This is a genomic window from Shouchella xiaoxiensis, from assembly GCF_016907895.1.
Taxonomy (GTDB): Bacteria; Bacillota; Bacilli; order Bacillales; family Bacillaceae_D; genus Shouchella; species Shouchella xiaoxiensis.
In genome coordinates this window covers 56,454-114,124 of record NZ_JAFBCV010000002.1, presented here as the reverse complement: position 1 = coordinate 114,124, position 57,671 = coordinate 56,454, and the positions used below count along the sequence as shown (strand labels likewise).

Genomic DNA, 57,671 nt, shown 5'->3' with positions numbered 1-57,671 from the left:
GCGCGATGATTGGATAACGCCAGATTCAACGGCCGCTTTCACTGCACATTTCGGTTCTTTATCATGGAGACAACCTCTAAACTTACAACCGTCCATTAGCTCAATAAATTCGGGAAAACAAAACCGCAAGTCTTCTGCTTCCATCCCAATAAAATCAAGCGAACTAAAACCAGGTGTATCCGCAACTAGCCCATTGCCTACCTCGATTAACTCCACGTGGCGAGTCGTATGTTTGCCTCGATTTAAATGACTTGAGATTTCATTTGTTTCAATTTCAGCTTCAGGAATAATAACGTTTAAGATTGAAGATTTACCAACACCCGATTGCCCCGCTATTACCGTAACTTTCTCTTCAAGCCAAGGCAATAGTGCCATTGGGTCATCGTCTCTTTCTATTGAGCTAAACAAGACATCATAGCCGATCTTTTTATAGTAGGTAGCTGTTTCTTCTAATTGAATTCGTTCCTCAGCTTGTAATAAATCAGCTTTACTTATAGCAATTACCGGTGTAATGTCGTTGTATTCAATATGAACAAGGAACTTATCTAATAGCAAAGGGCTAAACTCTGGCTGCTTAGCAGAAAACACAAGTAATGCTTGGTCAACATTTGCAATCGGTGGACGCACCAACTCGTTTTTCCGCTCATAGATATCCATGATGTACCCATCAGTCTTATTTTCTGCTTCATAGAGAACATAGTCGCCTACGAGCGGCGATTTTTTTTGTTTACGGAAGACACCGCGAGCGCGGCATTGAGTGACTTGATCTTGATCACGAACGTAATAAAAACCGGCAAGAGCCTTCATTATAATTCCTTCTGGCATCTAATTCCTCCTTGAAAAAAGGCGCGTCCTGCACGCGCCTCTATTCTTCATACTCATATTCATTTGATTCTTGGTTCAATTCTCCATTAATGTAGATCTCGTAAGAACCAGAGTAGCTTGGACTCACTCTAAGCTCAAACGTAAAATCCCGTGTTTCAGAAATCATTTCATCAACGACAATTCGCTCATCACCTTGTGAATTCGCATCCCTTGCACGTATCTCCACTTCAAAACTGTTCCCCTCCGCTTGTTGTTCTTCTGACACAACAATGCTTTGCGAAATTCGGTAGATTGAACTTGGTTCGTCCTCTTCAGATGGTATCTCAACCGGATCAGCTTCAATCGGCTCTTCTGCATCTCCTGCCGGCTGCTCAGGCGCCTCTGGCGGTGGCTCAGGCTCATCACTTGGCTCTGGACCACGCGAGATAACCACGCTGACTGTATCGCCTTGTTTTAATAGCGATAGTGGATCAGGTGATTGACTAATGACCCTTCCTTCGGCAATGTCTTCGTGATACTCTCTTGCATACGTTCCACGCAAACTCACACTGTTGAGGTAAGCTCGAACTTCATCTTCTGTTTCATTTCTTAAATCATCAAGCTGAATCGTTTCTGCTATAGCAACGGTTAACACGATGGTTGTTTCCGCTGGTACAACCATCGTTCCTGGTGACGGGTTTTGCGCAATAACCGTGTTTTCACTAACGCTATTGTCTTCTCGATCCTGCCTTTGCACCTCGAAATCGAGCTGTTTTAATAAACGCTCAGCCTGGGAGTAGGTAAAGTTTGTATAGTCATCAAGCTCCACTTCTTCACGAGAAGCAACGATAAAAAGCGTCACGGACGTTCCTTCTTTAACAACTCTTCCACCGCGGGGGTCTTGACGGACTACTTGTCCTGGCTCAAGCTCATCACTAGCAACTTGCTCAACTTCTACCTCTAGACTTTCAGATAGAATCGCTTCCCTCGCTTCTGCTTCTTCGTAGCCTGTTACATCAGGTACGGTTGTTTCTTCAACAAAGAAAACAGAACTCCAAACGGTAAAAGCCATCACTACCGCACCAATAATCGCGATAAGGGCAATCGTTATGATCCAAAACCATTTCTTTTTTCGGTTTTTAGGTTTGCCTTTTTTCGACTTTGCTTTCTCTGACGGTGTTTCCGTTACTGCTTGAGCTTCTTCCGGCTTAGCTTGGTCGGATGATTGAACAGGAATGGCAATGGTATCTTCTAAATCTTGGTCGTTCGAGAATGCGCCAATTACAGGCAATTCTTTTGTCGCATCTTCATCAACAGATTTATAATCATTCATTGGCTGTTCTTCACCATTCAAAACCAAATCGGTCGCCCAAATAAAATCCTCTGCTGATTCAAAGCGCTGCATTGGGTCTTTCGCTGTTGCCTTTTTAATCATTTGTTCTAAGCTTAGCGGAATATCTGGTACAAGTTCTTTTGCTGACGGGATGTCATTTTGCAAATGTTTAATGGCAATTGATACCGCGGTATCTCCCGAAAAAGGAATTTGACCAGTAATCATTTCGAATAAAACAATTCCAAGCGAATACAAGTCAGAGCGGTATGTAATATGACCGCCTCGTGCTTGCTCTGGCGATAAATAATGAACCGATCCCATCACCGAATTCGTATGGGTAATGGTTGCTGAAGTCATCGCTCTAGCAATCCCAAAATCCGTTACTTTTGCTTCGCCTTCTTCACTTATTAAAATGTTTTGCGGTTTAATATCTCGATGGACAATTTGCATTGCATGGGCGTGCCCTACCCCATATAAAATCTGTTTGAAATAATCAAGCGCCACATCTACAGGAAGGGGGCCATCTTCTTGAATGACCTGCTTTAATGTTCTTCCTCGCACATACTCCATCACAATGTAATAGACATTGTCTTCTTCCCCGACATCGTAAATATTAACAATATGAGGATTCGCCAAACTAGTCGCGGCTTGAGCCTCTCTTCTAAAACGTTTAATGAACTGTTCATCTTTCGAAAATTGGGGCTGCAAAACTTTCACTGCTACATGTCGATCTAAAATGACGTCTAGCGCCAAATAGACATCTGCCATACCGCCTCCGCCGATGCTGTCCAATACGACGTAGCGACCACCAATTCGTTCCCCGATCATATTATTCGCCTATCTCCCGATCAAAACGGACGAGGGCGATGGAGATGTTATCTTCCCCGCCTCGGTCGTTCGCTCGTGCTACTAATGATTTAGCGATTGCGGACAGCTCATCTTCTCGCTCTACTTCAACTTGAAGTTCTGAGGTCTTTAACTTGTTTGAAAGACCATCTGAGCAAATCATTAAAACACGAATTAAATCCGATTGAAGCGTATAACTATCAATTTTCACTTGCTCCTCTGTACCTAATGCCCGAAGAACGACATTTTTCCGAGGATGGTGATCTGCTTCCTCTTCGGAGATTTGACCTGTTCGTACAAGTTCTGCAACCAAAGAGTGGTCATGCGTTACTTGCTTTAGCTGTTTGTCATCAAACACATAGGCACGACTATCTCCAACATGAGCAACCGTTGTATACTCCTGCGTACATAGAGCCGCAATGGCCGTTGTCCCCATCCCCTCACACTCAGGATGCTCTTTTGCATAGTGATAAATTGCGTCATTCACATGCTTAAACGCATTTTGTAAAAACGTTTCAGCTTCAGATGCTGTTAATTCATTTGAAACAGCTTGCCACTCTGCTTCCAACACTTCAGTTGCAATACGACTCGCCACATCACCTGCTGAATGGCCGCCCATCCCATCAGCCACAACAGCGAGTGTACCTACATCAGTTGAAAAAATACCACCATTATCTTCATTATGAGACCGAATTTTCCCGATATCTGTTAAAAACGTTGTGCTCTCAATCAAAACACCCACCTCTTTCACCAGTTATGCTCTGCGTTCTCTTTTAACTCCAAGTAACAATCTACTTATTTTTTTCTAAGAGGTGCCATAAAAAAGCCATCTGTTTGAAAATCTTGAGGAAGAATGGTTAATCCAAATGAACTAAAGCGACCTTTTGCTTGAACCTGTTCAGGTAAAGCTGCATAGGCATTTTCATCTAATTCATATTGAGGATTGTCGGTTAAAAATTGCGCAATTTGTTCTTCATTTTCTTCTGCCTCAATTGTGCATGTGCTATAAACAAGCAAGCCACCAGCTTTCACAAATCGACTTGCATTCGTTAAAATAGCACTTTGCACCTTTGCAATAGCGGCTACATCTTCTTTTGATTTTGACCATCGTATATCAGGCTTTCTTCGGATAACACCAAATCCAGTACACGGCGCATCAATAAGTACTCGCTCAAAAGAAGATTCAGTTAAATGCTCTAGCTTTCTTGCATCTTCAGCGCGTGTTTCTAGATTCGTTAACTGCAGTCTGTTTGCTTGTTCATCAATTAATTTCACCTTATGTTTGTGTAAATCTAAGGAATGAACCAGACCTGTGTTGTGCATCGATTCCGCAACATGAGTTGATTTTCCACCTGGTGCTGCACATGTATCAAGGACGTGCATGTCATAATCTGCTTGAACTAGAAGTCCAACAAGCATTGACGCTTCATCTTGTGCTGTAAACAAGCCGTTTTTATAGGCATCTGTTGTAAAAGCATTACCCTTTTTAACGATGAGTGCTAGCTCTGGTAAAAGTGGACTTCGTTCCACTTCAAGGCCTTCGAGTAAAAGATTCTGCCTTACTTCCTCCGTATTTGCTTTTGTTCGATTTACGCGGATCGATACTTCAGGAGGCTCATTATTTGCTTGGGCCATAGCAATGGTTGTTTCTTCGCCGTATTGCTTCATCCATCTTTCCACAAGCCATTCGGGATGACTTGTCGTTACAGCAATTCGCTTTACGTGATCTTTAATCGCATTTATAGAAGGAACCCCTTCGCGTTGAATGGATCGCAACACACCATTCACAAGCCCACTAATCCCTTTATGTCCTCTTCGCTTGGCAATCGTTACTGCTTCATGCACAATTGCTCGATCGGGAATTCGGTCTAAGTAAACCATCTGGTAAACGGATAAACGTAACAAAACATCGACCCATTGCTCCCGCTTTTTACTCGTTTTTAAGAAGGGTTCTAAATAATAATCTAGCGTTAATCGATGGGCAATTGTTCCATAGACTAACTCTGTTAATAAACCAGAGTCTCTCTTATCAAGTCCCGCTTTGTTTAATGTTGTATTTAGTAATAAGTGGCTATACGCTTGATTCTTTTCTACTTTCATCAAGGCATCTAAAGCCACTTCTCTTACACTAGCTTTCTCCATTATTCTCTCCTAATTTTATCCCAATCGGAAATTGCTGCCATAATTGCTTTGCGTCCATTGGCTTTTTCCCAGCAGGTTGTACCACGGTTAAACAGAGAACGGTACCTTGACCGCAGGCAACATAAAGACCATTTTTGTTCGCCTCAATCACTTCTCCAGGCTGCTGTTCGGTTTCTTCTTTTGAAGCAACCGATTGCCAGACTTTTAAGCGTTTTTGCTCTACCGTTGTGTAGGCAACAGGCCACGGACGCATTCCTCTTATTTGATTGTTCAGTTCTTCTGCCGTCTTGTTCCAATCGAGCACTTCTTGCTCGCGCTTGATGTTAGGTGCAAAGGTTGCTTTGCTATGATCTTGAGCGACTGCTACAGCTTTTCCTGTCGCAATCTCTTCTAGCGTCTCCTCAAGTAAGCTTAAACCTAGCACACTTAATTTATCGTGCATCGTTTGTACATCATCATCCCTGCCAATAGGAATTGCTTGCTGCCGCAATACATCACCAGCATCAAGCTTTTCTGCCATATACATAATCGAAATACCCGTCTCTGCTTCACCATCTATAATTGCTTGATGAATTGGTGCGCCGCCTCTATATTTTGGCAACAAGGAAGCATGTACATTAATACAACCATGCTTCGGTGCTTCAAGCACGGCATTCGGCACCAATTGCCCATATGCAGCCGTTACAATTAAATCAGGCTTGATTGCGACTATTTCGTCATACTCGTTTCGTATTTTTTCAGGTTGAATGACGGGAATACCTTGTTCTAACGCTTCTATTTTCACAGGGCTTGGTGTTAACACGCGCTTTCGTCCTACCGGTCGGTCTGGTTGTGTAACAACCGCAACAACTTGATGACGGTTTATCAATCCTCGAAGGATTGGCACAGCGAAAGCAGGCGTCCCCATAAAGACAATCTTCACTTCGACCACTCCTATTCCTTACATAAAAAAGTACGGATGAAGGTCCATACTAATTGCAAGCTTCTTATTTGTTGCATCACGTAAATAATGGTTCATAATCGCATCTAGCGTCTCGTGAAGCTTCGGTTCTTGCCTGTATTTTATCACGCATTGATAGCGATATCTATCTTTGATCCGGGCAATTGGCGAAACCGATGGTCCAAGCACAATCGCCTTATCAGACAAGGACTCCTTCAAAAAGCGCGTTATTTTTTGCGATGTCTGCATAACGGAAGCTAGTTCAGTATCTGAAATCGTCAGCAGCGCCATAAAGTAGTATGGTGGATAGCCACCAATTTTTCTTGACTGCATTTCCTTCGCAACAAACTGTTCATAGTCATGTTCTTTTACAAGCTGAATACTGTAATGTTCAGGCGTATAGGACTGCACGAGGACTTCTCCGTGGAGCACATCCCGACCAGCTCTTCCAGCAACTTGCTCCAACAGTTGAAATGTACGCTCGGCACTCCGAAAATCCGGAATATGCAGCATCGAATCGGCTGCTAACACACCTACTAAGGTGATCTTTGGAAAATCAAGCCCTTTGGCGATCATTTGTGTACCGAGTAAAATATCAGCTTTTCCTTGACCAAATGCATCTAATAGCTGCTTGTGCGCCCCTTTTTTTCGAGTTGTGTCCACATCCATTCGAATGACTCGAGCTTCCGGGAACTGTTTTGCAAGCTCTTCTTCAACTTTCTGGGTTCCCGATCCAAAAAAACGGATATGGTCGCTGCCACATTCAGAACACGTCTCTGGCATTGGTTGTTCGTCGCCACAGTAATGACACTTTAAAGAATTACCTTTTCGATGGTACGTATAAGAAATATCACAATGATTGCAGCTGGCGACATAACCACAGTCTCGGCACATCACGAATGTCGAATAGCCCCGTCGGTTTAAAAACAGTACGGTTTGTTGTTTTTTTTCAAGCCGATCACGGATCGCTTCAGTCAATGCTAGAGAGAACATTGAGCGATTTCCATTCCTGAGCTCCTGTCGCATATCAACAACCTCTACATCTGGAAGCGGTCGCCCATTCACACGTTCCGTTAAGGATAACAATTGATAAACGCCTTTCTTAGCGCGGGCATATGATTCAATCGAGGGTGTTGCACTTCCTAAAATGACAGGTGCTCGGTGGCGTTCACCACGATACTGAGCGACGTCTCTCGTATGATAACGAGGGGTTTCTTCTTGTTTATAGCTCGTCTCATGTTCCTCATCAATAATGATAATCCCGATATTTGTAAATGGCGCAAACACTGCTGACCTTGCTCCCACAACTACTTTTACTTCCTTGCGGTGGATTTTGCGCCACTCATCATACTTTTCCCCATTTGATAAGCCTGAGTGCATAATGGCCACAAGTTCTCCAAAACGCGCTTTAAAGCGGGTAACCATTTGTGGAGTCAAAGAGATTTCGGGGACGAGCATAATCGCTTCTTGATTTTTTGCCAACACCGCAGAAATAGCTTGCAAATAGAGTTCCGTTTTGCCACTCCCTGTTAAACCATGAAGCAACATCATCTGATGCTGCTCTTCCGCAATGGCTTTTGCTACTGGCTCCATTACCCGTGCTTGAGCATCTGTCAAAACCAACGGTTCACTCCGTTGAATGTCTTCCGCTTGTAGAGGATCACGATAAACCTCTTTTTCAAATTCTTGAATGAGCCCTTTGTCAAGCAAGGACTTAAGTGTGGCCCGGCTAGCTCCTGTTTGTTTAAGCACAGAGTTAACTGGCACAGATGCTTCTTGACCCTTTATATAAGTGAAAACACGTTCTTGTTTTTCGGCTCGTTTCGAAAAAACAGGGTCTTCGTTTGTTGGAATGATCTCGACATACTTCACTTTCTTTACACGCGTATGTTCCTTTGTTTCATAAGAGATCGATAGCCACTCTTGATCTAGCGGTTCTTTTACCACTGTAATTGCTTTTTTTAGCGCTTTTTTTGCCTCATCCCAAGCAACCACCGTTCTACCGGAAAATAGCGTTTGTAGAGGAAGCGGCAACATCGCAGGATCAACTTGTAAAACAAGTTGTTTGCTCACTTTTGACTTTAAAGCAGCTGGAAGCATGGCTTGATAGGCGGAAACACGGTAGCAAACCGTCGATGTCGCTAACCATTCGCCAAGTTCTAACAATTCAGGACTTAAGATAGGAAGTGGATCAAGAACCTCCGCGATTGGTTTTACCTTTTCAAACTCACTTAATTCAACAAGCTCAATTAAAAAACCTTGAATGCGCCTTGGACCAAACGGCACGATTACTCGTACACCGGGTTTAGCAAAAGCTTGCCATTCAGTTGGAATTAAATAATCAAACAATCGATCTGTTTGCGCCGCAGGTACATCAACAATCACGCGCCCAATCACTGCTTGTCCCTTCTTTGTGCATACGCTTCTAGCTCATCTAATATATGTGCAGCAACTTCTTTTTTTGATTGTTGTGGATACTGTTTTTCTTGGCCATCTTTTGTGTATATCGACACAACATTTGTATCTAAATCAAAACCTGCTCCTACTTCTGTAATGTTGTTAGCAACAATTAAATCTAAATTTTTTCGTGTTAATTTATCCTTCGCGTAATGCTCAAGCTGTTCCGACTCTGCCGCAAAACCGACTAATAGCTGCTTGTTCTTTCGCTTGCCAAGCTCTTTTAACGTATCTTTCGTGCGTTTTAAGGGGACACTCCATTTCGAAGCTTGTTTTTTTCTTTTCTGCGACAAAACTTCCTCCGGTTGGTAATCAGCCACAGCAGCCGATTTGATTACAGCATCCACACGGTCAAATCGCGTTGTTACAGCCTCATATAGCTCTTCAGCTGATTGGATGGGAATCACTTCAACTCCTTTAGGTGGATTTAATGCGGTCGGACCAGTCACGAGTGTCACCAGCGCTCCCCGTTTTTTAGCCTCTTCGGCAATGGCATAGCCCATTTTTCCCGAGGAATAATTTGAAAAATACCGTACCGGATCAAGCGCTTCTCTAGTTGGCCCCGCCGTAACGAGTATACGTTTGCCAGCAAGTGTCGTTGGCTTAACAAAAAACAACTCAACCAACTCGACTAAATCTTCTGGTTCAGCCATTCTTCCTTTACCAATCCAACCACAAGCAAGGTAACCTGCACCTGGTTCAATAAACTGATAGCCATACGTTTTCAAAGTAGCGATATTTGTTTGTACAGCAGGGTGATCAAACATATTGACATTCATTGCTGGAGCAAGAACGATCGGAGCTTTTGTCGCAAGGATAAGTGTCGTTAACATATTGTCCGCTATCCCGTTAGCAAGCTTTGCAATTGTGTTCGCACTTGCGGGCGCAACTAAAATTAAATCAGCTTGATCTGCAATATCGATATGGGCAATCTTGCTGCTATCTGGCTCATGAAACGTATCTGTATGTACATGATTTCTTGATAGAGCTTGAAACGTTGTTGCTGTCACAAACTTTTGTGCTGATTCAGTCATGACGACATGAACATTTGCACCTGCCTGCGTTAATTTACTCACTAAGGCAGCGGATTTAAAGGCCGCAATTCCCCCACTTACACCAACTACAATTGTTTTGTTTTTCAAGTCTGCGTTCCTCCTTGCATTTAATCGAAAAAAAAGCTGTCTTCACCCTAGCCCTTTGACTTACCAATGAGCGCTTGTGTGTACGAAGACAGCTGAATCATTTAATACGTTTTTTCTTGTGGTGCATCTTTCGGAGCGCGGTGTGTCAATTGATCTCCAACGATCTCTTCAAGAGCAAGACCAACAAATTTGTATGATTTCGGTTTTGTCACTAGCGGCACACGACTAGGTACCTCTTTCATCTCTCTAGCTCTTCTTGAAGAAACAGTCACCAACGAGTATTTTGAATCTAACTTTTCCAATAAACTATCAATAGAAGGGTACAACATTATTTTTTGACCTCCGCTAATTCCTGGTATTTTAAACGCTCTCTGCGACAATGCTCAGCAGTAACAATCGATTTAATTCGTTCAACTGCCAATTCTACTTGATCATTCTCAACAACATAATCATACATTTTCATCAGATCAATTTCTTCTTTTGCAACTAACATACGCTCATTAATGATGTCTTCCGTTTCAGTTCCACGTCCGACAATACGGTCACGCAATTCCTTCAAGCTTGGAGGCGCTAGGAAGATAAATACGCCCTCTGGAAAGGCCTTACGCACTTTTTGTGCACCTTGAACTTCAATTTCTAAAATAATATCTTTCCCTGAATCAATTGTTTCTTTAACATAATCAATTGGCGTTCCATAATAGTTGCCGACGTATTCAGCCCACTCTAATAGCCCACCAGCTTTAATCATTTGTTCAAATTCATCTCTTGATTTAAAGAAATAATTAACTCCGTGCTCTTCACCAGCACGAGGATTTCTAGTTGTTGCTGAGACAGAATACTGAATAGCTGTATCCTGTTTGCGCAGGGCTCCACAAACCGTGCCTTTCCCCACTCCGGCGGGTCCAGACAATACAATTAAGAGCCCTTTTTCACGTTTCATCAAGTCCGTTCTACCTCCCACTACCTCTTCAGGCGTCTTCCGACATGTCCTCTTTCGTATGCAGCCGTTGTGCGACAGTCTCTGGTTGAACCGCACTTAATACAACGTGATCCGAATCAGTGACAATTACGGCACGCGTTCTTCTACCGTACGTTGCATCGATTAACATATTTCGCTCACGCGCTTCTTGCATGATTCTTTTAATTGGTGCTGATTCAGGACTGACAATCGAAATAATACGATTTGCAGAGACGATATTGCCAAACCCAATGTTTATTAGCTTTATAGTCATACCCAATCCTCCAATACCATTAACGTATACAGTTTATACTATCTTCCATTATACCAAATCTTTTAAGTGTTATACGATACAAAATCAATTAGAAGTATGTAATCAATCGCTCAGTCTTTTATTTTACCTTATTTCAACAGTCTCGTAAAGAATGAAAGAAATCGTCAAATCCTGAAAGCATAGCACAAACAAGAACTTCACTAAATAGTTGCCAGGCAAATGAATCTCACTGAGATCTCCCGTTTTCCATACGGCTAGTAAAGATAAAAAAAGAAAAGACGATTAATCTAAAGATAATCGTCTCTCTCAAATGGTCAGTTTATCCAATTTACTTCTATAAAAATAGAGCGTTCATTGCAGCTTTCTATCATTCAGTTATTTCTCGCTCTTGTTTCTTAAATAACTGAAATCCACCCAATACAACTGTCGGGATGGCAGCCATTCCAAGCACAAGTAGCCACTCATTAAAGCCGAGCGCAACTGTGTGGAAAACAGGCTGCAGCTGTGGCATATAAATTACAGCAATCATTAATGCGATTGAAATGAGCACAGCACCGACTAAATATTTATTCTCAAACAAGTTACGATGATAAATCGAGTATTCACTTCTGCAATCAAATACATGAATTAATTGCGCCATCACAAGCGTTAAGAATGCAACCGTCTGTGCAAGAACTAATTGCTCAGGATTGTTCTCATAGGTTAATGCAAAGGCGACAATTGTCACAACACCTATCATGATTCCACGACTGATAATCTTCCAACCAAGTCCACGGGCAAACACACCTTCATTTTGCTTTCGCGGCTTTCGCTTCATCACATCACCCTCAGCTTGGTCCATTCCAAGAGCGATTGCTGGCAAGCCATCTGTTACAAGATTAATCCAGAGAATTTGAATCGCAACAAGTGGCAAAGGCATACCTAATAACATGGCAAACAGCATAACGAGAATTTCTCCTACATTGGAAGCAAGCATATAGCGAATAAATTTACGGATATTCTCATAGATGTTCCGTCCTTCTTTAATGGCTTCTTTTATGGTTAAGAAATTATCATCCGCTAAAACAAGTTCAGAAGCTTCTTTTGCGACATCCGTTCCTGTAACACCCATCGCAATGCCGATATTCGCCGCTTTAATCGCTGGCGCATCATTTACGCCATCTCCAGTCATTGCAACAATATGTCCTTTGCGCTGTAAAGCTTGCACGATCTTTAACTTATGCTCTGGTGAAACGCGCGCGTACACATAGACATCATCTACGACATCTTCTAGTTCTTCAACAGATAATGTCGATAATGTTTTACCATCCATTATCTTTCCATTTGGTGGAAGGATATTTAAATCCATGGCAATTGCTGTAGCCGTTATTTGATGATCTCCTGTTATCATCACCGTTTTTATGCCCGCTTCACGGCATTCTTGAATGGCCGTTCTCGCCTCATCACGAGGGGGGTCAATCATTCCTTGAACACCAATTAATGTTAAGTTGGACTCCGCTTCCTCCGCTTTCGCGCAGGACTCGCCGCTAAGTAGCGGTCGGTAGGCTATCGCTAACGTTCTTAACGCCTTTTCGGCCATTCCTTCTACAACGGCATTTACTTCTCGCTGCCACTTGGGCGAAATCGATTCTGCCCTTCCATCTACGACTAGGCTGCGGCATCTTTGCAGAACAATATCCGGAGCACCTTTTGTTACGATATAGCTTTTACCTGAACGATCTTTTACGATGACCGTCATCATTTTACGAGTTGAATCAAACGGGAATTCAATTACACGATGATAGGTATCCTCTAGTCCTTCTTTTGAAAAGCCAGCCTTCATGGCTGCCATTAATAGAGCCCCTTCGGTTGGGTCACCGTCTAATGTAAACGTTGAACGTTTTTTCGTTTCTTTCTCTATAAAACTAGCATTATTACATAGCGCTCCATAGCTTAATAGTCTACTGACATTCGGCTGATGTTCCATTTGAATTAATTCTTGTTTATGTGTAAACGTTCCAACTGGATCAAACCCAGATCCGCCAACGTGGACCGTTTGACCACCTGTCCATAATTCTTTCACCGTCATTTTATTTTGTGTTAAAGTCCCAGTCTTATCTGAACAGATGACAGAAGCGCAGCCAAGGGTTTCGACAGCAGGTAATTTCCGAACAATTCCCTTACGCTTAATCATGCGCTGTACACCTAGAGCAAGTGCCACTGTGACAATCGCTGGTAAGCCTTCTGGAATAGCAGCAACAGCTAGCGATACCCCAGATATAAACATCGTGTGTAAATCATGCCCTTGCATTACGCCAATAACGACAACAAGCGCTGTTAACAAGAGAGCCACAAGAATTAATGTTTTTCCTAATTGCTCAAGTCTACGCTGTAAAGGAGTGACGACATGTCCCGTTTCTTGCAGCAAATGAGCGATTTTGCCCATCTCCGTCTTCATTCCCGTTCCAACAACAACACCCATTCCACTGCCTTGCGTAATCATTGTGCCCATAAAAGCCATGTTTTCTTGATCACCTAAAGCCACATCTGCTTTTTCAATGGCCATGGCTTGCTTATGAACAGGAACCGATTCTCCTGTTAAGGAAGCTTCATCTACTCGTAAACCCGATACTTCAAATAAGCGAATGTCTGCCCCTACACGATCTCCCGCAGTCATTTTGACAACATCACCAGGGACTACGTCTATTGATGGAACGCGAGACCACTCTTCGTTACGCAATACATGCATTTGTGGTGCGGATAATTCTTTTAACGCATCAAGAGATTTCTCTGCCTTTCGTTCCTGAACAAAGCCGAGAATGGCATTAATAAACACGATAATCATGATCGTAATCGCATCAAGCACTTCACCAATTAATCCTGAAACCAATGTCGCTGCTAGCAAAACAAGAACCATGAAATCTTTGAATTGTGCTAGGAAAGTTGCCAGTGCAGAAGGTTTTGGTGCTTCTTTTAGCTTGTTTTGACCATACGTACCTAACCGCTTTTTTACATTCTTAGACGATAATCCTTTTACCACATTTGAATTCGTTTTATACTCAACTTCTTCAGGCTTCATATTATACCATTTCATAACAGCCACCTCGCATCTGCTCTCACACTTTGTCCTCCTAAACTGTACATGCTCTCCTATACAAGCCATCTTATTCAGGTAGGTCGAAAAAAATGCTATACTCTAGTAGGAAACATAAGGGACTAGTAAAGAGGTGAGTCGATGTCTTTTGATGGCATGATGACAAGAGCAATAACAAAAGAACTCCAAGCATTTGTAGGAGGTCGCATAAACAAGATCCACCAACCATTTAAAACCGAACTAGTTATGACGATACGAGCAGGAGGAAAAAACCATTCCTTGCTTGCTTCAGCTAACGCCACGTTTGCAAGAATTCATGTGACAGAAGAGAAGTACGAGAATCCTAGTGAACCACCGATGTTTTGCATGCTTTTACGTAAACATATTGAAGGCGGGTTTATTTCAGCGATTGAACAAGATGGATTTGATCGCGTCATTACGTTCACCATTGCCAATAAAGATGAGCTTGGTGACCGTACAGAAAAACAAATCATCTTTGAAATAATGGGGCGGCACAGCAACATCATTTTAATTGATAAAAAAAACCAGGTTATCTTAGATAGCATTAAACATGTACGCTTTGATCAAAGCAGTTACCGTACAGTTGGTCCTGGGCAACCTTACAAAAAACCACCTGAACAAGATAAGGCAGATCCACTTGACGCGACTGAAGAGGATGTCTTGCGGAAAATTGACTTTAATGCAGGGAAACTGGACAAGCAGCTCGTCCAACAATTTGCAGGGATTTCTCCACTACTGGCAAATGAAGTACTGGCTCGCGCGAAAATGGCAAATCGTTCTACGCTGCCAGCTGCTTTTGTGCAGTTGATGCAGCAAATAAAAGAGCATGACTACACACCGGAGCTTGTAAGAGGCGAGAAAGAATTTTTCTCGATTATATCGTTAACGCATAAACCGGGAGAACGGCTCACTTTTTCAAGCGCGAGTCAGCTGCTTGATCGCTTTTATTACGGCAAGGCGGAACGTGATCGCGTTAAACAACAAGCTTATGACCTTGAACGGTTATTAAAAAACGAATACCAAAAAAATGTTCGTAAGCAAAAGAAACTGAGCCAAACGCTTCGCGAGGCAGATGAAGCAGCCACCTATCAGAAGCTAGGTGAGTTACTGACGGCCAACATGTATGCCATTAAAAAAGGCGATCACAGCATTGAAGTTGTTGATTATTACGACGAAACGGGTAAGACGATTAGGATTGAGCTTGATCCGCAAAAGACGGCATCGGAAAATGCCCAGCAGTATTTTAAAAAGTATCAAAAAGCAAAAACAGCTCGCTTAGAAGTTGTCTTGCAGGTTGAAAAAACAAACGAAGAACTCGCTTATTTAGATTCATTGCTGCAACAAATGGATTCAGCCTCTTCCCGAGATGTTGCCGACATTCGTGATGAACTAGCTGAAGGCGGCTATATTCGAAAAAAACAGGTACAGGGGAAGAAAAAGAAAAAACAATCAGACAAACCGATTGTTGAGACGTACCGTTCGACAACGGGGGTTGAGTTTTTAGTTGGAAAAAACAATCGCCAAAACGATTACTTAACAAATCGATTAGCGCGACAAGATGAGATTTGGCTCCATACAAAAGATATTCCTGGTTCACACGTTGTCATTAGACATACAGAACCAGATGAGACAACATTGGCCGAGGCAGCACTTGTTGCTGCATACTACTCAAAAGCAAGAGAATCAAGTTCTGTGCCAGTAGACTTCACCAAAATCCGTCACGTTAAAAAACCGAGCGGTGCTAAGCCCGGGTACGTCACGTATGACCAACAGACAACCCTCTTTGTTACACCTGTTGAAGATGACGTTCGTGCGTTACGCGTCACGTAAAAAGGAAAACCCAAGCATGCGAGCATGCTTGGGTTTTTAAAATGCTTTTGTTATTAAGCCTAGGCCATCAAGAACCTGAATATGCGTCATGCTGGAGAATCCGACCGCTAGCAACATCTTTGCTAATTCGGCTTCACTTTTGCGATGACGTCGTTCAGACACGGTTGCCCATTTCATTAAATACGCCTTTTCCTCTTCAGAAAACCCATGTTTGGCAGCGTAATCACTCGCTGCCCCTTTGTTCATCTCAGGTGCTGGATTTAATATTAGTACTTGACCGTCTTTTGCTACAATGCGCTTCAGTTCTTTTAATCCTTGTTGAGGAGAAGGCAATAAAAAGAGAACACAGGTTGAAATCACGATATCAGCTGACTCTCGCTCTAAAGGAATGTTCATGGCATCCCCAACGATAAAACTGGCTTTATGTTGAACATTTTGCTCTTGAAAAAGGTGATTGGCGCGATTAATCATTTGTTCAGATAAATCAACTCCAGAAACATGCCGCGCTTGATCAACCCCTCGCAATAAGAAGCGCCCTGTTCCACAACCAATATCTGCAATGGTCTTGTCTAACCAACTTCCAGACTCTCGCATTAAACATTCATGAATTTCAGAAAGCCATTTACTCTGCACCATTCCGTCAAAGAAATCAACCAGACCATCAAACTCTGCTCCATCCATCTTCCTCATGTAATCGCACCGTCCTCTTATAAGACTGATTCACTCATCCACTCTTCATTATGAGGATTTTCACGCCACTTGGCTAGTTTCTTTTGTTCTGTTTCCGAAATGAGTCCGCCTTTTTTCGCTTCGTTTACGAGCGTATCATAGTTCGTTAACACATATGCTTCTAACTTGGCCTCCTTAAAAGCCTCCGCTCCGCTATTTAGTTGATAAGAAAAGATTGCCACAACTGACAAGACAGTAGACCCCGCTTGTTGAATAGCTTCAGCTGCTGCAATTGAACTTCCACCTGTCGAAATTAAATCTTCAATGACAATGACTTTGCTACCTTGAGGTAATTTTCCTTCAATTAAATTTTGCTTGCCGTGTCCCTTCGCTTTGCCACGAACGTAAACCATTGGTAGGTCTAATTCGTCAGCCACTAGCATCGCATGGGGAATGCCCGCTGTTGCTGTTCCTGCAATCACCTCTGCATCAGGTGCATGCTCCCGAATTAATTGCGCTAGTCCTTGGGCGATTTCTTTTCGCACAGTCGGATAAGACAAGGTTAAGCGATTGTCACAATAGATCGGTGACTGAATTCCTGAACTCCATGTAAATGGTTTAGTAGGAGATAGTGTCACGGCACCGATCGTAAGTAAGTGATTGGCTATTTCTTTGTTCATTGAGAGAGAACCCCTTTCCAGTCATTCATCATTTCACTATAAACATCTAATGGTTCTGCTGCTGTTGTTAAACTTCTACCGACAACAATCCCCCAACTACCAAGTTCTCTTGCCCGGGCTGGTGAAACAATTCGAGCTTGGTCTCCCGCATCATCGGTTAGTCTACGAATACCCGGTGTAACGGTCAAGAATTCCCCACCACATTCTTTTTGAATCCGGGGTACTTCATGTGCCGAGCAAACGACTCCGTCAAGGCCTGCTGTCTGAGCTTGAAGACTATAGTTGACGACGACTTCATCAAGCGGTTTATCAATTAGCAGCTGCTTTCTTAACATCGCTTCGTCCGTGCTCGTTAATTGCGTAACGGCGATTAGTTTTGGCCGGTCTTTCCCTGGACGCGTCCCACTTTCCAACCCTTCAAGCGCTGCCTCCATCATCTTCTGACCACCTGCAGCATGAACGTTAACCATATCCACTTCCATCTCAGCAAGAACTTTCATCGTTCGACCAACGGTATTGGGAATGTCATGGAGCTTCAGATCTAAGAATAAGTGATGCCCTGCTTCTTTTAACTCCGTAATCACATTTAAACCTTCACGGTAAAACAATTCCATCCCAACTTTTACATCCAGTTTCTCATCACTAAAATGGGCCAAGAAGTTTCTTCTCGTCGCGCGGTTATTGAAATCTAACGCGATAAAGAGTGGGTTTTGCATGCTTTCCAGCTCCCTCCAATAAGTTCTGAAATTGAATCAACTTCCATATCATCTAACCAACTTGGTAAGTCTGCGATAATGGTTGGACACGTATATGGATCGACAAAATTGGCTGTTCCTACGGCAACACAACTCGCTCCAGCTAACAGAAATTCAATCACATCTTCTGCAGTCTGAATACCCCCCATCCCGATAATCGGTATATCCACTTGCTGACTGACTTGATGAATCATCCGCAGAGCAACTGGTTTAATAGCTGGACCGGATAAACCACCATATTGATTGGATAAGATCGGCTGACGTGTTTTTGTATCGATTCGCATCCCAAGTAATGTATTTATCATGGACAATCCATCCGCCCCAGCCGCTTCTACCGCTTGAGCCATTGTCACAATGTCCGCTACATTCGGCGAAAGCTTGACATAAACAGGTACAGACGATACAGCTTTTACTTCTTTTGTAAGCTGAGCAGCCGTTTCTGGGATCGTACCGAAAGCAATTCCTCCTTCTTTTACATTGGGGCAGGAGATGTTTAATTCCAAAGCGGATACATTACGTTGTTTAGAGAGTTGATCCGCAACTTTAATATAGTCATCCATCGTTGAACCAGCGATATTTGCAAGAATCGGAACATCGATACGATCAAAGCGAGGCAATTCTTTTGCAATAACGCCTGCCAAACCAGGATTTTGCAAACCGATCGCATTTAACATGCCCGCCTTTGTTTCCGCGACACGCGGCGTTGGGTTTCCAAAACGCGGTTCCGGAGTTGTTGCTTTGATCGCCACAGCTCCAAGCTCCGCTAAATCATAGAATGCTTGATACTCTCCACCGAAGCCAAAACAACCTGATGCCGGCATAATCGGGTTTTTCATCGTAAGTCCAGGTAATTCAACATGTAATCGTTCCATTACAATACAACCTCCCCTACTGGGAATACAGGTCCGTCCGTGCAAATTTTTCGGTACTCATGCTCAGCTCCATTTTCAACATGACACACACATGCAAAACAAGCTCCAATTCCACAACCCATCCGTTCTTCAAGTGATATAAAAGCCCGCTGATCTCTATATCGTTCTGTTAGTACTTTTAACATTGGTGTTGGACCACACGAGTAAAGCACATCACCAGTGAGCTTCTTTTCATCAATTGCATTCGTTACAAAGCCATGAATGCCATAACTTCCATCGACTGTTGTGACGTAGACATCCCCTAACTGACTAAATTCTTCAGCGTAAAACACATCGTCTTTTGAGGCAAATCCTAGCACTGCCGTGACGTGGACACCTTTCTCTACAAGCTGTTTAGCTAGATAATATAAGGGAGGTACACCTATACCGCCACCGATTAACAACGCAGTTTCACCTGACATTGCTTGTTCCAAAGGAAACCCTTTTCCTAGTGGCCCCAATACACTTAACTGGTTACCTGTTGGTTGAGAAGAAAGTCTTTTTGTCCCTGCCCCACCGGCACGATAAATCATCGTCACTTCGTTGCGCTCTAAGTCCACATCCGCAATACTAATCGGCCTGCGTAGGAGTAGGTCTTCACTTTGGTCAACTCGAACATGTAAAAACTGACCAGGTTGGCTCATGTGCTTGACTGTGCTTCCTTTGAGTACAAGCTTATAGCTGTCTTTCGCAATTTTTGATTGCTTTACGACTGTCAGCTCGCCATACTTTTCTCTCATATCCGAACGCCTCCCAAAAATGTTCATAGAAAGAGCCACAAGCATCTGCTGTGACTCGTATTGGTTTTACACATGTTGTGGCATGCTTTCTGTTGCGAATGTAATGGATTCAAGCACACTCAAAAGCGCAGCAGCTGTATCAATTGACGTTAAACAGACAACTCCATTTTCAACGGACTCGCGACGAATTCGGAATCCATCTCTTGCCGGTTGCTTTCCTCTTGTTAATGTATTGATAACAAACTGCGCTTCTCCTTGGCGAATGGTATCCAATAGATGCGGTTCTCCTTCATTGATCTTTTTCACAACTTTTGCTGGTACACCTGCATCAGCTAGCACTTGGGCCGTCCCTGATGTAGCCATAATGCTGTAGCCGATGCTATGAAAACGCTTCGCAATCGTGATTGACTCAGCCTTGTCTTTATCTGCGACCGTAAACAATACTGAACCATGGGTTGGAATATTCATTCCTGAAGCAACGAGGCCTTTATAGAGAGCCTTTTCTAGCGTTTTGTCACGCCCCATTACTTCACCTGTCGATTTCATTTCCGGTCCGAGTGAAATGTCTACTCTACGTAGCTTCGCGAACGAGAATACCGGAACTTTCACAGACACTTCGTCTCCTTCTGGATGATAGCCAGATCCGTAACCAAGAGAAGCAAGAGATTCTCCGAGCATCACACGAGTCGCCACGTTTGCCATCGGTACGCCGGTAATTTTACTTAAGAATGGAACCGTTCGGCTTGAGCGTGGGTTGACTTCAAGTACGTATACTTCATCACCATGCCATACGAATTGGATATTAAGCAGTCCAATAATTTGTAACCCTTTAGCAATTTTTGTTGTCCGCTCAATTAAACGCTGCTTCAGCTCTTCCGGAACCGTTTGCGGTGGGTATACAGCAATTGAATCCCCAGAGTGAACGCCAGCGCGCTCAATATGTTCCATAATGCCAGGTATATACACATCTTTTCCATCGCTAATTGCGTCCACTTCAAGCTCTTTCCCTGTTAAATAACGGTCGATTAAAACAGGGTGCTTCGGATTGACCTTGACCGCAGATTTCATGTAACGTAAGAGCTCTTCTTCATGATACACAATTTCCATCGCTCGCCCGCCAAGTACATAAGAAGGTCGGACCAAGACTGGATACCCGATCTCTGTCGCAATCACAACAGCGCCATCAACCGAAGTTGCTGTTTTTCCTAACGGTTGTGGAATATCAAGCTCCATTAGCGTTTGTTCGAATTTATCTCGATTTTCCGCACGATCCATATCTTCAAGCTGCGTTCCAATAATCGTGACGCCTCTTGCTACTAATTCATCCGCTAGGTTAATCGCCGTTTGCCCACCAAACTGGACAATAACCCCTTTTGGTTGCTCTAGTTGAATGACATTCATCACATCTTCAATCGTCAATGGTTCAAAATAAAGCTTGTCAGAAGTGGAAAAGTCAGTAGACACGGTTTCAGGATTGTTATTCATAATAATCGCTTCATAACCAGCTTCTTTTATCGCCCAGACAGTGTGAACCGTAGCGTAATCAAACTCAATTCCTTGGCCGATACGAATCGGTCCTGAACCAAGTACCAAGATGCTTTCTTCATCGGTTCTCACTGATTCATTTTCTTGCTCATAGGAGCTGTAAAAATAAGGTGTTGGAGAGGCGAACTCCGCTGCGCATGTATCAACCATTTTGAATACCGGCTTAATTCCAGCAGCTTGTCTTAATTCATATACGGATTGCTCTTCTGTCTCCCAAACCTTACTAATATACGTGTCAGAAAAACCCGACTGCTTTAGTTTTCTTAAAACCGTTTCATCAGTACGCGCGTCAATCAACTGATCTTCTAAGGCAACGATTCGTGCGAGCTTCTGCAAAAAGAAGCGGTCAATCTTTGTTACTTCATGAATCTCATCGACGCTCACTTGTTTGCGCAGTAACGCCCCGATCGCAAACAGTCGTTCATCGTCAGCTTTAGCAATTTTTTCGAGTAGTTCAGCCGAATCTTTTTCTTCTAGGTTTTCATCATACAGGTGATCATAACCAGCTTCGAGCGATCGAATCGCTTTTAACAGCGACTCTTCAAGCGACCGTCCAATTGCCATGACTTCCCCAGTTGCCTTCATCTGCGTTCCTAACTTTCGATTTGCCGATTCGAATTTATCAAAAGGCCAACGTGGGATCTTTGAAACAACATAATCAAGCGCGGGTTCAAAGCTTGCATAGGTCGTTTCCGTAACTGGGTTTTTCAACTCATCCAACTGGTAGCCAACAGCGATCTTCGCTGCAATTTTCGCAATCGGATAACCCGTTGCTTTCGAAGCTAGTGCAGAAGAGCGACTAACTCTCGGGTTCACTTCAATGATGTAGTATTGATCACTATCTGCATCGAGGGCAAACTGGACGTTACAGCCACCTTCAATTCCAAGCGCACGGATAATGGAAAGTGATGAATTCCGTAACATTTGATAATCTCGATCAGACAATGTTTGGCTTGGTGCAAATACAATTGAGTCACCCGTATGAACGCCAACTGGATCAAAATTTTCCATGTTACAAACAACGATTGCTTCGTCTTTTGCATCACGCATGACTTCATACTCCACTTCTTTAAAACCAGCAATGCTTTTCTCAACAAGGCATTGTGTCACAGGACTATATTTTAGCCCACTGGCGACAATCTCTGTTAAATCTTCATCATTGTATGCAATACCGCCACCAGTTCCCCCTAGTGTATATGCAGGGCGAATAATGACCGGGTAGCCAATTCGATTAACAAATGCTACAGCCTCTTCATGCGTATGTACAATTTCACTTTCAGGAACAGGCTCTCCTAACAAATTCATTAATGCACGGAATTGCTCTCTGTCCTCGGCTTGTTCAATTGCGCTTAGCTTCGTTCCCAAGAGTTCAATTTCATATTGATCCAGGATGCCTGCTTGCTTTAATTCCATCGCCATATTTAGCCCTGTTTGACCACCGAGCGTCGGTAACAAACCATCTGGTCTTTCTTTACGAATAATTCGAGTGACGAAATCGAGCGTTATTGGCTCAATGTAGACGCGATCAGCCATGGATGTATCAGTCATAATTGTTGCAGGGTTTGAGTTAATTAAAATAACTTCATACCCCTCTTCTTTTAAGGCCTGACACGCTTGTGTACCTGCATAATCAAATTCTGCAGCCTGACCAATTACAATTGGACCAGAACCAATCACTAGTATTTTGCGTAAATCTGTCCGTTTTGGCATGCTCACACTCTCCCCATTGTTCTCTTTTATGCAAGAACTTTCTTTTTCGCTTCTTTCATCATTTCGATAAATTGATCAAACAAATGATTGGCATCATGTGGTCCAGGAGAGGCTTCAGGATGATACTGGACGCTGAAAGCATCAAGCTGCTTATGACGAAGTCCTTCCACTGTTCCATCATTAACCGCCTCATGAGTTAACTCAAGCTCAGTTGTCGCTAATGAATCAAGGTCGACGGTATAGCCATGATTTTGAGCGGTTATGTCAATTCTCCCAGTAGCGATTTCTCTAACTGGATGATTGGACCCCCGGTGGCCAAACGTTAATTTGCTCGTCGTTGCACCACTTGCCAATGCCAACAGCTGATGTCCTAGACAAATTCCAAATAACGGGATCTCATCAATGACGTCTTTAACCGTAGCAATGGTCTCAGGAACATCTTCAGGATTTCCTGGTCCATTCGAGACGAGAATTCCATCTACACCTAGACGCTTAATTTCGTCAGCGCTCGTATTATACGGAACAACGACAACATCACACTGACGTTCAATTAATGACTGCAAAATCCCATGCTTCATGCCACAATCAATTAAGGCCACTCGCATCCCTTTTCCAGGGACATGATACGCTGTATTAACAGAAACTCTGGAGACTTGGTTGGTTTTTAATGGTGCGTCATTCAACCGCTCAATAACGTCAGCTGGATCTACATCCAATGCACAGATACAACCTTTAAGCGTACCGTGTGCACGAATTTTGCGCGTGAGCATCCGTGTATCAATTCCTGCTAGCCCTGGGATGTTTTTTGCGACAAGCAAATCATGTAATGATTCTTGTTCGCGCCAATGACTGGGTTGGTGTTCAACCTCTTTTACTATTAATCCGGCAACTGCAGGATTTAGAGACTCAAAATCATCGCGATTAATGCCGTAGTTACCAATTAGAGGATACGTTAACATGACGATCTGATCACAGTATGACGGATCCGATAAGATCTCTTGATAACCGGTCATGCCCGTATTAAAAACGACTTCACCACTAATCGTCACATCAGCTCCAAATCCTTCGCCTCTAAATACCGTTCCGTCTGCAAGTATTAGCTGTTTATCCATTAATGATTCTCTCCTTTGAAAACACGGTTTTTCCGGCAACAATTGTGGACATTGGAACACCAGTACATGTCCAGCCAGCAAACGGTGTATTTCGTCCTTTAGAATGGAATGTTCCTGGATCGATTGTTTCCGTTGCATTTAAATCGATTAGCGTAATGTCTGCTTGGGCTCCATGACCCAGTGTTCCGGATTCTAACCCAAACGTTTCTGCCGGTTTAATCGTTAACCAGTCAAGCAATTGTTTAAGCGTAAAGCGGTTTGTTTTCACAAAATGTGTATATAAAAGTGGGAAAGCTGTTTCTAATCCGACAATACCGAATGGTGCCAAATCAATTGACGTGGCTTTTTCTTCTGCTGTATGTGGTGCATGGTCGGTTGCAATGAAATCGATCGTTCCATCTAACAAGCCCTCAATGAGAGCTTCTCGATCATCTTTACCTCTTAAAGGTGGATTCATTTTATAATTCGTATCTTGACCTTCAATATCGTCTTCACACAAGAGTAAGTGATGCGGTGTTACTTCAGCAGTGACATGAATGCCCGCTTTTTTCGCATCTCTGATGACTCGGACAGACTCTTTAGTTGACACGTGGCAAACATGATAATGAGCACCAGCGGCTTCAGCTAGCAAAACGTCCCGCGCAATATGAACCGACTCGCACACGGATGGAATGCCATTCAACCCTTGCGATTCTGCATAATGACCTTGATGCACAGAACCTTTGTTAATTAAAGAATTGTCTTCACAATGGGCAACTATCGCCATATCATGCTTTGCTGCTTCTTTCATCGCCGCGAGCATCGTTCCCGCTTCTTGAACACCAACCCCGTCATCGGTAAACGCAAAGGCCCCTGCCGCTTTTAGCGCTTGAAAGTCTACAAGCTCTTTACCCAATTGTCTTGTTGTTATGGACGCGTAAGGAAGAACATTTACAACGGCTCGCTCTTCTAGGCGATTTACCATTTCACTCATTTGTTCAGCATTATCTGGTACTGGACGCGTATTCGGCATGGCAGCAACAGTCGTGAATCCACCTCGAGCAGCAGCCAATGTGCCTGTTTCAATCGTTTCTTTCTTTTCGCCGCCTGGTTCTCGTAGGTGAATATGGAGATCAACAAATCCTGGACTAATTAAGAGGCCCTTTGCGTCAATGGTCTCTGTTACCTCTGATTCAGTAACATGATCATTTAATTTCCCATCTTTTATATAGACATTTTTCCGTATTTGTTCTCCGTCATGCGTTAACACAAATCCATTTTCAATTTTAATAACCATTCGTAAATCGCCTCCAAGAATGAATTAAGCTTCTAATGCTTTTTTTAGAACAGCCATGCGTACAGCTACGCCATTAGCACTTTGTTTATAAATCCGTGAGCGTGCACATTCTACAAGTTCACTCGCTATTTCCACATCGCGATTTACTGGGGCTGGATGCATAATAATACTTGATCGTGGCATGAGAGCCTCGCGCTCTCTCGTTAATCCATATGATTGGTGATACATTTCTTTTGAAAAAGAATCCCTTTGACTATGGCGCTCGTGCTGAACGCGCAGCAGCATCACAATATCAGCATGTCTCGCTGCTTCATCAATGGAGATGTAGCGGTATGATTGGTGAAAATCCCCCATCCATTCTCTTGGACCAGCAATTGTGACAATCGCACCTAACCTAGTTAAAATATCAGCATTTGAACGCGCAACCCGACTATGATGCAAATCACCAACAATCGTCACTGCTAACCCTTGAAACAGACCAAATTCTTGCTTAATCGTTAACAAATCAAGCAGGGATTGGGTTGGGTGATTTCCACAACCATCTCCAGCATTGATTATTGGTATTGAAATGTTTTTTAACTCATTAAAGAAGGCATCTTGAGAGTGACGGATAACTAGCGCATCTGCTCCAATTGATTCCAATGTACGCGCTGTGTCATAAAGGCTTTCTCCTTTTTTTATACTTGAGTGATCGCCATCAAATTGGAGAATTTCAAGTCCCAATTTACGTTCAGCAATTTCAAAACTAAAGCGCGTTCTCGTACTAGCTTCAAAAAAAAGATTTGCGACAAAGGATTGTGTTTTCGGCTTCCACTTGTCACCTTTTGAAAACGCCTCTGCTTGATCAAGCAACTGTTGTACATCCCTCACGCTCAGTTCACTCATTGTATGAAGCCCAACTGGTCGCGTTTGAAACATATGCACACCCATATGATCTGCCTCCTTAAAATTGAATACGATGTTTAGTTTATCTTTTCGTCAAACATTTCATTGTTTCCATAACTGACTTTACGATTAGGTAAGATTCCATGAAGAAGCAAACCAATAATTGTCGCTAACGACATTCCGGCAATTTCAAACCCTGGTAAGCGTACAATGGCACCACCAATTCCAATCACTAGAATAATTGATGCGATGACCATGTTGCGTTTCTCCCCCATATCAATTCGGTTATCAACTAGCATCCGCACACCAGCTGAAGCGATGATTCCGAATAAGAGAATTGAGATGCCGCCCATCACTGCTACAGGTATTGAGTCAATCACCGCAGCAATTTTACCAACAAAGGAGAAGATAATGGCTAACACGGCAGCTCCCGCTACAACAAACACACTGAACACTCGTGTTATGGCAACAACACCTACATTTTCACCATAGGTGGTATTTGGAGGTCCTCCAATGGATGCTGCAATCATTGTCGCAATTCCATCCCCCATTACCGTTCTGTGCATACCTGGCTTTTCTAGAAAGTTCTTACCTGCTACTTTGCTTAACACCATTAATTGACCTGTATGTTCAGCTAGTGTAACTAAAGCAACAGGTGCCATAATCGCCACAATCGCCCAGTTCACACTTGGTGTATAGGTTACAAATGGTACGATCAGTTCAGGCGAGGCGATCCAGCTTGCTTCTCGTATAGGAGAGAGATCAATTAAGCCTTGCCATAGTGCAAATCCATAACCGGCAAGCAGTCCTAGCAAAATTGGTATTAAGTTAAGAAACCCCTTAAAGTACATCGTCGCAATGACCGCCACACCAAGTGTTATCCCTGCTGTTGCAATGTGGATCAAACTGTATACTGGATCTTCACCAGTTGGCGTACCAGGTAAGTACATGGCATTGTTAATGGCGGTTGTTGCCAAACTAAGACCAATGACCATGATAACAGGACCAACAACAACTGGCGGAAGAACTTTTGTTATCCAGCCTGTTCCTGCCCCTTTTATGATTAGCGCAACAATCCCATAAATTAGTCCGGCAAAGAAACTTCCGATCATCGCTCCCTCAACACCGCCTAGTGCTTGTGCGGATATAATCGGAGTTATAAACGCGAATGATGATCCAAGATAAGCTGGTACCTGACCTTTTGTAACTAAGATGAATGCCAGCGTCCCGAGACCGCTTGATAAAAGCGCGGTTGCCGGACTCATATCTACTAAGAACGGTACAAGTACCGTCGCACCGAACATGGCGCATAAATGTTGCAGGCTAAAAAAGAGCCATTGATCTGCGCGTGGTATTTCTTTGATGCCTAATCTCATGTTTGTTTGGTTCATTCTTTCTGCTCCTTTTGTTCAAATTCCCGATAAAAAAAGCCTTCTGCGTCAACAGAAGGCGGCAAGAAAGAAGCAGAAGGTACACGTAGGTCCTTTGCATTCTCTCCTCTTGCCAGCCTCTCTGGACTGTTTTTAAAGAGGATTTATTGTATTGTTACTTCATCTTTGTGATCTACTTCCACAAGTTGTGCTGAGATCCGTTCTTTTTTAGACGTTGGTACGTTTTTTCCAACATAGTCAGGTCGTATAGGTAACTCACGGTGTCCTCTGTCTACTAGAACAGCTAGCTGAATTAACGCAGGTCGACCAAGATCAATTAATGCGTCTAACGCAGAGCGGACGGTGCGCCCTGTATACAATACGTCATCGACTAGAATAACGGTTCGTCCATTAATATCAACTGGAATATCCGTTCCTTGTAAAACAGGATCACCTTGACTAGATTTTGGCGTTAGGTCATCGCGATACATCGTGATATCAACTTCACCAACTGGGATAGTTTGACCTTCAATTTCTTTGATTCGCATCGCTAAACGATTTGCCAGATAAATACCTCTTGTCTTAATTCCAACAAGAACACAATTTTCTACGCCTTTATTCCGCTCAATCACTTCGTGAGACATGCGGGTAATAGCTCGCCTTATCGCATCTTCGTCTAATATCATTCGTGACAAATGAGGTCCCTCCTTACAAAAAAATCCCTAACTGTCCAGTAAGAGGGCAGTTAGGGATTTGGGCATAGCTAACCCATTTCTCCGACTCCTTGATAGCCTCTCTGGACCACTCTTAAAGGACGTTTTATTCTTTCTTCATTATGCTTGTTCCCGCGGTTTTTGTCAATGCGAATCTCTTAATTCATCTAGCAAGCGTTGCATATCAGCTGGAACCGGTGCTGTAAAAGCCATTTTCTCCTCAGATCTAGGATGAACAAATGTTAAGGTTTCCGCATGTAAAGCTTGTCCGGATATATCAAGCGTGCGTTTTGGACCGTATTTTGGATCACCAGCAATTGGGTGCTCAATATAATTAAAATGAACGCGTAATTGATGCGTTCTTCCCGTTTCGAGTTCACACGTCACGTAGCTATATTCGTTAAACGTTTCTTCTAAGGTAAAATGAGTAACGGCAGCCTTACTGTTCATATGAGTGACGGCCATTTTTTGTCTATCTTTTTGATCGCGTCCAATAGGAGCATCAATCGTCCCCTTTGTATGCGATAAAACACCGTGAACGATGGCTTTGTATTGCCGCCCAGTTGTTTTATCTTTTAGCTGCTTCGATAACTGTTCATGTGCATGGTCATTTTTAGCAGCCATAATTAAGCCTGATGTATCTTTATCAATACGGTGAACTATACCCGGACGAATCTCACCGTTAATTCCAGACAAGTCCTTGCAGTGAAACAACAAAGCATGAACCAGTGTCCCCGTGTAATGTCCAGGGGCAGGATGAACAACCATCCCTCTCGGTTTATTAACGACAATGACATCCGAGTCTTCGTATACAACGGTTAATGGAATGTTTTCAGGTTTAATTTCAATTTCTTCTGGCGCAGGCTCATCAAGTTCAATTTGATCGCCTTGCTGTACTTTATAATTTGATTTCACAACATGTCCATTCACGGTAACAGCACCATCATTGATCCATTTTTGCACATGCGTTCGTGACGCCTGCTCGTGCAGTGCGACAATTAGTTTATCAATACGCTCATTTTTTTGTGTTTCTTCTACTACCCATGACTCCATTTAATTGTTGCTCCTTTTTTCTCGTCTAGCTTCTAAAAGTAAGTTAATAATAAACAATCCAACACCAATCGTTAAAGCGGAGTCCGCAATATTAAAGATCGGGAAATTTCCAAATGTATCAATAAAATCGACCACTTCTTGCCTAAATACACGATCAATAAAGTTTCCAATCGCTCCTCCTAAAACAAGTCCCAGTGCCCATTTTAACAACGTATGATTTCTCGCCTCTGTCTGTATTAAATAAATAATGACACCGACCATAACGATGGTAATAATATAAAATAACCACATCTGACCTTGTAAAATTCCGAAAGCAGCACCGCTGTTACGATGCGAGAAAATCGACAATACGTTTTCAATCACCGTTATACTTTCACCAATCATCATATTATCGACAACAAGCCATTTTGTCCATTGGTCAAACGCAATAATGATTAATGCTATTATGTATGCCATTCTATATCCTCCAGTTTAGATTATGCTAAGTGTAGCATATATCTTGGCAAAAGTCCCTGTCGATAACGTGAAATAACGCCCAACGATTAGGCGTTATTTTTCACTTTCCCGATAAGATTTATAATGTTCATTTTGTTCAATACGGACACTATCAGGGCCATGGTAGCCGTCAATTCCCGTAGAAAGAAACCCTTCAAATGCTTCGACACCATTGGAACCGTATAAATCTGTATCTCCCGTTTCTTCATCGTATTCTGGTGAAGTATCATTAAAGCGGGCAACCATTTGGTAAGCATCTTCACCATCAAATTCAGTCTCATTCTCTTTGTCGTCGTCTGTATACTGTTCAAATCCTTTAAGGACATCTTCCTCTACTGGACGATACTCTTCAAATTTAGGCTCAGCCCCCATAACAGTTCGTGCTGTAGGGTTTGCAAGAAGTCGCTCAACAGGTATGGCCTGTCCGGTTTGTTCACATATGCCATAAGTGCCACGTTCGAGTTTTTCTAAAGCGTTCATTGTCTCATTTAATTCTACTTTAACATGGTCATGCAGTGCTTGATCTTTTTCACGGTCAAATAAGTCTGTAGCGTTGTCAGCTGGATGATTATCATATTGAGATAACTCTTGTGAACCATGATCAGCCGTATGCTGATACCAGTCCATTTGTTTTTCTAATTCATGTTTACGATTTTGTAGGTCATTTTTCAATTGTTTAAGTGGTAATTTCATGCTCTTCCCCCTTTAATACTTATAGGATGACCATTTTATTATTTTTTGCTCTTGAAAATCTAACCAACAAAAAAGCCGTTCGGATTCTGAACGGCTTTTAGCGAAATGATGGTTTCCACAGTTTTATGAGTTTTGCTCATGTTCCTTTAATAATTCTTCTTCATCAAATTCTTCACTGCCTGCAAACTGCTCCCAATCATCAGTCTGGAGCATTTCCATTTGCGCTTCAATTAACATTTTAAAGCGCATTTTGTAAACAGAAGCTTGCTTCTTAAGCTCTTCCATTTCCATCATCACTTTACGTGATTTGGTTAATGCTTCATTTACGATGCGATTTGCATTTTTCTCTGATTCTTTAATGATCAGCTGTGCTTCTTTTTGCGCATTTCCACGAAGATCATCAGCTGCTTCTTGTGCAACAAGAATCGATTTATTTAGCGTCTCTTCAATATTGTTAAAATGAGCAAGTTTTTCATCAAGTGAATTTACTTGTTCAAATAACTCTTTCTTTTCTCTAAGTGCAGCTTCATAATCTTTAATAATTTGATCCAAAAATTCGTTTACTTCGTCTTCATCATAACCGCGAAATGAGCGGGTAAATTCTTTATTGTGAATATCTAACGGCGTTAAAGGCAACGCAGCCACCTCCAAAACATACTTTTAGTCACTTCTCTATTCATTCGACACTAATACAGAAATTCCTGCTAAAAAACAAGACAAAGCAACAAATTTCGCAAAAACCACGATCCTTATTACTGTTTTCTTCCAACAGTAACTTTTAATTTATCCTTTTTCGTCGTGCCATTTATAGTTATTATTTTTCCTCTGCCATATCCACGTAATGATAAATAGTCATTTGCGTCCAGGCGAAATGCTGTGTTTTCAGTTTTTTTCCAGTTCACTTTAACAAGCCCTTTTACAATTGCCTCTGCCGCTTTACCTCTTGATAAACCATAAACAGTAGCAATAACCGAATCAAGCCTTAATGACGAAAGCAGAATTTCTGTTTCAGTCCAATCTTCTTCAGTCATAACGAACTGATCCATTTCTTCAAATTGAACCGACGTTCTGCCAACTTGTTCAAGCGACATTCGAACATAGGTTGCGCTATTATCCGTACAAGCAATTAAAAAATAGTTATCATGAATGGCAATGTCTCCAAACTTTTCTCGCTTTAAGCCAGTGTTCATAAGTGCACCAAGAACGTCTCGATGTGCGAGACTTGTAAATTTACTTGAGTATGAGGCTTTCAAGAAGGTCATGTTCCACTCAACCGGTTCATCATTTAGGTAAGCAGGACGAATGGATGCTCTCTTTCGCTCACATCCATCCGCCCCTCCATAAAACTGTAGCTCACAAGCGTCATCTTTTCCAATGATAGCGACTAGAATATCCTGCTGACGTGGATCAAGAAAATCTGTCAGCTTTGTTTGGTGATACATCGTTACCTGTTCATAAACAGTCTTCATTTGATCAATAAACGAATGTTCCTCGGGTCTGAAATGTTCATACATTGACATCTTTTAAAACAACCAGTTAAGAACCATGTTCTGTAAACTAATTAGTCCAGTTCCCGCAAACCGTAATAATAGAATTGCGATTAACGGAGATAAGTCAATCATTCCAATTGGAGGGATGAAGCTACGGAAAATTTCTAAGTACGGTTCAACCAACTTACCGAGCATCTCCCCAAAAGCAGAATCACGTCCACCCACAAACGACATGATAATGTAAATAAAAATCGCGATCGTATATAGCGTTAGTGCATACCTAAGCAATGTAAAAAGAAAAACGACTAACTCTTCCATCTAACTTTTCTTCACCCACTTTCAGTTAATCAAAATTGATTTGCCAAGTCACTAATTGAACCTGTAATTTCCACATTATCAGGTGTACAAAGGAAAATACTAGGTCCTAGTTTTTGAATGTCTCCACCAATAGCATAAACCGTTCCACTTAAAAAATCCACCACTCGTAGCGCTTGTTCTCGATCAATTCGTTGCAAGTTAATAACAACCGCTTTACGATTTTTTAAATGATCAGCGATATCTTGGGTTTCTTCGTAAGAGCGAGGTTCAATTAACAACATTTTGGCGTTTTTTTGAACGCTTTTTAAACTAACGACATTTTGGCTTTGATCTTTCGTATCAGCTGCTTTTTGCTGTGATTTCAAAGGTGGTCTCTCCTCCGTTTGATCAGGTTCTTCTACAAAGCGTTCGACTTCTTCAACATGATCATCTAAATTAAAGTAAGTTTTAAACTTCGACTTAAACCCCATTGATTTGCCTCCTCAACCAGACATTTTTTCATTGCCGACAAGAGATGTACCAATCCGGATAAATGTTGCTCCTTCTTCAATCGCCACTTCAAAGTCATTTGACATACCCATTGATAACTCTTTACAGGGTGCGTGACTCCAGCCCTCAAGCTGTACCTGATCTCTTAGTTGCCGCAATTGTTTAAAGATTGGTCTCGTTTGTTCTGGATTTTCTACAAAAGGAGCCATCGTCATTAAACCAACTATACGTAAGGAGCGATAGGTTTTTAGGTTTTCAATAAATGTCAAAACCTCATCTGGCTTTACACCACTCTTGCTCTCTTCACCAGACACATTCACTTGTACAAAACAGTTAATCAATTGTTCCTTTTCTTTAAAACGTTTGTCTAGCTCTTTTGCAAGGCTTGTCCGCTCAAGAGAGTGAATATAAGACAACTCTTCAGGTAGTTGCTTCACTTTTCTCGATTGAAGTGAGCCAATAAAGTGATACGTGGGTCTTACTCCAAGCGACTCCACTTTTTCTTGCAAACCTTCTAAGCGATTTTCGCCAATATCTTCAATACCTGCCGCTAACGCATTTTGAGCGGTTTCTACAGTCACATATTTCGTAACAGCAATTACTTTTACTTCCGAAAAATGACGGTTGCTTTTTTGGCAAGCTTCTTGTATTCGTGTACGTAGATACTCTAAGTTATTCGTTACTTGTTGTTGATCCAATTTATTCATCCTTCTTAAACCCGATCATGCTCATCATCCGTCCTGTTTTTCCTTGCGCTTGCCGATGCGAGAAAAAGGTATCATCCACAAAGGTACAAGCCTTCGTCATATGTATGTGTTCATTCAAAATGCCTTCATTTAATAAAAGCATTTGGTTCAATTTACGCAAATCAAGCAGATAATGACCTGGCCTTGTTTGCGTAAAAGGCTTTTCATTCATCAAAGGTAAAACAGACTCAACTTGATCAATGACAGGTTGATTGACTTCATAATGTTCTGGTGATATAGACGGACCAATCAATACATGCACATCGGCCGGTTTAATTCCATATTTGCTCTGCCACTCCAGCAGCATTGTTCGTCCAATTTGTTTAACAGTGCCTTGCCATCCCGCATGACAAACGCCAATTAACGAATGGCTATCCGCTACAAAATAAAGCGGAACACAGTCAGCATAAAGACTTGTTAGTAAAATTCCTCGTTCCCTTGTATAGAGCCCATCGGTTCCAGGTATGGCTGAATCGAGAGTCATTGCACCTTTCCCTTGATCGCTAGAGTGAACCTCAAGAACGTTCGCCCCATGAACTTGTTCCGATCCTACCCAAGCATGAAGTGGAAAACCACTATCATTCGCAATACGTGTTCGGTTTTCAACAACATCCGCTTCACTGTCATCCACATGAAGACCTAAATTAAGGGATTGGTATGGCGCTTGACTCACACCGCCATACCTTGTTGAAAAGCCAACAAACAGGTTAGGATCAATTGAAGCAAAAGCCGAACTGGTAAGTAAACGTTCGCTTGTTTGTTGCCACTGCCCTATCTTCAATTTCATTCCTCCTGTTTGCATACTCTTAATTCGTTCATTTTACCATAATCTCTTACAAGAAAGAAATGATTTCATCGATTTGCTCACTTTCTGACCACCGTTTCCGTACTAGTTGTACTTGCCGCTTTATATTGGTTCGGAAGTTCAACTAAAATAACATCAGAACCTATTTTAAGAATATTCTTCCACGGTATGACCGTTTCTTGAGCATCCCGTTGCCCGAGTAATTGCATCACCTTGCCATTATTTGCAATGATAATTGCTTCTATCTTCCCGGTATTTAAATTAATATCCAAATCATTTAGATTCCCTAAACGTTTACCATTCTCCATATTCACAATATCCTTAGCAGATAGTTCGGAAATTTTTATCATTGTAACCCTCCTCTTATTCGTTATTGCTACTATATGCGCTCTTTAACTAGAATATATGTACAGCAAAAAAGCCGTTCAACAATTGTTGACGGCCGCTCTTTCATGATTCAATATGTTTATTCATCTGCTGAATCGCACCTTTTTCTAATCGAGAAACTTGAGCTTGTGAAATCCCAATTTCATCAGCAACTTCCATTTGCGTTTTTCCTTGAAAAAAGCGCATATTTAATATCGTTTTCTCACGATCGTTTAGGCGAATCATCGCTTCTTTCAAAGCGATCTCCTCTACCCAATTCACATCTTTATTTCGCTCATCACTTATTTGATCCATCACAAAAATCGGGTCACCACCGTCATTATAAATCGGTTCAAATAAGGACACTGGATCTTGAATGGCATCTAAAGCAAATACGATGTCTTCTTTTGGAACATCTAGCACAGCCGCAATCTCTTGCACAGTTGGTTCTTTTTCTCGCTTTTTTTCTGCCATCATTTGATCACGTACCTGCAGTGCTTTATAAGCAATATCTCTTAAAGATCGCGAAACTCGAATTGGATTATTATCGCGTAAGTACCTTCTAATTTCACCAATAATCATTGGAACCGCATAGGTTGAAAATTTAACGTTTTGACCAAGGTCAAAATTGTCTATTGACTTCATCAAACCAATACATCCAACTTGAAACAAATCGTCTACGTTTTCTCCACGGTTGTTAAACCGTTGGATGACACTTAGCACAAGCCTTAAATTCCCGTTAACAAGGGTATCTCTAGCGGGTTCATAACCAGATTGTAACTGCGTAAATAGTTCACGCATTTCAAGGTTTTTTAACACAGGTAATTTGGACGTATCAACGCCACATATTTCTACTTTATTTCGAGTCAAATTCTTACCCCCTAGACGGAAGATGATGTCAAAAAAAGTATCTCCCTGGGAAAAATAATTTATGCACTCGTTTTTTTGAGAAATATGAAGTTTAAAGCGAGCAACCGTGTCACCACACAGTTACATCGCAAATAAAAATTTTTTTCAAAAAAAAGAAGAAGAGTCACCTCTTCTTCAGACCATTTTATTAAATTCCTTTTGCAGCCGCTTTATAATTCGTTTTTCCAACCTTGAAATATAAGATTGTGAAATTCCTAACATATCTGCAACATCTTTCTGTGTTTTTTCTTCTCGGCCTGTCAAACCAAACCGCAGCTCCATAATTTGTTTTTCACGACTAGAGAGTGTATGAAGTGCTTTGACCAATAGTTTCCGGTCGACCCGTTCTTCAATTCCTTTTGTAATAATGTCCTCATCTGTCCCAAGAACGTCTGATAACAATAACTCATTCCCATCCCAATCAATATTTAACGGTTCATCAAACGAAACTTCAGAGCGGGTTTTATTGTTTCTGCGTAAATACATGAGAATTTCGTTTTCAATACAGCGTGATGCATATGTAGCGAGTTTAATTTTCTTTTCTGGATTAAATGTATTTACAGCTTTAATAAGTCCAATCGTTCCAATGCTTATCAGATCTTCAATATTTATCCCTGTATTTTCAAATTTCCTTGCGATATAGACAACAAGCCTTAAGTTTCGTTCAATTAAGATGGAGCGGACTGCGTTATCTCCACTTGGAAGTTTACTTAGCAATTCTGCCTCTTCTTCTTTCGATAATGGCGGGGGCAACGCTTCACTACCGCCAATGTAGTAAACCTCGTCTTCTTTCAAGCCTAATTTTTTGAATAGTCGGTAGACAAATAGCTTCCATTTCATTTTTATCATTGTATAGATCCTCCCTTTTTTAACCTGCAGATTGAATGACTAACTGTGGATGAACAATACATTGAAAAGCATCTTCTGATGACAATTTTTCATCATATAGACCTAACAAAACATTCGTCACTTCAAAAGAAGCATCAGAATGCGTGATCGTAACTTGGTCTGGCTTAAGCGCTGCAATAAAACGATCGTTCTGTCCAATCGCCTTAAACGGAATAATTCTCACGCGATTCATTAATAGAGTCGACTCATCCTCTGCTGTAAACTTCATGATATCTTCTACTGCTTTCTTTCCAAAAAAAGGGTGAAGCAACGAAGCTTCAATAATCATAACCGGTGTTTTGGTAATCGGGTCTTTTAATTGATTGCCTGTATCCACTAATCCTGTCAAAGATAAAGTAGCACTAGCAATTTGAATCTGAACCTCTGCTAATTGTTCCGAATTCATTTTTTTGATTTGAAAGTGGTTTACTTGTTGCTTACTAAAAAGAAAGATAAGCGGGAAGCCAAGTACAACAAATAACCAGCTAATTGCACTTCCACCGAGACCATGCGCTGGCAAGAGCGACAACAAATCTACTTCTGTTTGAAAGAAGTAATGCATGGCAAACAACCCGCCGCCAGTAACAAAGGTAATAAAATAAAAGGCAAACAAGCTTTGGATAAAATAAGTAAAGCGTTTGTAACCAAAAGTGATATAAACAATTAGACATGAATAAAGTAACTTAACGAGTGGATTCATGAACAGGGTGACGTAGGGTGAAAACATAAAAAAAACAACGAGAGATGCAAAAAAGGCTCCACTGATAAGTCGAAATTGTTGAAGTTTTCGTCTTAGCAACAGTGCAGTGCCCGCCAGCAATAAGTAGTCAATGCTCACGTTAAGCAACCAGATTAAATCTAAATAAACCGTCATATCTGTTCCTCCTACACTGTTGAAATCCAGTATAGTAGATACAAGAAAGAAAGTCTGTCAGTTTCTGGCATAAACAAGCCTGTTATTTTGATAACTTTTAGCAAACACTGTCCCTTTTTATGTTTTCTTTTTATGCTTTAAAATGAAACGATTATTTGCCTATGATCTGCTATTTTTTACATAAAAATTTTTCTTTTAAACACAAAAAAACCTAGCAGTCTTTAGACCACTAGGTTGGTAGCTTTTCAATTAACGATTTCGACGGTTTCGTAGGAACGTCGGAATATCAAGTGTATCCGGTTGTTCTTCCGGTTGTTGCGGTTTCTGACGGGATTCATTTGAACGCTTCTGTTCATCTTGTTTCGGTGAAACTTGTTTTTGCGAAGCAGGACGACTCACGCCAGACGGCTTCTTTTCTCCTGATTCTTCAAAACCAGTTGCAATAACCGTTACAATGATTTCATCTTTTAAGTTCTCATTAATAACGGAGCCGAAAATCATGTTCACTTCTTCATCACATGCTTCAGAAACGATTTCAGCGGCTTCATGTACTTCATAAAGACTTAAATTCGCTCCACCAGTAATATTCATTAACACACCTTGAGCTCCGTCAACCGACGTTTCAAGAAGCGGACTTGAGATCGCTTTTTTGGCAGCTTCTGCAGCTCTGTTTTCACCAGTAGCAATACCAATTCCCATAAGCGCAGAGCCTTTTTCACTCATCACCGTTTTCACATCAGCAAAATCAAGGTTAATTAGACCTGGCGTTGCGATTAAATCAGAGATACCTTGTACACCTTGACGCAAGACATTATCTGCCTCGCGGAAAGCTTCAAGCATCGGTGTATTTTTATCAACAATTTCAAGTAAACGATCGTTTGGAATCACAATAAGCGTATCGACCTTTTCTTTTAATGCTCCAATACCTGAGATCGCTTGGTTTTGACGCTTACGGCCCTCAAAAGAGAAGGGACGTGTCACAACACCAACCGTAAGCGCGCCAAGTTCCTTTGCAACTTCGGCAATAACTGGGGCTGCTCCGGTACCCGTTCCGCCACCCATTCCAGCTGTAATAAAGACCATATCAGAACCAGCAAGAACTTCTTCTAACTGCTCTCTGCTTTCTTCCGCTGCTTTTTTACCTATATCTGGATTTGCTCCTGCGCCTAACCCTCTTGTTAACTTTCCACCTAACTGAAGCTTTTTTTCCGCTTTAGATAGATGAAGCGCTTGTGCATCCGTATTAACAGCAATAAATTCGACACCTTGAAGACCGTTCTCAATCATGCGATTTACCGCATTTGAGCCGCCGCCTCCAACACCTATTACTTTTATTTGAGCCAATTGCTCCATGTCCATTTCAAAATCAAACATTTCAAATCCCCCTAACCAGGCTGGCTAACAGCTTTATCGTATTTAGTCAAAAAACGTTTTAAACCACGATTTCACTTTTGATTCTTTTTTTTCTTCAGGCTGCTTCGCTTCCTGCTTTACTTCTTGTCGCTTACTTCTTTTCGTTACCTGTGGTTCGGGTTCACTTTGTCCATCAGCAAGTGAAAATGCCGCTGCAATTTCTTTGCCTTGAACACGCCCATTTTTATGAGCAAAGTGAATTAACCCAATGCTAACTGTATATCTAGGTTCACGTACACCTATGTAATTTGGAATCGCTACTCTGATGTTACCTTCAAGCATATCTTTTGTCAGTTCTAACACACCTGGAAGCATAACCGCTCCACCAGTAAGTACAAAACCACTTGGAAATTGTCTAAAACCAAGGCGCACAAGTTCTTTTGCGCTCATTTCAATAATTTCTTCGACTCTCGGTTCAATAATTGTAGCAAGCTCTAATTGCGTAATCGTCTCTCTTTCGTTTGAGCCGATTTTCTGAATTGTAATTTGCTCTTCAGATGATGCCTCATTTACAAATGCATGTCCATGCTTGCATTTCACTCTTTCGGCTTCCTCTGTTGTTAGTTTAAGACCAACAGCAAGATCATTGGTAATATGGTCTCCACCGATTGGTAGGACGGACATGGCGGCTAAAGCCCCTTGTTCGAATACCGAAACAGTTGTTGAACCACCACCAATTTCAATAACGCATACTCCTAAGCTTTTTTCGTCTTTGGAGACGGCAACAGAACCAGCTGCAAGAGAGTTTAAGCAAATTTCAGCAACGGACAATCCTGCGCGCTCAACGCAGCGTAATACGTTGTGTAGAACGGTTTTTGAGCCCGTAATCATCGTTCCTTCTACTTCTAAGCGAACGCCAATCATTCCCCGAGGATCTGTAATTTCATCTAACCCATCAACAATAAATTGCTTTGGTATCACATCAATAATTTCGCGCTCTGGTGGGACCGAGACAACTTGCGCAGCATCAAGTACACGCCGAACATCCTCAACACCGATCTCTCGGTCATTGCTCGAAACCGCGACTACTCCATGACAAGGCGTTAACTCAACATGACTACCGTTTACACCTACAACAACTTGCTCAATTCGAATACCGACCATGCGTTCAGCTTGATCAACCGCTCGCTTAATTGATTTAACAGTCTCATCTATATCAACGACTGCTCCCTTGCGGATTCCTTCTGAAGGAACACTGCCGACGCCAAGAATATTAATTGAGCCTCCAGCAACTTCCGCAACAACTACTTTTACGGATGATGTTCCAATATCTAAACTTACATATGTTTCATTACTCACCAATGGCACCTCCTCATCTGCACAGTCATGGTGTTTTCAGCACGAGTTCATATTTTCATTACATAACAAGTATTCAACAAGCTCTAATAGAATCCTCTAATTCTTATAACGTCTTATGTACAGGAGCTTTTTAAGACTCTTAAGCTTTAGTCTACACCAAGTTGCGAAAGGTGAAAAGACAAAACCTTCCGCTGTTTTACATTATTTGTTTCATATTCTCGAAAATGAAACTGTCCAAGCGGGACACGATGCACTTCAACGATGCCTTTAACCTTGATTTCACACACCACTCAACCGCAAAAATCGATCAAAATGCCTACTCTTGATTGATCTCATTTTCTTTGAAATAGGGACTCATTTTCATATATAATACCCCGCCTTCAACTGAATCAAGCTCTTCATGAACTTGTGGATAAGGTTGCATGTAAGTCGCGAATGAACGAATTTCAGTGCGAACTTCTGTCCCATCGTTCATATAGAGCGTTAATTCTTCTGGCGCTTGCTCTGTTGGGGTAAATACAATTTCTGAAATGCGGTTAACAATTTCTGGAGCAGTATGAATTAACTCTTCACCTAGAAGGGCTAATAATTCTTCTTGTTCTCCAAATTGTGTCAAGATAGGTGCATCTCCTGCGAGCTGATTGTTTTGAACTGGATCAAGCGTTTTCCCATTTTGCAAAAGGGGAAAATACCCTTCTTTAGTAGATACATACCCAACGCGCGGATACTCTGTCACGTTGACAACAACCGTTGATGGCAGCTTTCGTTCAATTGTAGCCTCTTGAATTTCTGTTGTCTGTTCAAGACGTTCCACACGATCTGCTTCTGCTAAATTCCAAATGTTCAAACCTTCTTCAAGTCCACTTTCATCTAAAATAACTTCATCAGTCACTAATTGATTACCAGTTATTGTAATGGTCTTTACTTCACTTAACGGACTTTGGAAATAAACAAGCAACACGAGCAAAGAAAAAAACAGGATTACAAATCCTAATAAACGTCGGTTAGCCTTGCGTTTCCGCTTTTCCTGTAAGGTCGGGATTCGTTCGCTTACCGAAACAACTTTTTCATCTCGACTCACATTTCTTCCTCCAAACTAAACCAATATCATGAATCTTCAGCGGATCAAACATTTCCATGACTTATTTCCATTCCCTCTTGTTCATAAACATAAACGTCATTCTCTATCTAATTTTCTTCATTCTAGCATGAAAATCCTGTTTTACTCTAGTTAAAACAAAAAAAGAGAGTGTACCTATCACTCTCTATCTTGCATGACGACTTATATTTAAGAGAACACCTATTGACATAAGCATTAAAGTGAGGGAAGATCCTCCGTAACTAAGCAAAGGTAATGTGATACCTGTAACGGGCATTAAACCTGTAACAACACCAATATTTATCATTACCTGAATCGCAATCATTGTCACTATTCCAACCGCAAGTAAACTTCCAAACATATCGGGTGCCCCTAAGGCAATACGTATTCCGCGCCAAAACACGATTGAAAATAATAGAAGCACAATCAAGCCACCTAAAAAACCCATTTCTTCAGCCAGTATTGCAAAGATAAAATCGGTTTGCGGCTCCGGTAAATAAAAATATTTTTGTCTACTTTCCCCTAAGCCCATACCAACTAGCCCACCTGGACCAATGGCTAAGAGCGATTGAATGATTTGAAATCCACTGTTTAGTGGGTCACTCCATGGATCTAGAAACGATGTAATCCGTTGAATACGATAAGGAGCACTTATAATTAAAGCTACAAATCCTCCGATACCAAGTAGCATTAAAAAAAGATAATGTTTGATTCTTGCTCCTGAGATGAAAATCATCGCTACACAAGTTCCCACCATGACCGAGCCAGTTCCAAGGTCTGGCTGTAGCATGATCATCGCAAAAGCAATCATCACAAAACTAAGTGCTGGCAAAAGTCCTTTTTTAAACGAAACGATCCTTTTTTGGTGGACAGCTAAATAATTGGCCAAGAAAACGATCATGGCAATTTTCATAAATTCCGAGGGCTGAATTGAAAATGCACCGACACCAATCCAGCTTCTTGCTCCGCCCCTTACTAGCCCTACACCTGGAATTAAAACTAAAACAAGTAAAATAAAACATATAATAAGAATTACTTTTGAGTACGTTCTCCAAGTCCAGTAATCAATGCGAGTAATAAACAACATTAATAGAACACCAATTGATCCAAAAAATAGTTGGCGTTTTGCAAAAAACCAAGCATCATCGAATCGATAAGCAGCCCAAGCTTCACTCGCACTATAGACCATAATAAGCCCAATCGTCAGTAAACCGAGTGTCGCAAGAAGCAAAATATAATCTGGCGCTGTTTTTTGCTTATCCATCATCCACCTCAACATATAAGACATCTATCTCCACTATATGTCTTGGGCTTATAAAACATGTCCACAAAAAAAGACTTGCTGTTTACCAGCAAGCCTTGATAACGATTATTTTATTTTCGTGGCACGTTGTACTGTTTCTAAAAAGGCATCTCCCCGTACTTCAAATGAACGGTATTGATCCCAACTCGCACAAGCTGGTGAAAGCAAGATAACTTGTCCCTCGGTAGATCCAGCCAACGCTTTTTTTGTAGCATCTTCGACATTATCTGCCTCAATGATGGTAACACCTGCTTTTTCTCCTAAGGAAACCAGCTTTTCTCTCGTCTGTCCGAAAGCTACAAGCACCTCAACATGAGAAAAATCAGGCAGTAACTCATCAAATTCATTGCCGCGATCAAGTCCACCCGCAATTAATACGATTGGTTTAGTAAAAGCCGATAACGCCGCTTTAGTCGCGAGTATATTCGTTGCTTTTGAATCGTTATAAATGAGGCGATTTTGCCATTCACCAACAAATTGCAATCTGTGCTTCACGCCTTTAAACGTTTTTAACACATGCTGAATTTGTTTATTTGTTCCACCTGCTAATTTAACAGCAGCAACAGCAGCAAGCATATTCTCAACATTATGAGCCCCAGGTAAAACAACTTCATTTAGCTCGATAATGACCTCTTCTTGAAAATAAATCTTTCCTTGGTCAAGATAAGCACCGTTCGTCAGCTTTTCTTTTGTTGAAAAAGGAACAAGTTTTGCATCAGTATGTTTAGCTGCCTCAGCAACCGTTACATCATCAGCATTGTATACCAGTGTTTCATCTTTTGATAAATTTTGCATGATTTTCGCCTTAGCTGCAACATAATCATCACGCGTCCCATGATAATCTAAATGAGCGTCAAAGATGTTCAGCCAAACTGCAATCTTTGGTCGAAAGGCTTCTGTTCCCATTAATTGAAAACTAGATAATTCGACTACGATAACATCATTTGCCGTTGCAACTTTAGCAACATCCGTCGCTACCGTCCCAATATTTCCGGCGACTAGCGGTTTACGTTTGCTATTCTCAAGCATCTCAACGATTAAAGTGGTTGTCGTCGTTTTACCATTGGAACCAGTTATCGCAATCATCTCAGCCTCGGAAATGCGGTACGCAAGCTCCACTTCCGTCCATACGGGAATACCACGACTGGTCGCTTCCTTCACAAGAACATTTTGATAGGGAATTCCTGGATTTTTAATTAATAGATCGATTTCTTCAAGTAAATAAAGTGGATGACCGCCTGCTACAACCCGAATACCTAGCGCTTCAAGTTGGCTCGCCTCATCATTTTCTGAACGTTCTTTACTGTCATTAACCGTTACGCTGGCACCGAGCCTATGCATCATTGTTGCTGCTGCAACGCCGCTTTTGGCCAAGCCTAAGATAAGTATTTTTTTCTGATGAAATTCCGTTAGTTGCTTCATGTTAACCAAACTCCAATATAAATTCCCATGATCGCAAAGACCATTCCAACCATCCAGAACGTTACAACAACGCGCCATTCAGACCAGCCAGATAATTCATAGTGGTGATGAAGTGGACTCATTTTAAAGACTCGTTTTCCTGTTGTTTTGAAAGAGATAACCTGAATGATAACGGAAAGTGTTTCAATAACGAATACACCGCCAATGATAATAAGCATAAGCTCCATCTTCGTTAAAATTGCAATCGCCGCGATCGCCCCTCCGAGCGCCAGCGAACCGGTGTCACCCATAAAGACTTTAGCAGGATGAGCATTAAAAACGAGAAAGCCTAATACTGCACCAGTGATCGCAGTTGAGAACAAAGCAGCGTCAATATACCCCGTGCTCCAAGCGACAATAGCAAATGCACCAAATGCAATTGCTCCTGTACCTGCAAGAAGTCCATCTAATCCGTCGGTTAAGTTAACGGCATTGCTCCCCGCAAGTAGCATGACGATAATTAAGATTGGATAAAACCAGCCTAGTTCTAAACCAAGTTCCGTACCTGGTATCGAAACAAATGTATCTAAACCAATGTTGAGCAATCCAAGATAAAAAAGCCCGGCAATAACTAATTGACCAACTAGCTTTTGCTTCGACGTCAAGCCTTGGTTGTGCTTTCTAGCTACTTTTAAATAATCATCAACGAAACCTACTAGACCATAACCGATCGTAACAAGCATTAAGAGCACCAGCTCCATTGTGAATTCTGAAAAACCGAATCCAATTGCAAGAGAGGTTAATAAAATTGAGAGGACGATGACAATTCCACCCATTGTCGGTGTTCCACTTTTCTTTTGATGCGATTTCGGACCTTCTTCTCGAATGCTCTGACCAAACTTTAAACGCCTTAAAAAGGGAATAAATAGAGGTGATAAAATAACTGCTGCCGCAAACGAGAGAAGGAGAACGAATAATAACGTCCATTCTTCCATTTTTTAATGGCCTCCTTCATTGACAGCCGATAACACTTGCTCCAGCTCAAGACGACGAGAGGCTTTTAGCAATACAACGGTGTCTTTATTTAAATAGGGTTTTAAGTAATGCGCTGCATCTTCTACAGACTGCACTTCATATAGTTTAAGAGATTGAAGCTGCTTACGTTCAATCGCATCGTATATCCAACGCGCTTTGTCTCCGACACAAATAACAGCCTTAAACGAATCGTTAATTCCTTCAGCAATGCTCTCATGTAGCTCTTTCTCATTCGTCCCAAGCTCATAAATATCGCCGAGCACAAGAACACGGTCACGATAATGCGTCATCTCTTCAATTGTTTTAATTGCGGCAATCATAGATGTTGGATTCGCATTGTACGCATCATTTACAAACAACGAACCATTTGGTCCACTAACTTGTTCAAGACGCATCCCACTCACTTTTAATGATTGTAAGCGACTATTTATTTGTTCGTTATCAATCCCTAATTGCTGAGCAACCCAGATGGCGTAAGCGACATTTTTCACATTATGTTTGCCAAGCATTGGCAGCGACCAGCCATCATAACCAGCAAAACAGAATGAATACCCGCTCTCAGTTGCTTGAAGATCTGTAATTGGCTCTGACACTTGATCTCCAAAGCCAACCGACTTCTTCTCTGGCATAATATATGCGTCAAGTAACGGCTCATCTCCGTCAACGAGCACCCAATGCTCCTTAATAAGCCCTTCAACAATCTCCATTTTCGCTTTTGCAATTCCTTTTCGTGACCCTAAGAACTCAATATGAGCTTCACCGATATTGGTCACAATCGCTGCATTTGGCTCAGCAATTTTGGACAATTTTTCTATTTCGCCAAAATGATTCATGCCCATTTCGATTACAGCAAACTGACAATCGGACGGCATCGCTAGTAATGTTAACGGCATCCCTATGTGATTGTTAAGGTTCCCTTCCGTTTTGTGAACATACCCTTTTCCACCAAGAACGGTGTAAACCATGTCCTTTGTTGTTGTCTTTCCATTTGAACCAGTAATGGCAATAATAAATGGATCAACCTGTTTCCGGTAAACCTTTGCCAACTGTTGCAGTGTGTCTAACGTATCTGCTACAAAGTATAACTGGAAATCAGCCGGAAGATTAGTCGGCACAGGCTCATCTTCTTGCCATAAGGATGCAACCGCACCCGCTTCAATGGCACCCGTTACATAATGATGGCCATTAAACCGCTCGCCAACTAATGGGATAAACAACGCTTGCTCGACGCGCTTTCTTGAATCCGTTGTAACGCCACGAAATTCTATTTCCTGATTCGTTAAGCGTACTCGACTCGCTAGAGGTTCAATTATACGTGAATGTATGCTCATTGGACTCGCTCCTTTAAAACCGCTTGAGCTACTTCTCGATCATCAAAATGAATCCGCTCTCTGCCGATTTCTTGATACGTTTCATGGCCTTTACCCGCAATCAAGATAATATCACCAGGCTGGGCTTGTTTAATTGCATATTCGATTGCTAACTTACGATCTTCAATCATCTGATACTGATCTTGATCAAGCGCAGCCGTCATGTCTGCAAGGATCGCGCTTGGTTCTTCTGTCCTGGGGTTATCCGATGTGAAAATCGTTTCGTCTGCGTATTGAACAGCAATTCTGCCCATAACTGGACGTTTCGAAGCATCCCGATCACCACCACAGCCTACAACAACGCGAACTTGGTTTTCAGCAAACTCTTGCACAGTCTGAAGAACATTTTCCAAGCTGTCTGGTGTATGAGCATAGTCAACAATAACGGTAAAATCTTGACCCGCATCAACTGGTTCAAAACGGCCAGCAATTCCTGTTAGCTGTTCGAGGCTTCCTTTAATTTGCTTAAGTGTCAGACCTGAGTTATACGCAGCAGCAGCGGCGGCTAGCGTATTGTAAACATTAAACAAACCAATTAACTTCAGCTGAACGTGAATTGATTCACCGAACACGACGAGTTTAAAGGATGTTCCTGCTGCCGTAACTTTGACATCTTTAGCTTGAACATCTACTTTTTTCTTCATACCATACGTGATGATATCAGCTGTCGTCATGTGAATTAAGCGATCACTCGCTGGATCATCTGCATTGATAATGGCACATTTTCCTTCATAGGTGTTTCCAAGCTGAGAGAATAATAAACTCTTTGCATATAAATAGTGATCCATCGTTTCATGATAATCAATATGATCTGGCGTTAGGTTTGTGAAAATAGCGGTATTAAAATCACAGCCCCTTACTCTGCCTAAATGAAGCGCATGTGAAGAGACCTCCATTAAAGCTGTTTCAACACCATGCTCATGCATGGAATGGAACCGTTGCTGCAATACCAATGATTCTGGCGTCGTGTTCTTCGTTTCAATAACCTCGTCACCAATTTTTGTGTACATCGTTCCAATCAAGCCTGTTTTCTGATTAGCGTCTCTAAAAATCTGATCAAGGATATGGGTGACGGACGTTTTTCCGTTTGTCCCCGTCACCCCAATTAGTTGTAGCTTTTTAGTTGGTTCGTCATAAAAGCGGTTTGCTAACTTAGCCATTGCCCGCTTTGTATCCGGAACAACAATAACCGGAATGGAGAGAGGCAATGGACGTTCTGCAATAATGGCAACCGCGCCTTTTTCTTGCGCCATCTTGGCAAAATCATGTCCATCGACAGTGTAGCCGTTTATACAGAAAAACAATGTGTTGTTTTCAACAAGCCGGGAATCCATCTCTAAATGCTCAATCTGTATTAATTCTTCTTCTTTTTTAACGGGGGTAATGCCTCTAAGGTCCTGAAGCAATTCGATTAATTTCATTTTATTGCCTCCAAAATTCAACAATCCATCACAAGCGCGATGAACAAAGATTAAAAAACACACGTCTTCATTTTAGTCGCTCTCGCTTGTTTTGTCACCCATATATACGCGGATTGTTGAATCTTTTGCAACTCGAGTTCCAGGTTCAGGTGCTTGACGGAGTACAACATCCCCTTCACCGGAAGTGCTTAACAGCAATTCATAGTGGGATTCGTGTATGTCTTTGCGCGTTCGCCCAATTAAATCTGGTACTTCTACTAACGGTTCTTCATTCCACTGTAACTCTTTTTCAATTTGACCTTCTCGCTTCTCCACACCCATCGCTTCCAAGCTGTCGCCAATAATTTTTCCAGCAATCGGTGCCGAAACAACGCTACCAAACTGCAATGTCCCTTTCGGATTGTCTATCGCTACATAAACGATTATTTCTGGATCATCCATTGGCGCGACACCAATAAACGAAACAATATGGTTGTTTTCCAGATAACGCCCATCCTTTGCTTTTTGCGCTGTTCCAGTTTTTCCGCCGACTCGATAGCCATCTACATAAGCATTTCTCCCTGAACCTTTTGCGACTACATTTTCCATTGCATAGCGGACCTCGGCAGATGTATCTGACGAAATAACTTGACGCTTCATGACGGGAGATATTTGCTCAACAATTTCACCCGTCTCATCATCAACCCATTCCTTTGCTAAATAAGGCTGGTAGAGATAGCCCCCGTTTACAGCGGCGGAAACGGCTGCGACTTGCTGAAGTGGCGTGACGGCAACCCCTTGACCAAAGGCTGTTGTTGCTTGTTCAAGCGGACCTACCCGGTCTCGGTTAAATAAAATTCCGCGCGCTTCTCCTTGAAGATCAATTCCCGTTTTTGATCCGAAGCCAAAGTCTTCAATATAGTTAAATAATCGCTCTGTTCCGAGGCGTTGACCAAGTTCTACAAAGCCAGGGTTACATGAATTTTGGACAACCTCCAAAAACGTTTGTGAACCGTGACCGCCCTTTTTCCAACAATGGAGTTTCGTCCCTGCTACATCGACATAACCAGGATCATAGAAGTGGTCATTTTCTAAATCAACAACACCTTCTTCAAGCGCCGCTGCTAATGTAATGATTTTGAAGGTTGAACCAGGCTCATACTGCATCCATACCGGTTTATTCTGATTGTAAATCTCAGCAGGAACTTCGCGAAAATTTTCTGGATTGTAATGAGGTCTGCTGCTCATTGCTAATACTTCGCCCGTATTTGGGTTCATCGCAATCGCAATCGCACCATCAGGATCATAATTTGCCTCGGCAATATCCAGTTCACGTTCCACAATTGTTTGCACCCGACTGTCAATCGTTAATTTCAAATTTAAGCCATTAATCGGGGCTTCGTACTCATCAGCTAGATTCGGCATTTTCGTGCCCTTAGCTGTGGAGAAAAACGAAACATGCCCTTTTTCCCCTTTTAAATGTTCATCGTAATAGTTCTCAAGCCCTGTTAAACCTTGGTTATCAATACCCGCAAAGCCGAGCACATGGGAAAGATAGCTCCCAAACGGATAATGACGTTTAGAGTCCTCAGCTATATACACTCCTGCAATATTAAGTGAACGCACTTCTTGTGCTTTTTCTTGCGAGAGCTTTTGCCCTTCTGGACGAAGCCAAACGTTCGATTCATCTTTCGTTAAATCTTCGTATACTTTCTGACGATCCACCTTAAGCACCGACGCCAGCTTTTCCGCAGCATCAGTTGGATCAATAATTTGACGAGGAAAGACTATAACAGATGGTGCACTAACATTAGTAGCTAACTCCACACCATTTCGATCTAAGATATCACCTCGTTTTGGTTCAAACGGAATATCCCTTCCCCAAGACTCCTCTGCCTTATCTGTTAACCACACGCCTTGTCCGAATTGAACATAGGCTAAGCGAATGCCAATGATCAGAAACACAACTAAACCAACACTTAATGCCAATAAAAGCCGTTTTCTGACCGTTACATTAGAGACACGCACGGCTTTCCCTCACTTTCTGTAAAAGAGCTATGATGGTCTAGCCTATGCTTGGCTCCTTTATTCTAGAACGGAGGTGATCCCACTCAAAAACTGGCTAAAAAAAAGAAGAACCCGATTTGCTTTTAGCAAATCGGGTTTCACTTACCTATTCATCGGACTCTGCTTCATCTTCCGTTTCCTCAGCTACCTCTTCATCAATTGGTTCACTTTCATTGTCTACCTGCATTGATTCTAACTCCATTCTCGAGCCAAACTCTATCTTGATTGATTCCCCAGGTGACACATCGGTTCCCGCTGGCGGATCTTGCTTCGTAACAAACCCACTTCCATTTGGCGTAAGTTCTAAGTCTAATGATTCAGCTACTTTTAATACATCACGATAGGACCAGCCGGTCATGTCAGGTAATGCAAACGTATTGCCATCAGTCTTAACAACAACGCGCTCGCCATTCAGCAGCTTCGCATCAGCTTGTGGCTGCTGCTTCTCAATTGTGCTTCCATCGCCAATCACAACCACTTGTTCTTCGTTTAAACCTGCTAGATTTGTAGGATGTTCACCAACGAGATCAGGCATCTCAATTCCTTGTTTCTCGGCTTCTTCTATCAGTTCCTCATCACTTGGTTCAAGATCCATATAGGACATACTCCGTTGCATCACAGCGTTAAAAATAAGAGAAACAGGGTCATTGCCAGAATCCCCTTCACTTAGCTTTGGCTTTGTGACTGAGACATAGAGCACGACTTTTGGATCTTCATACGGGGCCATGCCCATGAACGAATACAAATGCTGTCCATGACCTCTCAAATATTCTCCACCTTCAGCAATTTGAGCTGTCCCGGTTTTTCCAGCTACATCAAGTCCTTGGAGATTATATTTCTTGCCTGTTCCAAACTCGCCGTCAACAACACCACGTAACAACTCACGCGTTTGCTGGGCAGTTGATGCTGAGATCGGTTCACCAACAACTTCACTTTCTCCTTGACGTAACGTTTTACCCGCAGAGTCCTTTACTTCTTTGACAATGTAAGGCTTCATCATCACACCATCATTTGCGATTGCAGTTGCGGCTTGAATCATTTGAATGGGTGTGACGGTTGAATTTTGGCCAAATGATGTTCTGGCAGCATCTGAACGTCTTCCTGGTTCAACACGTCCTGTGCTTTCTTGATCCAAATCAACGCCAGTTCGCTCACCAAATCCAAAATCGTTTAAATAAGAATAAAAAGATTCTATCCCTAAATCTTCAAGCACAAGCTTAGAGACAAGCACGTTGGATGAACGCTGAAAACCTTCTTCATAGCTAATTTCTCCCCAACCATCGGGATTAACGTCGTTTACAGGGTTAGAATGTAAATCAATTTCATATTTACCTGACTTAAACGTGCGTTCAGTATCAAAAACACCCTCTTCAATCGCAGCTGCCACAGTAAACATTTTCAATGTTGAACCTGGCTCAACGGCATCTTGCACAGCATAATTTAAATAGTTTTCTATTTCTCCATACTGATTCGGATTAAAGCTCGGTCGATTAGACATCGCTAATATTTCTCCAGTCCGGGGATCTGCGGCAATAGCAGTCATTTTCTCAGGTGCATACTCTTCCTCTACTTGAGCCATTGCTTGCTCAAGCGCTGCTTGAATATTCGTATCAATCGTTGTATAAACATCTGCACCATCTTCAGGCATCGTAATTCGATCAGTTGCCGCCGTAAGACCACGATGAAGGCTAGAATATTCAATATGCCCATCAACCGACTCTAAATCGTCGTTAAGCCTTCCTTCAAGCCCCATATGGTTGACGCCTTCTAGAATACTCTGCTGACCGATAACATGAGAAGCAAATGTTTGCTTTGGATAATAGCGCCGGCTAGTTTCCTCAATCATAATTCCCGGAAGTTCCAATTCACTTACTTGTGTTTTTTGATTATATGTGAGATTACGCGATCCAGCACCCAGCTCAATCTGGTATCGTCCGTTATCAATTCCCGATTGGATTTGGTTTTCGAGTTGTAGTTGATCCATCCCAACAAATGGAGCCAGTGCTTCAGCCGTTGCTGCTGCGTCTTCAACGAATTGGTTTTCCCCTTGATTAGGTGATAGGACGGCAACAACATTATAAGCCGGTACGTCCTCAGCAAGGACACTACCATGTCGATCTAAAATTGAGCCTCGACTACTCTCTAAAACTTGAGAGCGATCGTATTTCTGTGCAGCCATTTCTTGAAGATCATGTCCTCTTACTTCTTTTGTTAACTGTATATAAGTCATCCGTCCAAACATAATGAGTAGCACCGTGATGAACAAGAACATTAAAAAAACCGCTCGTTTATTCGTGACTGCTCGTTTTATTTCCACCAGTTTATTCCCCTTTCTTTCGAAATAAAAAACTAGTTCAACTGAACTAGTTATGTTCCCCCGGAGACTTCATTCCCAATTCCTTCGCTTGACGCATGACCTCATATGGCGAGCTAATCTCAGCAAGTTCCGTTTTTAAGCCTTCGTTTTGCAACGTAATTGTGTTTATCTCTCTCTCCACATTTTGAATGGATAGATTCAGGCCGTATATTGTTGAATAATTATGTACAACAAAGCTCAACATTGTAAATAACACAACTGCTAAAAACCCAGCAATAACTTTCTCACCTAGTGTAATTCGCGCTCTGTAGCGAACGACTTGTTTTTCTTTTAATGGAGTTTGAGGTTGATGTTGCGGCTGTTGCATCGTTTGTTGTCTTGCGAGCATGGTTTGCCCTCCTTCTACTTATCCGCTATTTTTTCAATTGTCCGTAGCTTTGCCGAGCGTGCACGGTTATTTGCTTCAAGTTCATCTTCGGTTGCAATGATCGGTTTTCTCGTTACAAGCTTAAAAGGAGCTTGTTGATCATCTGGTATGACGGGTAAGCCTTTCGGTAAATCTGGTAGTTTCGTTTTCTCTTTAAATACTTGTTTGCACAAGCGATCCTCAAGTGAATGAAACGTAATAACAGCCATTCTTCCCTGAAGTGCTAATAACTCTAACCCGTCTATTAACGCTTCTTCAAAAGCACCTAACTCATCATTAACAGCAATTCGAATCGCTTGAAACGTTCGTTTTGCTGGGTGTCCACCTGTTCGTCTCGCTGGAGCAGGAATCGCATCTTTAATGATCTCAACTAATTCAGCAGTTGATTCGATTGGCTTTTTTTCACGAGCAGCTTCGATTTTTCTAGCAATCTGTTTCGCAAATTTCTCTTCACCATAGCGCGAGATAATAGAGAGCAATTTAGCAAAAGGCCATTCATTGACAACTTCTTTTGCTGTTAACAAAGCCGTTTGATCCATTCTCATATCAAGTGGCGCATCCTGATGATAGCTAAAGCCGCGGCTAGCTTCATCAAGTTGTGGTGAAGAAACACCCAAATCAAAAAGAATTCCGTCTATTTGCTCAATTCCTCGTTCTGCTAATTCTGTCTTCAAGTAGCGGAAATTGCTTTTAATTAAAGTGAATTTCCCTGAGTACGGTTCTAATAATTGTCTCGCGTGCGCAAGTGCTGTTTCATCCTGATCGAATGCAAATAGATGACCGCTATCTAACTGTTCAAGTATTTGCTTTGAGTGCCCAGCACCACCAAGAGTACAGTCAACATAGACACCGTCTGGCTTAATATTTAATGCTTTGATTGATTCTTCTTTTAACACCGTTGTATGTAAAAACATCATGCACCTAATTTCTATTTCTTCTAGAGGTCGAAGTCAACTAAGTTCTCAGCAATATCGGCAAATGATTCTTCAGACTCTGAAACATAGTCTTCCCAAAGCGCTTTGCTCCATACTTCCATTCGATTCGATACACCTATAACAACACATTCTTTTTCAAGCTGAGCGTAGTCTCTTAAAGGAGTGGGAACATTCATTCTTCCTTGTTTATCAAGGTCACATTCAGATGCACCAGAAAAGAAAAAGCGGGTAAATGCTCTGGCATCTTTTTTGGTAAATGGTAAATCCTTTAATTGGTTTTCTAATTTGTCCCACTCGGCTTTTGGATAAACAAACAAACATCGATCCAAACCTCTTGTGATAACGAACGGGGTTCCTAAATGCTCTCGGAATTTAGCAGGCACAATCATGCGGCCTTTTTCATCAATTGAATGCCGAAATTCACCTAAAAACATGACCTGCTAGCCTCCCCCCACTTTCTCCCCTTAACTTACCACAAAGCTCCACTTTCCACCACCTTGAACTCTACTTTTCCACAAAAATAAAAAAAAATCCTGCTACATGCCAGGATTTTAAATGATTTTTCTGTTGACAAGAGCTGACAAGTTTATAAATAAACAAGCATGTGCCCCGTTGGAATTTCATGGATTTCGTCCAACATTCTCGAAAAAATGTCTTCCCCCCCGATATTTAAAAGTGTAAATGGGTTTACAATTCGTTCTTGGGGCTGATTTAAAGGACGAAGCCACGTCAACGCTTCTTCATATTTAGTTAGTTCTGTCGCATACCGAAACTCGATTTCTTTTCTCATACGATTACGCAGAAATTCGATTTGATCTTCAATAAATGCTTTATTCTTTATACTCATGTCATGCAGCGTTGGACTCATTTCTCCAGCTAACTCTCGAAAAGGGAGGTGTGCTTTTTCAAATGCAGCTAACGTTTGATCAGCGACCGCTTCAATTTGAAACGAGTGCTGACTCTCTAACCAAGACTGCTTTAACGCTTCACCTTTTCCCATTAAATAATCGGTCACTTGTTCTTCTTTCGAATATATATGCCGCTCCACTTGTCGAGGAATGAACGTGACGGACAATCTTGGCAATACAGGGGTTAACTTGAATTCAAACGAGCTAAACACATCTTTCAACGTTGCCCAGTAGGCAAGTTCTCCTGGACCTGCTACAAAAGCTACTGTTGGCAACAACCATTCCTGCATTAATGGTCTCGTTACTACATTGTTACTAAACCGCTCAGGATGCTCCTCAACTAATTGAAGCAGCTCTTCTTTCGAAAACGTTGCTGACGTATCTTTAATGAAGAATTGACCGTCTTCAAAATCAAGCCGACGTCTTTTATTGTCAAGCTTATAAAATAAATGGGCATTGCTGGCGTCTGTTCCAATCGGTTTCGCATAACCCTTTCTCACAAAATTCTCTTCACCCAGAACTTGTTTTTGCTGCAAAAGGGGCATCTTTTCTATTATTTCTTTAAAGAAAGGTTGTTCAATTTTTCGTAAAGATTCATCCCCACTATCTAAATAAAGCAGGCCCTCATCTTTGAAAAAATGGTGCATAACGTGTAAGAAGAAATCGCTATACGTTTTTGCGTCTTTTGCAAAAGCAAGCGTTGTTTCTTTTAATCGTCTGGTTTGTTTCGTTTCAGCAAATCCTTTAAAAAATTGATTAATTAGCTCAACTAATTCACCCTCAGGTAGCTCTTTATCCGTAGCTGATTGACCATTCGCTTCATCATGGAGCATTTTTTTACTCCAAGCTAGATCCTTAGTGGTATAAACAAAGCGAATCTCATCCAGATCATGGTCTTCCCCAGCAATCCAAAAAAGGGGGACAACAGGTACATCAAGCATTTGTTCATACTGTTTAGCCTGAACAATAGCGGTCATTGCTTTATAGACTGTGTATAAAGGTCCTGCTAAAATGCCTGCCTGCTGTCCGGTAACAACAACAGTTGCATTTGCTTGTTTTAGTTTATGTATTTGTTCCATACACGCTTGATTATTCGGTAAGGTCTGATGTGTCTGTTCAAGCAAACTAACTAATTCTTCTTTATGTGAAAAGGAGCGCTCACTCAAATCATTTCTTCTCAGTTCTAACCAACCATTGTCACTTGGCATGTATGAAAACAGATCACTCAGTTGATCTGCATTTACTATATAATCAGCTAAAACACCTGTTAAGCTGTCGTTTCCTAGCTCCTCTATTCTCATGACGCAATCTCCTCATTCTACAAATGACATAGTTCTGTTTCATAATAGCAAAAACAGTCCTCACAACCAAATAAGTTGCTTAATGAAACAAGTAACTGACGACAATGCTCGTAAGGAATAGACTATACACTGTGGTTGCGCTAAGAAAGCACAGCCTCCAGAACATTTTTCCTTTTTGATTTGCAGCTGCCGTAGGGCTAATCCATTGTATAAAAAAAGCAAGCAGGACAGCCCATACAAACATCCCCAGTCCCATTAAGAATAAACCGTACGTAGGGAACAAATAATGTGCATAAATAAATAGAGCAAGAATAAAAAATGGAGTTGAATAGTCAAAGGCTGTTCGCAAAGCAATTTGATTCGGTTTAAATAGCCTCAAAGTAAGATAAACACAAAGTAGGACGAAAAAAGGCAACACGACCGCAGTTGCAATTAAGTTTGACAACAGTTGAATAATCATACTGAACTACCTACCAATTGCTCATAAGCATTTGTTAATTTTGGCGTGCCAATTCTTTTTTCATGACCTCTTTTTAGAACATACCCCACAATGGCATCAAGCTCTAGTTTTCTGCCTCGTTTTAAATCAACAAGCATTGAAGACTCATTAGCGGCCGTTTTTAAGCAAACACTCAACACATATTCCCACATCTGTTCCATATCGCCACGTTCTAAAACATTCATTACTTCTATAAAATATGCGTGCATTTCTTTTTGATAGATGGGGTTCGTTCGTAACTCTCCATTTTTAACTTGTAAGATTGCCGTCAATGGATTGATACATACATTTACCACAAGTTTGTCTTCAAGCATTTTTTGGTAACCATCCATCCACACCACATTCAGATTAGAAAAGGGAAACAGAGTCTCTACTTCCTTATTAGATGATGAGACTTGCTTATTCCTATAGACAGCCATTTTCAATTGTCCAATTCCCCTCACATCAACAACTGCTCGATGGTCGTGCTTATATAAACCGTATTCCATAACGCCTAAATAGACTGAAGAAGGAATAGCAGTCAATTCTTCTAGATGATCCATCCCATTTTGGACAAATAACCAGCTGCAACCTTTCTGCCATAATAGTTTAAATTGTTTAAGCACATTGCTAACATGATACGACTTCACGGCAACAATTACGAGGTCAAACGTTTCGTTTTCGTTTAACTCATGTTTCGCTTCAACTGGTGTTATGTTTGACATCCGACCTGTTAAAGTAATGCCCTCTTTATTAATGACAGATGCACTTGCTTCCGTTCGCGTAAATACGGTAACGCTTTGCCCCGCTTTTTGGCAGGATGCCGCCAAAAACAATCCGACCGCTCCGGCACCGATAATAGCAATTTTCACTTATTTCCCTCCACACATTGACGAATGGACCCATTGTATCACACTATTGTGCCTTCTTATGATCAGCAATTAACAAACATTTTTGTTTTTAATGCGCTTTCAGCTTATTTGTAGTAATATAGGGGTGTAAATCCCATTGGGCATAGGAGGATTCAGTCATAATGATTAAAGTCGAACGATTACTCATCAATTACAAAACACTAGAAGAGTTCCGCCATTTCAGAGAATTCGGTGCTGCTGAATTATCAATGAAAGATGATTTAAATGAGAGTATGATTGAGAATGATAGTGAGTCACCTTTTTACGGCATTTACTATGGAAAGAAGCTTGTAGCACGTATGAGCCTCTATCGTATCGATGGAAATTTTGATAAATACTTTGACCCACCGCAAGACTATTTGGAACTCTGGAAACTCGAGGTACTGGAGCCTTATCGTGGTCAAGGCTACGGTCGAGCATTAATCGATTTTGCCAAGAAATTTGATTTACCAGTAAAAACTAACGCTAGACAAAGCACAGGCGAATTTTGGTCTAAGCTTGGCTTTGAACCGATTACGTATAATGAACTGCGCGATCGCGGGGAAAGCCCGTATGTTTGGTTTCCTTCCGGGGTTCAAGAACAAAACGCTAAGAAAACAAATACAAAACAAACTGCCGAATAAAAACAAGCCGCTACTACGTAGCGGCTTGTTAAGTCGTTTTTTCGAACATTGCGGAATTGGTTAGTTTTCGAG

The 57,671-nt window shown here is 41.7% G+C and carries 54 protein-coding genes (2 of these 54 cut by a window edge); 2 read left to right on the top strand and 52 right to left on the bottom strand.

Annotated elements, in window-relative coordinates; translation table 11 throughout:
* The 11 genes from rsgA to JOC54_RS03905 form a co-directional block, all read right to left on the bottom strand.
* Window positions 1–825, bottom strand: partial view of a ribosome small subunit-dependent GTPase A gene (rsgA, locus tag JOC54_RS03955; protein ID WP_204464632.1) — the 5' portion only. The gene continues 57 nt to the left of window position 1, outside the view; the window shows 825 of its 882 coding nt (coding positions 1–825); its start codon is at window positions 823–825; the stop codon falls past the left edge of the window.
* Between the two features lie 40 nt (window positions 826–865).
* Window positions 866–2,965 carry a Stk1 family PASTA domain-containing Ser/Thr kinase gene (gene pknB, locus JOC54_RS03950; RefSeq protein ID WP_204464626.1) on the bottom strand — a complete coding sequence of 700 codons (2,100 nt, stop codon included), beginning with the start codon at window positions 2,963–2,965 and terminating at the stop codon, window positions 866–868.
* Window position 2,966: 1 nt separating this feature from the next.
* Window positions 2,967–3,725 (bottom strand): Stp1/IreP family PP2C-type Ser/Thr phosphatase, encoded by a 759-nt coding sequence (locus JOC54_RS03945; RefSeq protein WP_321174487.1) that lies wholly within the window; start codon window positions 3,723–3,725, stop codon window positions 2,967–2,969.
* A 53-nt stretch (window positions 3,726–3,778) separates the two neighbouring features.
* A complete protein-coding gene (rsmB, locus tag JOC54_RS03940; protein WP_204464625.1) occupies window positions 3,779–5,125 on the bottom strand; it encodes a 16S rRNA (cytosine(967)-C(5))-methyltransferase RsmB in 1,347 nt (448 codons plus the stop codon).
* Entirely contained in the window at window positions 5,112–6,032 is a 921-nt protein-coding gene (gene fmt / locus JOC54_RS03935) for a methionyl-tRNA formyltransferase (RefSeq protein WP_239586585.1), read from the bottom strand. Before fmt ends, rsmB begins: the two co-directional genes overlap by 14 nt.
* Before the next feature lie 33 nt (window positions 6,033–6,065).
* On the bottom strand, window positions 6,066–8,462 hold the full coding sequence (gene priA, locus JOC54_RS03930; protein ID WP_204464623.1) for a primosomal protein N': 2,397 nt from the start codon (window positions 8,460–8,462) through the stop codon (window positions 6,066–6,068).
* Entirely contained in the window at window positions 8,459–9,664 is a 1,206-nt protein-coding gene (coaBC, locus tag JOC54_RS03925; protein ID WP_204464621.1) for a bifunctional phosphopantothenoylcysteine decarboxylase/phosphopantothenate--cysteine ligase CoaBC, read from the bottom strand. Before coaBC ends, priA begins: the two co-directional genes overlap by 4 nt.
* A 101-nt stretch (window positions 9,665–9,765) precedes the next feature.
* A complete protein-coding gene (rpoZ, locus tag JOC54_RS03920; RefSeq protein WP_035419135.1) occupies window positions 9,766–9,993 on the bottom strand; it encodes a DNA-directed RNA polymerase subunit omega in 228 nt (75 codons plus the stop codon).
* A complete protein-coding gene (gene gmk / locus JOC54_RS03915) occupies window positions 9,993–10,604 on the bottom strand; it encodes a guanylate kinase (RefSeq protein ID WP_204464976.1) in 612 nt (203 codons plus the stop codon). The genes rpoZ and gmk overlap by 1 nt, the downstream gene beginning before the upstream one ends.
* Window positions 10,605–10,632: 28 nt before the next feature.
* On the bottom strand, window positions 10,633–10,896 hold the full coding sequence (gene remA / locus JOC54_RS03910; RefSeq protein WP_035419134.1) for an extracellular matrix/biofilm regulator RemA: 264 nt from the start codon (window positions 10,894–10,896) through the stop codon (window positions 10,633–10,635).
* A gap of 367 nt (window positions 10,897–11,263) precedes the next feature.
* Entirely contained in the window at window positions 11,264–13,969 is a 2,706-nt protein-coding gene (locus JOC54_RS03905; protein WP_204464619.1) for a calcium-translocating P-type ATPase, SERCA-type, read from the bottom strand.
* Between the two features lie 141 nt (window positions 13,970–14,110).
* Between JOC54_RS03905 and JOC54_RS03900 the strand changes: the two genes are divergently transcribed.
* Window positions 14,111–15,820: an Rqc2 family fibronectin-binding protein gene (locus JOC54_RS03900; RefSeq protein ID WP_204464616.1), complete on the top strand. Its 1,710-nt coding sequence runs from the start codon at window positions 14,111–14,113 to the stop codon at window positions 15,818–15,820.
* Between the two features lie 36 nt (window positions 15,821–15,856).
* Here the strand turns inward: JOC54_RS03900 and JOC54_RS03895 are convergent, their stop codons facing one another.
* From JOC54_RS03895 to JOC54_RS03700, 40 genes are all read right to left on the bottom strand, one after another.
* Complete coding sequence (locus JOC54_RS03895; protein ID WP_204464614.1) at window positions 15,857–16,510, bottom strand: class I SAM-dependent methyltransferase; 654 nt, start codon at window positions 16,508–16,510, stop codon at window positions 15,857–15,859.
* A gap of 17 nt (window positions 16,511–16,527) precedes the next feature.
* Complete coding sequence (pyrE, locus tag JOC54_RS03890) at window positions 16,528–17,169, bottom strand: orotate phosphoribosyltransferase (protein ID WP_204464612.1); 642 nt, start codon at window positions 17,167–17,169, stop codon at window positions 16,528–16,530.
* Entirely contained in the window at window positions 17,166–17,885 is a 720-nt protein-coding gene (gene pyrF, locus JOC54_RS03885; protein ID WP_035421816.1) for an orotidine-5'-phosphate decarboxylase, read from the bottom strand. Before pyrF ends, pyrE begins: the two co-directional genes overlap by 4 nt.
* Window positions 17,858–18,796 carry a dihydroorotate dehydrogenase gene (locus JOC54_RS03880; RefSeq protein WP_204464610.1) on the bottom strand — a complete coding sequence of 313 codons (939 nt, stop codon included), beginning with the start codon at window positions 18,794–18,796 and terminating at the stop codon, window positions 17,858–17,860. The genes pyrF and JOC54_RS03880 overlap by 28 nt, the downstream gene beginning before the upstream one ends.
* Window positions 18,796–19,575: a dihydroorotate dehydrogenase electron transfer subunit gene (locus tag JOC54_RS03875; RefSeq protein ID WP_204464601.1), complete on the bottom strand. Its 780-nt coding sequence runs from the start codon at window positions 19,573–19,575 to the stop codon at window positions 18,796–18,798. The genes JOC54_RS03880 and JOC54_RS03875 overlap by 1 nt, the downstream gene beginning before the upstream one ends.
* A 66-nt stretch (window positions 19,576–19,641) precedes the next feature.
* Entirely contained in the window at window positions 19,642–22,830 is a 3,189-nt protein-coding gene (carB, locus tag JOC54_RS03870) for a carbamoyl-phosphate synthase large subunit (RefSeq protein WP_204464598.1), read from the bottom strand.
* 26 nt (window positions 22,831–22,856) lie between these two features.
* A complete protein-coding gene (locus JOC54_RS03865; RefSeq protein WP_204464596.1) occupies window positions 22,857–23,942 on the bottom strand; it encodes a carbamoyl phosphate synthase small subunit in 1,086 nt (361 codons plus the stop codon).
* Complete coding sequence (gene pyrC, locus JOC54_RS03860; protein WP_204464591.1) at window positions 23,935–25,218, bottom strand: dihydroorotase; 1,284 nt, start codon at window positions 25,216–25,218, stop codon at window positions 23,935–23,937. The genes JOC54_RS03865 and pyrC overlap by 8 nt, the downstream gene beginning before the upstream one ends.
* Before the next feature lie 24 nt (window positions 25,219–25,242).
* On the bottom strand, window positions 25,243–26,148 hold the full coding sequence (locus JOC54_RS03855) for an aspartate carbamoyltransferase catalytic subunit (protein WP_239586568.1): 906 nt from the start codon (window positions 26,146–26,148) through the stop codon (window positions 25,243–25,245).
* 32 nt (window positions 26,149–26,180) lie between these two features.
* On the bottom strand, window positions 26,181–27,494 hold the full coding sequence (locus JOC54_RS03850) for a solute carrier family 23 protein (protein ID WP_204464589.1): 1,314 nt from the start codon (window positions 27,492–27,494) through the stop codon (window positions 26,181–26,183).
* 143 nt (window positions 27,495–27,637) lie between these two features.
* Window positions 27,638–28,159 (bottom strand): bifunctional pyr operon transcriptional regulator/uracil phosphoribosyltransferase PyrR, encoded by a 522-nt coding sequence (gene pyrR / locus JOC54_RS03845; RefSeq protein WP_157683985.1) that lies wholly within the window; start codon window positions 28,157–28,159, stop codon window positions 27,638–27,640.
* A gap of 171 nt (window positions 28,160–28,330) precedes the next feature.
* A complete protein-coding gene (locus tag JOC54_RS03840; protein ID WP_035421800.1) occupies window positions 28,331–29,239 on the bottom strand; it encodes an RluA family pseudouridine synthase in 909 nt (302 codons plus the stop codon).
* Window positions 29,240–29,695, bottom strand: coding sequence for a signal peptidase II (gene lspA, locus JOC54_RS03835; protein WP_035421797.1), 456 nt, complete (start codon window positions 29,693–29,695; stop codon window positions 29,240–29,242).
* A 93-nt stretch (window positions 29,696–29,788) separates the two neighbouring features.
* Window positions 29,789–30,427 carry a TraR/DksA C4-type zinc finger protein gene (locus JOC54_RS03830; RefSeq protein WP_204464587.1) on the bottom strand — a complete coding sequence of 213 codons (639 nt, stop codon included), beginning with the start codon at window positions 30,425–30,427 and terminating at the stop codon, window positions 29,789–29,791.
* A gap of 123 nt (window positions 30,428–30,550) precedes the next feature.
* Window positions 30,551–31,063, bottom strand: coding sequence for a DivIVA domain-containing protein (locus tag JOC54_RS03825; protein ID WP_035421794.1), 513 nt, complete (start codon window positions 31,061–31,063; stop codon window positions 30,551–30,553).
* A 116-nt stretch (window positions 31,064–31,179) separates the two neighbouring features.
* Window positions 31,180–31,947 (bottom strand): YlmH family RNA-binding protein, encoded by a 768-nt coding sequence (locus tag JOC54_RS03820; protein WP_239586567.1) that lies wholly within the window; start codon window positions 31,945–31,947, stop codon window positions 31,180–31,182.
* Window positions 31,948–31,950: 3 nt separating this feature from the next.
* A complete protein-coding gene (locus JOC54_RS03815; protein ID WP_054792316.1) occupies window positions 31,951–32,235 on the bottom strand; it encodes a YggT family protein in 285 nt (94 codons plus the stop codon).
* A gap of 29 nt (window positions 32,236–32,264) precedes the next feature.
* Complete coding sequence (locus JOC54_RS03810) at window positions 32,265–32,705, bottom strand: cell division protein SepF (RefSeq protein WP_035421791.1); 441 nt, start codon at window positions 32,703–32,705, stop codon at window positions 32,265–32,267.
* Between the two features lie 12 nt (window positions 32,706–32,717).
* A complete protein-coding gene (locus JOC54_RS03805; protein WP_239586566.1) occupies window positions 32,718–33,422 on the bottom strand; it encodes a YggS family pyridoxal phosphate-dependent enzyme in 705 nt (234 codons plus the stop codon).
* 1 nt (window position 33,423) lies between these two features.
* Window positions 33,424–34,251, bottom strand: coding sequence for a peptidoglycan editing factor PgeF (gene pgeF / locus JOC54_RS03800; protein ID WP_204464578.1), 828 nt, complete (start codon window positions 34,249–34,251; stop codon window positions 33,424–33,426).
* Between the two features lie 83 nt (window positions 34,252–34,334).
* Window positions 34,335–34,625, bottom strand: a complete 291-nt coding sequence (locus tag JOC54_RS03795; protein ID WP_204464568.1) for a YlmC/YmxH family sporulation protein — start codon at window positions 34,623–34,625, stop codon at window positions 34,335–34,337.
* Between the two features lie 100 nt (window positions 34,626–34,725).
* Window positions 34,726–35,511 (bottom strand): RNA polymerase sporulation sigma factor SigG, encoded by a 786-nt coding sequence (gene sigG, locus JOC54_RS03790; RefSeq protein WP_035421787.1) that lies wholly within the window; start codon window positions 35,509–35,511, stop codon window positions 34,726–34,728.
* 174 nt (window positions 35,512–35,685) lie between these two features.
* Window positions 35,686–36,399, bottom strand: a complete 714-nt coding sequence (gene sigE, locus JOC54_RS03785; protein ID WP_035421784.1) for an RNA polymerase sporulation sigma factor SigE — start codon at window positions 36,397–36,399, stop codon at window positions 35,686–35,688.
* 19 nt (window positions 36,400–36,418) lie between these two features.
* Window positions 36,419–37,312, bottom strand: a complete 894-nt coding sequence (gene spoIIGA, locus JOC54_RS03780) for a sigma-E processing peptidase SpoIIGA (RefSeq protein ID WP_204464565.1) — start codon at window positions 37,310–37,312, stop codon at window positions 36,419–36,421.
* Between the two features lie 249 nt (window positions 37,313–37,561).
* Window positions 37,562–38,686: a cell division protein FtsZ gene (gene ftsZ, locus JOC54_RS03775; RefSeq protein ID WP_035421783.1), complete on the bottom strand. Its 1,125-nt coding sequence runs from the start codon at window positions 38,684–38,686 to the stop codon at window positions 37,562–37,564.
* A 42-nt stretch (window positions 38,687–38,728) separates the two neighbouring features.
* Window positions 38,729–40,027, bottom strand: coding sequence for a cell division protein FtsA (gene ftsA / locus JOC54_RS03770; RefSeq protein WP_204464563.1), 1,299 nt, complete (start codon window positions 40,025–40,027; stop codon window positions 38,729–38,731).
* A gap of 313 nt (window positions 40,028–40,340) precedes the next feature.
* On the bottom strand, window positions 40,341–41,105 hold the full coding sequence (locus tag JOC54_RS03765; protein WP_204464561.1) for a cell division protein FtsQ/DivIB: 765 nt from the start codon (window positions 41,103–41,105) through the stop codon (window positions 40,341–40,343).
* Window positions 41,106–41,289: 184 nt separating this feature from the next.
* On the bottom strand, window positions 41,290–42,387 hold the full coding sequence (gene spoVE / locus JOC54_RS03760) for a stage V sporulation protein E (protein ID WP_035421779.1): 1,098 nt from the start codon (window positions 42,385–42,387) through the stop codon (window positions 41,290–41,292).
* A 105-nt stretch (window positions 42,388–42,492) separates the two neighbouring features.
* Window positions 42,493–43,848: a UDP-N-acetylmuramoyl-L-alanine--D-glutamate ligase gene (murD, locus tag JOC54_RS03755; RefSeq protein WP_204464558.1), complete on the bottom strand. Its 1,356-nt coding sequence runs from the start codon at window positions 43,846–43,848 to the stop codon at window positions 42,493–42,495.
* Window positions 43,845–44,822: a phospho-N-acetylmuramoyl-pentapeptide-transferase gene (mraY, locus tag JOC54_RS03750; RefSeq protein WP_035421775.1), complete on the bottom strand. Its 978-nt coding sequence runs from the start codon at window positions 44,820–44,822 to the stop codon at window positions 43,845–43,847. Before mraY ends, murD begins: the two co-directional genes overlap by 4 nt.
* 3 nt (window positions 44,823–44,825) lie before the next feature.
* Window positions 44,826–46,193, bottom strand: a complete 1,368-nt coding sequence (locus JOC54_RS03745; RefSeq protein ID WP_204464556.1) for a UDP-N-acetylmuramoyl-tripeptide--D-alanyl-D-alanine ligase — start codon at window positions 46,191–46,193, stop codon at window positions 44,826–44,828.
* Entirely contained in the window at window positions 46,190–47,653 is a 1,464-nt protein-coding gene (locus tag JOC54_RS03740; protein WP_035440542.1) for a UDP-N-acetylmuramoyl-L-alanyl-D-glutamate--2,6-diaminopimelate ligase, read from the bottom strand. The genes JOC54_RS03745 and JOC54_RS03740 overlap by 4 nt, the downstream gene beginning before the upstream one ends.
* Window positions 47,654–47,725: 72 nt before the next feature.
* Window positions 47,726–49,660: a stage V sporulation protein D gene (locus JOC54_RS03735; protein ID WP_204464554.1), complete on the bottom strand. Its 1,935-nt coding sequence runs from the start codon at window positions 49,658–49,660 to the stop codon at window positions 47,726–47,728.
* A gap of 145 nt (window positions 49,661–49,805) precedes the next feature.
* On the bottom strand, window positions 49,806–52,016 hold the full coding sequence (locus JOC54_RS03730) for a penicillin-binding transpeptidase domain-containing protein (RefSeq protein ID WP_204464551.1): 2,211 nt from the start codon (window positions 52,014–52,016) through the stop codon (window positions 49,806–49,808).
* Window positions 52,017–52,062: 46 nt separating this feature from the next.
* Window positions 52,063–52,404, bottom strand: coding sequence for a septum formation initiator family protein (locus tag JOC54_RS03725; protein ID WP_035421773.1), 342 nt, complete (start codon window positions 52,402–52,404; stop codon window positions 52,063–52,065).
* A 14-nt stretch (window positions 52,405–52,418) separates the two neighbouring features.
* Entirely contained in the window at window positions 52,419–53,357 is a 939-nt protein-coding gene (rsmH, locus tag JOC54_RS03720; protein ID WP_035421771.1) for a 16S rRNA (cytosine(1402)-N(4))-methyltransferase RsmH, read from the bottom strand.
* A gap of 23 nt (window positions 53,358–53,380) precedes the next feature.
* A complete protein-coding gene (gene mraZ / locus JOC54_RS03715) occupies window positions 53,381–53,812 on the bottom strand; it encodes a division/cell wall cluster transcriptional repressor MraZ (protein WP_035421769.1) in 432 nt (143 codons plus the stop codon).
* 152 nt (window positions 53,813–53,964) lie between these two features.
* Complete coding sequence (bshC, locus tag JOC54_RS03710) at window positions 53,965–55,587, bottom strand: bacillithiol biosynthesis cysteine-adding enzyme BshC (protein ID WP_204464544.1); 1,623 nt, start codon at window positions 55,585–55,587, stop codon at window positions 53,965–53,967.
* A 79-nt stretch (window positions 55,588–55,666) separates the two neighbouring features.
* Window positions 55,667–56,047 carry a DUF3397 family protein gene (locus tag JOC54_RS03705; protein WP_204464542.1) on the bottom strand — a complete coding sequence of 127 codons (381 nt, stop codon included), beginning with the start codon at window positions 56,045–56,047 and terminating at the stop codon, window positions 55,667–55,669.
* On the bottom strand, window positions 56,044–56,937 hold the full coding sequence (locus JOC54_RS03700; protein ID WP_204464540.1) for a 2-dehydropantoate 2-reductase: 894 nt from the start codon (window positions 56,935–56,937) through the stop codon (window positions 56,044–56,046). The genes JOC54_RS03705 and JOC54_RS03700 overlap by 4 nt, the downstream gene beginning before the upstream one ends.
* A gap of 161 nt (window positions 56,938–57,098) precedes the next feature.
* On the opposite strand from JOC54_RS03700, the gene JOC54_RS03695 reads away from it, so the two are divergent.
* On the top strand, window positions 57,099–57,599 hold the full coding sequence (locus tag JOC54_RS03695; RefSeq protein ID WP_035421070.1) for an N-acetyltransferase: 501 nt from the start codon (window positions 57,099–57,101) through the stop codon (window positions 57,597–57,599).
* A gap of 28 nt (window positions 57,600–57,627) precedes the next feature.
* Here JOC54_RS03695 and JOC54_RS03690 read toward each other — a convergent pair whose 3' ends face one another.
* On the bottom strand, window positions 57,628–57,671 hold the 3' end of the coding sequence (locus tag JOC54_RS03690) for an RsfA family transcriptional regulator (protein ID WP_204464539.1). Its footprint extends 514 nt past the window's final position; 44 of the gene's 558 nt are visible here — the last part of the coding sequence; the start codon falls outside the window, past its right edge; the stop codon is at window positions 57,628–57,630.

Coding starts and splice junctions, on each gene's coding strand:
- pknB (WP_204464626.1), bottom strand. CDS start 2,965: ATGATCGGGGAACGAATTGGTGGTCGCTACGTCGTATTGGACAGCATC.
- rsmB (WP_204464625.1), bottom strand. CDS start 5,125: ATGGAGAAAGCTAGTGTAAGAGAAGTGGCTTTAGATGCCTTGATGAAA.
- fmt (WP_239586585.1), bottom strand. CDS start 6,032: ATGGGGACGCCTGCTTTCGCTGTGCCAATCCTTCGAGGATTGATAAAC.
- rpoZ (WP_035419135.1), bottom strand. CDS start 9,993: ATGTTGTACCCTTCTATTGATAGTTTATTGGAAAAGTTAGATTCAAAA.
- gmk (WP_204464976.1), bottom strand. CDS start 10,604: ATGAAACGTGAAAAAGGGCTCTTAATTGTATTGTCTGGACCCGCCGGA.
- remA (WP_035419134.1), bottom strand. CDS start 10,896: ATGACTATAAAGCTAATAAACATTGGGTTTGGCAATATCGTCTCTGCA.
- JOC54_RS03905 (WP_204464619.1), bottom strand. CDS start 13,969: ATGAAATGGTATAATATGAAGCCTGAAGAAGTTGAGTATAAAACGAAT.
- JOC54_RS03900 (WP_204464616.1), top strand. CDS start 14,111: ATGTCTTTTGATGGCATGATGACAAGAGCAATAACAAAAGAACTCCAA.
- JOC54_RS03895 (WP_204464614.1), bottom strand. CDS start 16,510: ATGAGGAAGATGGATGGAGCAGAGTTTGATGGTCTGGTTGATTTCTTT.
- pyrE (WP_204464612.1), bottom strand. CDS start 17,169: ATGAACAAAGAAATAGCCAATCACTTACTTACGATCGGTGCCGTGACA.
- pyrF (WP_035421816.1), bottom strand. CDS start 17,885: ATGCAAAACCCACTCTTTATCGCGTTAGATTTCAATAACCGCGCGACG.
- JOC54_RS03880 (WP_204464610.1), bottom strand. CDS start 18,796: ATGGAACGATTACATGTTGAATTACCTGGACTTACGATGAAAAACCCG.
- JOC54_RS03875 (WP_204464601.1), bottom strand. CDS start 19,575: ATGAGAGAAAAGTATGGCGAGCTGACAGTCGTAAAGCAATCAAAAATT.
- carB (WP_204464598.1), bottom strand. CDS start 22,830: ATGCCAAAACGGACAGATTTACGCAAAATACTAGTGATTGGTTCTGGT.
- JOC54_RS03865 (WP_204464596.1), bottom strand. CDS start 23,942: ATGGATAAACAGCTAATACTTGCAGACGGAACGGTATTTAGAGGCGAA.
- pyrC (WP_204464591.1), bottom strand. CDS start 25,218: ATGGTTATTAAAATTGAAAATGGATTTGTGTTAACGCATGACGGAGAA.
- JOC54_RS03855 (WP_239586568.1), bottom strand. CDS start 26,148: ATGGGTGTGCATATGTTTCAAACGCGACCAGTTGGGCTTCATACAATG.
- JOC54_RS03850 (WP_204464589.1), bottom strand. CDS start 27,494: ATGAACCAAACAAACATGAGATTAGGCATCAAAGAAATACCACGCGCA.
- pyrR (WP_157683985.1), bottom strand. CDS start 28,159: ATGATATTAGACGAAGATGCGATAAGGCGAGCTATTACCCGCATGTCT.
- JOC54_RS03840 (WP_035421800.1), bottom strand. CDS start 29,239: ATGGAGTCATGGGTAGTAGAAGAAACACAAAAAAATGAGCGTATTGAT.
- lspA (WP_035421797.1), bottom strand. CDS start 29,695: ATGGCATACATAATAGCATTAATCATTATTGCGTTTGACCAATGGACA.
- JOC54_RS03830 (WP_204464587.1), bottom strand. CDS start 30,427: ATGAAATTACCACTTAAACAATTGAAAAATGACCTACAAAATCGTAAA.
- JOC54_RS03820 (WP_239586567.1), bottom strand. CDS start 31,947: ATGTCAATGTATGAACATTTCAGACCCGAGGAACATTCGTTTATTGAT.
- JOC54_RS03815 (WP_054792316.1), bottom strand. CDS start 32,235: ATGGAAGAGTTAGTCGTTTTTCTTTTTACATTGCTTAGGTATGCACTA.
- JOC54_RS03810 (WP_035421791.1), bottom strand. CDS start 32,705: ATGGGGTTTAAGTCGAAGTTTAAAACTTACTTTAATTTAGATGATCAT.
- JOC54_RS03795 (WP_204464568.1), bottom strand. CDS start 34,625: ATGATAAAAATTTCCGAACTATCTGCTAAGGATATTGTGAATATGGAG.
- sigE (WP_035421784.1), bottom strand. CDS start 36,399: ATGATAAAAATGAAATGGAAGCTATTTGTCTACCGACTATTCAAAAAA.
- spoIIGA (WP_204464565.1), bottom strand. CDS start 37,312: ATGACGGTTTATTTAGATTTAATCTGGTTGCTTAACGTGAGCATTGAC.
- ftsZ (WP_035421783.1), bottom strand. CDS start 38,686: ATGTTTGATTTTGAAATGGACATGGAGCAATTGGCTCAAATAAAAGTA.
- spoVE (WP_035421779.1), bottom strand. CDS start 42,387: ATGGATAAGCAAAAAACAGCGCCAGATTATATTTTGCTTCTTGCGACA.
- murD (WP_204464558.1), bottom strand. CDS start 43,848: ATGAAGCAACTAACGGAATTTCATCAGAAAAAAATACTTATCTTAGGC.
- mraY (WP_035421775.1), bottom strand. CDS start 44,822: ATGGAAGAATGGACGTTATTATTCGTTCTCCTTCTCTCGTTTGCGGCA.
- JOC54_RS03745 (WP_204464556.1), bottom strand. CDS start 46,193: ATGAGCATACATTCACGTATAATTGAACCTCTAGCGAGTCGAGTACGC.
- JOC54_RS03740 (WP_035440542.1), bottom strand. CDS start 47,653: ATGAAATTAATCGAATTGCTTCAGGACCTTAGAGGCATTACCCCCGTT.
- JOC54_RS03725 (WP_035421773.1), bottom strand. CDS start 52,404: ATGCTCGCAAGACAACAAACGATGCAACAGCCGCAACATCAACCTCAA.
- rsmH (WP_035421771.1), bottom strand. CDS start 53,357: ATGTTTTTACATACAACGGTGTTAAAAGAAGAATCAATCAAAGCATTA.
- mraZ (WP_035421769.1), bottom strand. CDS start 53,812: ATGTTTTTAGGTGAATTTCGGCATTCAATTGATGAAAAAGGCCGCATG.
- bshC (WP_204464544.1), bottom strand. CDS start 55,587: ATGAGAATAGAGGAGCTAGGAAACGACAGCTTAACAGGTGTTTTAGCT.
- JOC54_RS03705 (WP_204464542.1), bottom strand. CDS start 56,047: ATGATTATTCAACTGTTGTCAAACTTAATTGCAACTGCGGTCGTGTTG.
- JOC54_RS03695 (WP_035421070.1), top strand. CDS start 57,099: ATGATTAAAGTCGAACGATTACTCATCAATTACAAAACACTAGAAGAG.